General features: G+C 55.8%; 52 protein-coding genes (1 of these 52 cut by a window edge). 24 read left to right on the top strand and 28 right to left on the bottom strand.

Annotated features, from left to right (window positions below; translation table 11 throughout):
* Positions 1-43 precede the first annotated feature (43 nt).
* Entirely contained in the window at positions 44-586 is a 543-nt protein-coding gene (locus IE156_RS06220) for a carboxymuconolactone decarboxylase family protein (RefSeq protein ID WP_189391672.1), read from the bottom strand.
* Between the two features lie 130 nt (positions 587-716).
* Between IE156_RS06220 and IE156_RS06215 the strand changes: the two genes are divergently transcribed.
* Complete coding sequence (locus IE156_RS06215) at positions 717-1,571, top strand: AraC family transcriptional regulator (RefSeq protein WP_189391671.1); 855 nt, start codon at positions 717-719, stop codon at positions 1,569-1,571.
* Here the strand turns inward: IE156_RS06215 and IE156_RS06210 are convergent.
* Positions 1,563-2,456: a LysR substrate-binding domain-containing protein gene (locus IE156_RS06210; RefSeq protein WP_189391670.1), complete on the bottom strand. Its 894-nt coding sequence runs from the start codon at positions 2,454-2,456 to the stop codon at positions 1,563-1,565. The genes IE156_RS06215 and IE156_RS06210 overlap by 9 nt on opposite strands.
* A 155-nt stretch (positions 2,457-2,611) precedes the next feature.
* On the opposite strand from IE156_RS06210, the gene IE156_RS06205 reads away from it, so the two are divergent.
* From IE156_RS06205 to IE156_RS06195, 3 genes are all read left to right on the top strand, one after another.
* Positions 2,612-3,604 carry a Bug family tripartite tricarboxylate transporter substrate binding protein gene (locus IE156_RS06205; RefSeq protein ID WP_189391669.1) on the top strand — a complete coding sequence of 331 codons (993 nt, stop codon included), beginning with the start codon at positions 2,612-2,614 and terminating at the stop codon, positions 3,602-3,604.
* A 15-nt stretch (positions 3,605-3,619) separates the two neighbouring features.
* Complete coding sequence (locus IE156_RS06200) at positions 3,620-4,795, top strand: amidase (RefSeq protein ID WP_189391668.1); 1,176 nt, start codon at positions 3,620-3,622, stop codon at positions 4,793-4,795.
* Positions 4,796-5,046: 251 nt separating this feature from the next.
* On the top strand, positions 5,047-6,360 hold the full coding sequence (locus IE156_RS06195; RefSeq protein ID WP_189391667.1) for a ferredoxin reductase family protein: 1,314 nt from the start codon (positions 5,047-5,049) through the stop codon (positions 6,358-6,360).
* Here the strand turns inward: IE156_RS06195 and IE156_RS06190 are convergent.
* Entirely contained in the window at positions 6,357-6,956 is a 600-nt protein-coding gene (locus IE156_RS06190) for a TetR/AcrR family transcriptional regulator (RefSeq protein ID WP_189391666.1), read from the bottom strand. The genes IE156_RS06195 and IE156_RS06190 overlap by 4 nt on opposite strands.
* Positions 6,957-7,100: 144 nt before the next feature.
* Here IE156_RS06190 and IE156_RS06185 point away from each other — a divergent pair, with 144 nt between their 5' ends.
* The 5 genes from IE156_RS06185 (at position 7,101) to IE156_RS06165 (ending at position 12,526) form a co-directional block, all read left to right on the top strand.
* On the top strand, positions 7,101-8,609 hold the full coding sequence (locus IE156_RS06185; protein ID WP_189391665.1) for a DHA2 family efflux MFS transporter permease subunit: 1,509 nt from the start codon (positions 7,101-7,103) through the stop codon (positions 8,607-8,609).
* A gap of 42 nt (positions 8,610-8,651) precedes the next feature.
* Positions 8,652-9,032 (top strand): RNA-binding S4 domain-containing protein, encoded by a 381-nt coding sequence (locus tag IE156_RS06180; protein WP_189391664.1) that lies wholly within the window; start codon positions 8,652-8,654, stop codon positions 9,030-9,032.
* A 590-nt stretch (positions 9,033-9,622) separates the two neighbouring features.
* Positions 9,623-10,777 (top strand): mandelate racemase/muconate lactonizing enzyme family protein, encoded by a 1,155-nt coding sequence (locus IE156_RS06175; protein ID WP_189391663.1) that lies wholly within the window; start codon positions 9,623-9,625, stop codon positions 10,775-10,777.
* A 29-nt stretch (positions 10,778-10,806) separates the two neighbouring features.
* Positions 10,807-11,781, top strand: coding sequence for a Bug family tripartite tricarboxylate transporter substrate binding protein (locus IE156_RS06170; protein WP_189391662.1), 975 nt, complete (start codon positions 10,807-10,809; stop codon positions 11,779-11,781).
* Positions 11,782-11,884: 103 nt separating this feature from the next.
* Complete coding sequence (locus IE156_RS06165) at positions 11,885-12,526, top strand: HD domain-containing protein (RefSeq protein ID WP_229841061.1); 642 nt, start codon at positions 11,885-11,887, stop codon at positions 12,524-12,526.
* Positions 12,527-12,616: 90 nt separating this feature from the next.
* Here IE156_RS06165 and IE156_RS06160 read toward each other — a convergent pair whose 3' ends face one another.
* The 5 genes from IE156_RS06160 to IE156_RS06140 all read right to left on the bottom strand — a co-directional run bounded on the left by IE156_RS06160 (position 12,617) and on the right by IE156_RS06140 (position 15,073).
* Positions 12,617-12,991, bottom strand: a complete 375-nt coding sequence (locus tag IE156_RS06160; RefSeq protein ID WP_189391660.1) for a nucleotide pyrophosphohydrolase — start codon at positions 12,989-12,991, stop codon at positions 12,617-12,619.
* Between the two features lie 71 nt (positions 12,992-13,062).
* Positions 13,063-13,524, bottom strand: a complete 462-nt coding sequence (locus IE156_RS06155) for a YaiI/YqxD family protein (protein ID WP_189391659.1) — start codon at positions 13,522-13,524, stop codon at positions 13,063-13,065.
* A gap of 3 nt (positions 13,525-13,527) precedes the next feature.
* Positions 13,528-13,794, bottom strand: coding sequence for a hypothetical protein (locus IE156_RS06150; protein ID WP_189391658.1), 267 nt, complete (start codon positions 13,792-13,794; stop codon positions 13,528-13,530).
* A 194-nt stretch (positions 13,795-13,988) separates the two neighbouring features.
* Positions 13,989-14,270, bottom strand: coding sequence for a peptidylprolyl isomerase (locus IE156_RS06145; RefSeq protein ID WP_094195522.1), 282 nt, complete (start codon positions 14,268-14,270; stop codon positions 13,989-13,991).
* Between the two features lie 95 nt (positions 14,271-14,365).
* Complete coding sequence (locus IE156_RS06140; protein WP_189391657.1) at positions 14,366-15,073, bottom strand: TerC family protein; 708 nt, start codon at positions 15,071-15,073, stop codon at positions 14,366-14,368.
* 456 nt (positions 15,074-15,529) lie between these two features.
* On the opposite strand from IE156_RS06140, the gene IE156_RS06135 reads away from it, so the two are divergent.
* The 3 genes from IE156_RS06135 (at position 15,530) to IE156_RS06125 (ending at position 19,612) form a co-directional block, all read left to right on the top strand.
* Entirely contained in the window at positions 15,530-16,036 is a 507-nt protein-coding gene (locus tag IE156_RS06135; protein ID WP_189391656.1) for an RNA polymerase sigma factor, read from the top strand.
* Positions 16,026-17,021, top strand: a complete 996-nt coding sequence (locus IE156_RS06130; RefSeq protein WP_189391655.1) for a FecR family protein — start codon at positions 16,026-16,028, stop codon at positions 17,019-17,021. Before IE156_RS06135 ends, IE156_RS06130 begins: the two co-directional genes overlap by 11 nt.
* 149 nt (positions 17,022-17,170) lie before the next feature.
* The gene (locus IE156_RS06125) at positions 17,171-19,612 is read left to right on the top strand and encodes a TonB-dependent siderophore receptor (protein ID WP_189391654.1); all 2,442 of its coding nucleotides are present in this window, start codon (positions 17,171-17,173) and stop codon (positions 19,610-19,612) included.
* Positions 19,613-19,718: 106 nt separating this feature from the next.
* Here the strand turns inward: IE156_RS06125 and IE156_RS06120 are convergent, their stop codons facing one another.
* The 12 genes from IE156_RS06120 to kynU form a co-directional block, all read right to left on the bottom strand.
* Entirely contained in the window at positions 19,719-20,528 is an 810-nt protein-coding gene (locus IE156_RS06120) for a phosphodiesterase (RefSeq protein ID WP_189391653.1), read from the bottom strand.
* 9 nt (positions 20,529-20,537) lie between these two features.
* Positions 20,538-21,380 (bottom strand): carbohydrate ABC transporter permease, encoded by an 843-nt coding sequence (locus IE156_RS06115; RefSeq protein WP_189391652.1) that lies wholly within the window; start codon positions 21,378-21,380, stop codon positions 20,538-20,540.
* Entirely contained in the window at positions 21,380-22,270 is an 891-nt protein-coding gene (locus IE156_RS06110) for a carbohydrate ABC transporter permease (protein ID WP_189391651.1), read from the bottom strand. Before IE156_RS06110 ends, IE156_RS06115 begins: the two co-directional genes overlap by 1 nt.
* Before the next feature lie 12 nt (positions 22,271-22,282).
* Positions 22,283-23,545, bottom strand: coding sequence for an ABC transporter substrate-binding protein (locus IE156_RS06105; protein ID WP_189391650.1), 1,263 nt, complete (start codon positions 23,543-23,545; stop codon positions 22,283-22,285).
* A gap of 18 nt (positions 23,546-23,563) precedes the next feature.
* On the bottom strand, positions 23,564-24,658 hold the full coding sequence (locus tag IE156_RS06100) for an ABC transporter ATP-binding protein (RefSeq protein ID WP_189391649.1): 1,095 nt from the start codon (positions 24,656-24,658) through the stop codon (positions 23,564-23,566).
* The gene (locus IE156_RS06095) at positions 24,655-25,425 is read right to left on the bottom strand and encodes a DeoR/GlpR family DNA-binding transcription regulator (RefSeq protein WP_189391648.1); all 771 of its coding nucleotides are present in this window, start codon (positions 25,423-25,425) and stop codon (positions 24,655-24,657) included. Before IE156_RS06095 ends, IE156_RS06100 begins: the two co-directional genes overlap by 4 nt.
* 170 nt (positions 25,426-25,595) lie before the next feature.
* Positions 25,596-27,458: an amidohydrolase gene (locus IE156_RS06090; protein WP_189391647.1), complete on the bottom strand. Its 1,863-nt coding sequence runs from the start codon at positions 27,456-27,458 to the stop codon at positions 25,596-25,598.
* Positions 27,459-27,758: 300 nt separating this feature from the next.
* Positions 27,759-28,310, bottom strand: a complete 552-nt coding sequence (locus IE156_RS06085; RefSeq protein WP_189391646.1) for a peroxiredoxin — start codon at positions 28,308-28,310, stop codon at positions 27,759-27,761.
* Between the two features lie 88 nt (positions 28,311-28,398).
* The gene (locus tag IE156_RS06080) at positions 28,399-28,950 is read right to left on the bottom strand and encodes a TetR/AcrR family transcriptional regulator (protein ID WP_189391645.1); all 552 of its coding nucleotides are present in this window, start codon (positions 28,948-28,950) and stop codon (positions 28,399-28,401) included.
* A gap of 199 nt (positions 28,951-29,149) precedes the next feature.
* Positions 29,150-30,094 (bottom strand): hypothetical protein, encoded by a 945-nt coding sequence (locus IE156_RS06075; RefSeq protein WP_189391644.1) that lies wholly within the window; start codon positions 30,092-30,094, stop codon positions 29,150-29,152.
* Positions 30,095-30,461: 367 nt separating this feature from the next.
* Positions 30,462-31,835 carry an amino acid permease gene (locus tag IE156_RS06070; RefSeq protein ID WP_189391643.1) on the bottom strand — a complete coding sequence of 458 codons (1,374 nt, stop codon included), beginning with the start codon at positions 31,833-31,835 and terminating at the stop codon, positions 30,462-30,464.
* Between the two features lie 37 nt (positions 31,836-31,872).
* Complete coding sequence (kynU, locus tag IE156_RS06065) at positions 31,873-33,123, bottom strand: kynureninase (RefSeq protein ID WP_189391642.1); 1,251 nt, start codon at positions 33,121-33,123, stop codon at positions 31,873-31,875.
* A 143-nt stretch (positions 33,124-33,266) separates the two neighbouring features.
* On the opposite strand from kynU, the gene IE156_RS06060 reads away from it, so the two are divergent.
* On the top strand, positions 33,267-33,728 hold the full coding sequence (locus IE156_RS06060; RefSeq protein WP_153228992.1) for an Lrp/AsnC family transcriptional regulator: 462 nt from the start codon (positions 33,267-33,269) through the stop codon (positions 33,726-33,728).
* Positions 33,729-33,785: 57 nt separating this feature from the next.
* Here the strand turns inward: IE156_RS06060 and IE156_RS06055 are convergent, their stop codons facing one another.
* The 6 genes from IE156_RS06055 to IE156_RS18385 form a co-directional block, all read right to left on the bottom strand.
* On the bottom strand, positions 33,786-34,490 hold the full coding sequence (locus tag IE156_RS06055) for a GntR family transcriptional regulator (protein WP_189391641.1): 705 nt from the start codon (positions 34,488-34,490) through the stop codon (positions 33,786-33,788).
* A gap of 172 nt (positions 34,491-34,662) precedes the next feature.
* Positions 34,663-35,631, bottom strand: a complete 969-nt coding sequence (locus IE156_RS06050; protein WP_189391640.1) for an ABC transporter substrate-binding protein — start codon at positions 35,629-35,631, stop codon at positions 34,663-34,665.
* A gap of 34 nt (positions 35,632-35,665) precedes the next feature.
* Entirely contained in the window at positions 35,666-36,442 is a 777-nt protein-coding gene (locus tag IE156_RS06045) for an ABC transporter permease (protein ID WP_189391639.1), read from the bottom strand.
* On the bottom strand, positions 36,439-37,230 hold the full coding sequence (locus IE156_RS06040; protein WP_189391638.1) for an ABC transporter ATP-binding protein: 792 nt from the start codon (positions 37,228-37,230) through the stop codon (positions 36,439-36,441). The genes IE156_RS06045 and IE156_RS06040 overlap by 4 nt, the downstream gene beginning before the upstream one ends.
* Positions 37,231-37,285: 55 nt before the next feature.
* Positions 37,286-37,714, bottom strand: coding sequence for a hypothetical protein (locus IE156_RS06035; protein ID WP_189391637.1), 429 nt, complete (start codon positions 37,712-37,714; stop codon positions 37,286-37,288).
* Positions 37,715-37,951: 237 nt separating this feature from the next.
* Entirely contained in the window at positions 37,952-38,965 is a 1,014-nt protein-coding gene (locus IE156_RS18385) for a TetR/AcrR family transcriptional regulator (protein WP_229841060.1), read from the bottom strand.
* Between the two features lie 508 nt (positions 38,966-39,473).
* Between IE156_RS18385 and lldP the strand changes: the two genes are divergently transcribed.
* From lldP to IE156_RS05975, 11 genes are all read left to right on the top strand, one after another.
* Entirely contained in the window at positions 39,474-41,141 is a 1,668-nt protein-coding gene (gene lldP, locus IE156_RS06025) for an L-lactate permease (protein ID WP_189391636.1), read from the top strand.
* 78 nt (positions 41,142-41,219) lie between these two features.
* Positions 41,220-41,999 (top strand): transcriptional regulator LldR, encoded by a 780-nt coding sequence (gene lldR / locus IE156_RS06020; protein ID WP_189391635.1) that lies wholly within the window; start codon positions 41,220-41,222, stop codon positions 41,997-41,999.
* Positions 41,996-43,135, top strand: a complete 1,140-nt coding sequence (gene lldD, locus IE156_RS06015; protein ID WP_189391634.1) for an FMN-dependent L-lactate dehydrogenase LldD — start codon at positions 41,996-41,998, stop codon at positions 43,133-43,135. The genes lldR and lldD overlap by 4 nt, the downstream gene beginning before the upstream one ends.
* 2 nt (positions 43,136-43,137) lie before the next feature.
* A complete protein-coding gene (gene dld / locus IE156_RS06010) occupies positions 43,138-44,859 on the top strand; it encodes a D-lactate dehydrogenase (protein WP_189391633.1) in 1,722 nt (573 codons plus the stop codon).
* Positions 44,860-45,321: 462 nt separating this feature from the next.
* Positions 45,322-47,109 carry an ABC transporter ATP-binding protein gene (locus IE156_RS06005; protein ID WP_189391632.1) on the top strand — a complete coding sequence of 596 codons (1,788 nt, stop codon included), beginning with the start codon at positions 45,322-45,324 and terminating at the stop codon, positions 47,107-47,109.
* Complete coding sequence (locus tag IE156_RS06000) at positions 47,103-48,869, top strand: ABC transporter ATP-binding protein (protein ID WP_189391631.1); 1,767 nt, start codon at positions 47,103-47,105, stop codon at positions 48,867-48,869. Before IE156_RS06005 ends, IE156_RS06000 begins: the two co-directional genes overlap by 7 nt.
* Positions 48,869-49,813, top strand: a complete 945-nt coding sequence (locus IE156_RS05995) for an ABC transporter permease (RefSeq protein ID WP_189391630.1) — start codon at positions 48,869-48,871, stop codon at positions 49,811-49,813. The genes IE156_RS06000 and IE156_RS05995 overlap by 1 nt, the downstream gene beginning before the upstream one ends.
* Positions 49,810-50,751, top strand: a complete 942-nt coding sequence (locus IE156_RS05990) for an iron chelate uptake ABC transporter family permease subunit (protein ID WP_189391629.1) — start codon at positions 49,810-49,812, stop codon at positions 50,749-50,751. The genes IE156_RS05995 and IE156_RS05990 overlap by 4 nt, the downstream gene beginning before the upstream one ends.
* Positions 50,748-51,524 (top strand): iron ABC transporter ATP-binding protein, encoded by a 777-nt coding sequence (locus IE156_RS05985; RefSeq protein WP_189391628.1) that lies wholly within the window; start codon positions 50,748-50,750, stop codon positions 51,522-51,524. The genes IE156_RS05990 and IE156_RS05985 overlap by 4 nt, the downstream gene beginning before the upstream one ends.
* Entirely contained in the window at positions 51,521-52,522 is a 1,002-nt protein-coding gene (locus tag IE156_RS05980; protein ID WP_189391627.1) for a siderophore ABC transporter substrate-binding protein, read from the top strand. The genes IE156_RS05985 and IE156_RS05980 overlap by 4 nt, the downstream gene beginning before the upstream one ends.
* A gap of 109 nt (positions 52,523-52,631) precedes the next feature.
* Complete coding sequence (locus IE156_RS05975) at positions 52,632-54,884, top strand: TonB-dependent receptor (protein ID WP_189391626.1); 2,253 nt, start codon at positions 52,632-52,634, stop codon at positions 54,882-54,884.
* 86 nt (positions 54,885-54,970) lie between these two features.
* Here the strand turns inward: IE156_RS05975 and IE156_RS05970 are convergent, their stop codons facing one another.
* Together IE156_RS05970 and IE156_RS05965 are read right to left on the bottom strand one after the other, a co-directional pair.
* Positions 54,971-55,972, bottom strand: coding sequence for a 2Fe-2S iron-sulfur cluster-binding protein (locus IE156_RS05970; protein WP_189391625.1), 1,002 nt, complete (start codon positions 55,970-55,972; stop codon positions 54,971-54,973).
* A gap of 98 nt (positions 55,973-56,070) precedes the next feature.
* Positions 56,071-56,282: the 3' end of a MarR family winged helix-turn-helix transcriptional regulator gene (locus tag IE156_RS05965; protein WP_189391624.1), read on the bottom strand. It continues 319 nt past the right edge of the window; the window shows 212 of its 531 coding nt (coding positions 320-531); its start codon lies beyond the right edge, outside the window; its stop codon occupies positions 56,071-56,073.

Genomic DNA, 56,282 nt, shown 5'->3' with positions numbered 1-56,282 from the left:
AAAGCCCGCCTGCACACAAGCAGGCGGGCCATCACAAAATGACTTAGGCGGTCAGTTCAACGGCCTTGAAATCCACCGGCACATCCAGCGCATTGTTGATGTAGTTGGTGAACAGGTTCAAGGCGGTTACGCCGACCAGTTCAACGACCTCACCTTCAGAGAAACCGGCATCACGCACGGCTTGCACATCAGCAGCCGACACTTGCCCACGCTGATCCACCAGCTTGAGCACAAATTTCAACGCTGCAGCAGTACGCGGGTCATCGGACTGACCGCGCTGGGCCTGGGCCAAGGTCTCTGGGTTCAAACCGGCATTGGCACCGAGCACATTGTGAGCCGCCAGGCAATATTCGCAACGGTTACGGTCGGCAATGGCAATAGCCAATTGTTCGCCCAGTTTGGCGCCCAGCTGGCCGCCACCAAACGCCCCGAAGGAGCCCCACATGCTACGCAAGGCCGCTGGCGAATTGGACACCATACGGAACATGGCAGGCACGCTACCACCAAACGCCTTTTGAATTTCCTGCAAAGCAGGCTGGCTGGCGGCGGGAGCTTGAGCAACTTCAGGCAAAGTAAGACGGGACATGGTGATCTCCTGTGGAAGTAGGCCGTTGTGGCCAAAAAGAAGCGAGCAGGGATAGTGTCTCGCCAACAGCAAGATCATTGGATAAGATTAGTCCCTACAACTTACCTTTTCATCCAGACAAGGATGTTTCATGAACCTGGATCGCCTCTCCCTCTTGTTGGAGCAATTCCGTGTCCGAGCCCATCTGTTCTACAACGGCTCCTTGTGCGGTGTGACCCGGTTTGCCGCCCAACCTGGACGTGCCTTTCTACATATTTTGCGACATGGCCAACTCAGCGTGCGTCACGACCCACGGGATCCGGTACCTGAAGTCCTGACAATTGATCGCCCCAGCCTGCTGTTTTATCCCCGGCCGCTGGAACATTCTTTTTACGATTTACCCAATGAAGGCTCGGACTTCACCTGCGCGACGCTGGATTTTGACGGTGGAGAACACCACCCGTTGGCCCGTTCCCTGCCCGATCTGATTATTGTTCCGCTAGATGAAGCCGCTGGGCTGGAACAGGCACTGGGCCTGCTTTTTGCAGAAACGGAGTCTGTACGCTGCGGCCATCGTTTGCTGGCAGATCGCCTGTTCGAGATCGTACTGTTGCAATTGCTGCGCTGGCTGTTTGACCACCCAGACCGTTGCGACATCCCCGTAGGCTTGTTCCGCGGGCTATCGCATCCCCCCGTTGCACGCGCTTTGCTGGCGATTCAAGCCGACCCAGGCCGGGACTGGACGGTGCAATCGCTGGCCCAGGAAGCCAAGCTGTCACGCAGCGCTTTTGCGGTGCAATTCAAACAGTGGGTAGGCGACACGCCAGCAGATTACTTGGCTCAATGGCGCTTGTCCCTGGCCTGCCAAAGATTGGTTCAAGGCCAATCGGCTAAACGTATTGCCTTGGATCTGGGCTATGCCAACCCTTCCGCCCTGTCGCGCCTGTTTCGCCAACGCACGGGCCAGTCCATGCGGGAATGGCTGGCCGGACGTCAGTCAGAGTAGACGTCCCTGGTCCAACACGGCCAGAAAGTTCGCCAAGGCCGGGTTGGGATTGTCAGACTCATGGGCGCTCATCAACTCGGCCGCAATATCCTCAGCATCCAGCAAAGGCAGATACACCAAAGTATCCGTGCGCAGACGAGCCAGAGAAGCGGGGACGATAGCCGGTGCGATACCCGCTTCGACCATCACCAAAACCGTTGGCACCATGCTTTCCTGCACAAAGCGCGGCAAGCAGCCTGAACGCTGCAACATGCGTTGCTGCAGCAAATGAAAGTAGCGCGAATGCTGGCGTGAATAAGCCACCATCTCGTAGGAAAAAGCCTGAAATAGCGTCAAGCCCTGACGATGCTCCTGGGCGCGCGGATCATCACGCCTAAGCACAAACATCATGGGTTCGGATTCCACTAGCTGCGGATTCAGATCCGGCACCGCAAAAGAAGGCCGGATCAAGGCCACATCTACCCGGCGCTCGTACAAGGCAGCCGGCATATCGCTGGAATTCATCTCGTAGACCTGCATATCCACTTGCGGGAAATCCTGGCGAAAACGGTACAAATGCCTGGACACGCCGGCGTAAGCACTGCTGGGGGTCAGGGCAATGCGCAACATACCGGTTTCACCTCGATGTACTTGCTGCACGGCTTGCACCGTTTGCTCCAGCTCCGTACCAATCAGACGCAAACGCCGTTGCAACTCGGACCCCGCCGCCGTCAGTTGCACACTGCGCGTGGTGCGGATAAACAAGGTGGCCCCTACCTGCTCTTCCAGCCTGCGTATGGCTTGGCTCAAAGGCGGCTGAGTCATGAACAAGCGCTGGGCCGCTCGGCCAAAGTGCAGCTCTTCCGCCAGGACCAAGAACATCTCGCTTAACTTAGAGTCCAACATGCACACACCAATTAGGTCTGAAAATGAATCAATAGCATTTATTTTTAATATTAGACAACATAATACCCGCTATCTACTATCCGTCCTGACACTTATCAAAAAACAGGGCCACACTGCACGTCACTGCGAAAGTTGGCCCACCGCAGGAGATAAACATGACGGTATTCAAGCATCGCGCCCCTTTACTGAGCGGCCTGCTGGCATTAACTTTACTGGGTTCCAATTCGGCTTTGGCTGATGCAGCCTACCCATCCCAGGCGATTACCTTTGTCGTGCCCTACGCGGCAGGGGGCAGCTCCGACACCCGCTCGCGCATGCTGGCTCAAAAGATGAGCGACAGCCTGGGCGTGACCATTGTGGTGGAAAACAAGCCCGGTGCCAGCGGCAATATCGGCACCAGCATGATTGCTCGTGCCAAGCCCAACGGCTACACCATCGGCTTGGGCAACTTTGGCCCCATGTCGGTGAACAAGGCCCTGTACGGCAGTAACCTGCCCTTTGATCCTGAGCAGGATTTGCAGCCCATCGCCTTGATCGAGCGCGGTGCCATGGCCCTGGGCGTGAACAGCAACTCCGCCTACCAGTCCCTGGCTGATCTGGTGGCTGACGGCAAGAAAAACCCCGACAAGCTGGACTACGCCTCGACCGGAGCAGGTGGTGCTTCGCACTTGCTGACCGAGCAGTTCAAGGCCACTTCCGGTTTTGATGCGGTCCACGTTCCTTATCGTGGTGGTGCACCCGCATCGAACGATTTGCTGGCCGGCAATATCTCCTTTTATTTAGAATTGGCCAGCCTGTTTCTGCCACACATGCAAGTCGACAATCCCCGTTTGCGTGTTCTGGGCGTGACCTCTGAAGAACGTCTGAAATCCATGCCAAACATCCCCACCTTCAAAGAACAAGGGGTGGATCTGGTGGCATCGAACTGGTTTGGCGTGATTGCTCCTGCTGGCTTGCCAAGCGATGTCCTGGAAAAACTGAATAAAGCCGTTAACGACGCGCTAAGCGCCCCCGACTATCGCCAGATTGTGGAGTCCCAAGGTGCGGAAGTCGTGGGTGGCACTCCCGAAGAATTCTCCGCTTTTGCGAAAGAAGAAACTAAACGCTGGACCGCGCTGATCAAAGCTCAGAACATCTCGATTCAGTAACTCCAGTTCTCGCTTATGACTGCAAACCCTTCCCCCCTCGCTAAGCAGGACCAGTCCATCCAGGCCTGGTCCTGGCTGGCTGACCCAGCCACCTGTATAAGCACCAATCCCAGCGGCCCCTTGGCGGGCTTAAGCTTTGGTGTGAAAGATGTGCTGGATGTTCAAAGCATGCCCACCCGCTACGGCGCGCACTTCCCCGACGCCTTGCCCGCAGAACGCGATGCCGCCTGTGTCGCCCTGCTGCGCCGTGCGGGTGCCATTGTCGTCGGTAAAACTGTTACCGCTGAATTTGCCTACGCCGCCCCTGGCCCCACCCGTAACCCGCTGAATCTGGACCATACACCGGGTGGTTCCTCCAGTGGTTCAGCGGCTGCGGTGGCGGCAGGCATGGTCGATTTTGCATTGGGGACCCAAACTGGGGGCTCCATGATGCGCCCCGCTGCGTTTACCGGCATTCTGGGTTTCAAACCCAGCTTTGGCGCGGTCCATCGCAGCGGTCTTTTCTTGCTGTGCGACAGCCTGGACACCATTGGCTATTTCAGCCGAGACCTCTCGGTCTTGCGGCGAGTTGCCACAGTGCTGCAAGGCTTGCCTGAAGTCCGTGTCCCCAGCGCGCCACGTATCGGTGTTCTGGATGGCAAAGATCTGGGCCCGATTACGCCCGCTGCGCTGGCTGCCCTGGAGCAAGGCTGCCAGCACCTGGAAGAACAGGGAGCACAGCTGGAGCGTCTGCCAGCCGATCCGCAATTAAAAGAACTGCTGATCCTGCAAGGGCAGATCATGGGCTACGAAATGGCCCGCAGCCTACTGCCGGTCTGGCAGGCCAGCCCTGATGCCTTGCGCCCCGTTACGGTACACGCCATCAAACAGGGTCTGGATATGCCCGCTGCCGACTACCACGCCTGGCAAGCACGGCGTCGCCAGCTTGAACAGGAATGGCAGGATCGTTACGGTCATTTCGATGCCTTGCTAACGCCTGCTGCCCCAGGGCCTGCGCCGTATGGGCTGGACAGCACGGGTTCCTCTGTTCTGAACCGCCCTTGGTCTTTGTTAGGTTGGCCTACTTTGAGCCTGCCAGCACCGGGTCAAAACAGCCCGCTGCCCTTGGGTCTGCAACTGATCGGGCAGCCGCATCAGGATAATGCTTTACTGGATCTGGCATCGTTGCTGAGCCCGGCCGCACAAGCATAAAAAGTAAAACAAGGCCAAGTTGAAACAAGCAAAAATAGAGTAAACAGCAACCATAATCATTTATAAATTCTTTAAATAACAAATATTTAGGGCTACTTTGAGTTTTCTCAACACAGCCTTGAATACTGGCTCTACCGACCATCAGGCTGCGTACTAACATCGATAAGGTGTCTTCGGTACGCTGCGTCGGTTTTTGGTTCTCACACGGCAATTACGCAGCGTCCGTTCCCCCTAACAATCCGGACAAGGCCATGCGTCGCCCTCTTTTATTACTGCTTTCCGCTTTCTTTCTGATCTGGGCTGTTGAAGCCCTGTGGCTATCCCCCTCCCCGCCGGGTGATGGTCTGTGGGTGTTGCGGCAAGAAGGTATGTTGCTAACCGGGATTCTGGCGCTGGGCACCATGACAGCCATCATGGTTCTGGCCCTGCGCCCCCGCCGTCTGGAACCTTGGCTGGGTGGGATGGACAAGGTCTACAAGCTGCATAAATGGCTGGGCATTATCGCTATTTTGTTAAGCCTGGCGCACTGGCTTGGCAAGCAATCCAAGGGCCTGATCTCCTCCGCTATTGGCACCAGTGGCAAACTGGCTAAAGTACCTGTCCCCGAATGGGTCAGTCTGTTCAAACCCTATGCCAAAACCTTGGGTGAATGGACTTTCTACGCCCTGATCCTGATGCTGATCATCACGCTGGCGCGCCGCACGATTTCCTATAAAAAGTGGTACAGCCTGCACCGCCTGATGCCGGTGGCCTATCTAATCCTGATTTTTCATGCGGTGGTCCTGACTCCTATAGCCTACTGGAGCGGGATTGGCGGCTGGTTGCTGGCCATCAGTATGGTCATTGGGACAGTCGCCGCTGGCATTCAACTGCTGCGTAACTTGAGCTCGGCCTATCCGCATACCGGCACCGTCATCTCCTGCTGCTCGCAAGGCGATGTGCTGGAGGTGCAATGCCGCATGGACCAGTCCTGGCCTGGGCATCAGGCCGGGCAATTCGCCTTTTTGCGCTTGAAGGGCGAATCTGAATCTCATCCCTTTACCCTCTCGGATGCTGATCAGGACGACCAGATTGTGCGTTTCCATATCAAACAATTGGGCGATTGGACGCGCCGTTTACCTGAGCGTCTGCATGTCGGCCAGAACATTGAGCTGGATGGCCCCTATGGCCGCTTCACGCAGCCTGAACAGGACGATGGCGGTATCTATATTTGGGTGGGGGCCGGTGTAGGGGCCACTCCGTTTCTGTCTTGGTTAAGCCAGGAGCACCAGGAAGGCCACGCGCCCTACGCCTACTTGCAATATGCCTGTCAGCACAGCGATGACCCACTGGCCCAAGCCTTGATTAAGGCTGCTGAAGATCACCCGGATGTTGATCTGAAAATCTATGCCGATGGCCGTCGCTGGACGCCCAAGGACGTGCTGCAGCATTACCACGCCGACAAACCCATGCATATCTGGTTCTGTGGGCCAGCCAGTATGGGCAGGCAACTGCGGCGCGAGCTAAAGCAAACCTTGCCCGCAAAATCCTGGACCCTGCACAAAGAGCACTTCCAGTTTCGTTAATGAGGCAGCTTCGCCCCCAACATAGCAACGAATAAAGTCACCAAATTGTCTTCCATGGCGGCCCATTGCTCCGGGCTGTCCAAGCCCATATTGTCGACTGCACCGTGCATGCCCTGGTAGATCACCCAAGCAGTTAGGTCTACATCCGCCACGGACCAGACCCCTGCTTTTTGTCCTTCGCTAAGGATCAAATACAGCGGCTCGGTCACAATATTGCGCTCGCCTTGATAATTGCTGCGCATATGGTCTGAAAACACCAGATCGTGCATTTCCAGCGTGTCCCGATACGCCTGCACGGAAGCACGAATCCAACATGCCAGGCGTGCAACCCAATCGTTATGAGGCGCTTGCTCCAGCGCACTCTGAACTCGGTCATGAAACTGCTGGATGAACTGTTCACGCAAGGCAGCCAAGAGCTCTTGTTTGGAGCTGAAGTAATGGTAGAACAAGCCTTTCGACATCCCCGCCCGTGCCACGATGTCATCGACCGGAGTGGCATCAAAACCGTGCTGTAGAAACAAGGCGGCGGCCGCTTCCAATAGATCTCGGCGACGAACTTCAGAGGGCTGGGTACGAGGTGTTTTGGCGACAGTCATGGGCTTCAAAGTAAGGATAAGAACCCGGTCAACAAGCTCACTGGGCATCACTGCGCTATTTTAGCCAGCCTATTTATTTTATATTGACTGACAGTCAGTCAATACCTTATAGTCGTCGATAATAATTCTCATTTATCAAATATTATGACTCGCCGACTTGCTCTAACCATCGCCATTTATCTAGGGACTTTTATGGTCACCCTGGATATCAGCATCGTCAATCTGGCCCTGCCGCGTATGCAGCAGGCGCTGCAAACCGATATGGCCGGACTGCAGTGGATTGTGGATGCCTATGCCCTGTGCCTGTCCGCCTTTATGTTGTCCGCCGGCTTGCTGGGTGACCGCTACGGCCGCAAGAAAAGCTGGCTGCTGGGGGTATTGGCCTTTACGGTTGGCTCCATGATGTGCGCCTTGGCAGACTCGCTCAGTGCCCTGCTTTGGGGCCGCATTGTGCAAGGCATGGCGGGTGCCTTATTGATACCCGGTGCGCTCTCCATTCTGACGCATGCCTTTCCCGACTCTGCTCAACGTGCCCGAGTCATTGGAGGCTGGTCATCCTTCAGTGCCCTGGCCTTGGTACTGGGCCCGATTCTGGGTGGGGTGCTGGTCGATGTGGCCGACTGGCCCTCTATCTTCAGCCTGAATCTGCCATTGGGTTTGTTGACAATAGGCTTGGGGATATGGGGTATTAAAGAGTCCGCCCACCCCGAACACGCTGCCTTTGATCCTATTGGCCAATTGCTCAGTGCTGTCTGGTTGGGCGCCCTGACCTATGGACTGATCTGCGCCGGAGAACAAGGCTGGCACGCCTCCGAGACGATCCGTTCTTTAGCCTTGGCCGCTGTCACCTTCGTGGCCTTTATCTATGCCCAAACACGTGTTGCTCGCCCTCTTCTACCCTTGAATCTATTTCGGGATTATCGCTTCAGCACTGCGAATGTGGCCTCCTTCGTGCTAGGTTTCGCGGCCTACAGCAATGTGTTTTTCCTATCGCTGTTCTTTCAGAACGCCTTGGGCTGGAGCGCAACGCAAACTGGCTGGGGGCTGGCTCCCCAATTCATTGGCATGGCCGTGCTGGCCTCGCGTTTTGGGGCGCTTAGCCAACGCTTTGGTTTGAAGATGGTGCTGACATTTGGCTTTGGCCTAATGGCAGCAGGTTCATGGTTGATGCTGCTGCTGCAACCCGGCGCTTCTTACTGGTTGGCCGGTTTTGCGCTGGCGGTACTGGGTGTGGGCATGGGCTTGGCGGTACCGGCATGCAGCACCTTGGTTATGAATCTGGTGCCCCGCGAGCGCTCCGGTATGGCCTCTGCCACCACCAATGCCATTCGCCAAACCGGCATGACACTGGGCGTTGCCTTGCTGGCCTCCTTGATGAGCCAAGGCGCTGTGTCCTCCCTGTCCAGCCGCCTGGACCCTGCTCATCCTGATGTGGAGCAAGCGCATCAAATCATTACCTCCGGCCAGGTGAATTTACCCGCCTCGGCAGACCCCTTGTTCTGGATGGATGCTGTTCAGCACGCCTGGGCCGACGGCTTCCACCGCGTCATGTTCTGGGCTGGTCTGCTGGCCGTATTCAGCTTGGTCCTGTTGATTCGTCTGCGCTTACCGCGTGTTCAGGCGGCCCCCACCGCTGCGGTGGAGCTGCATTAACCCCTACTGTTCTGCAAGCCCAGCCTGGATTTACAATAGCGCATGGACAAATTACGACTGGATAAATGGCTCTGGGCCGCACGCTTTTACAAGACGCGCAGCCTGGCCTCCGAAGAGATCACCAAAGGGCGGGTTTTGCTGAATCAGCAAACGACCAAACCTGCCCGTGAAGTCTCTGTCGGTGATCGGATTACCTTGCGCAAAGAAACCCCAGCCATGGAAGTTCAGGTAGCCGCTCTTAGCGGGGTACGCGGACCTGCTCCCGTGGCCCGCCAGCTCTACCAAGAAACAGAAGCAAGCAGCACAGCCCGCGCCCAGGCAGCGGAACAACGCCGCTTGGCTCCCGAGCCTGCACTGGATTTTGATGCAGGGCGCCCTACCAAGAAGGATCGCCGCCAACTGCAGGTTTTGCGAGGTAAGTAGGCTCTCTTCCTCTGGGTAAAAAAATATCGATCTGGCCCTGCCAAGCTGCCCCGCTTAGCGGGGCTTTTTCTTTTTGGTGACTCCCTTAGCGGGCTGCCGGACTGAGGTTTCAGACAAACCAGGAGAAGTTAAGAAGGGGCCAGCACAGGCAGAGGTGCACATAAGAACAACGGCGGCAGCGGTAGCAGTAGCAGTAGCAGTAGCAGTAGCAGTAGCAGTAGCAGTAGCAGTAGCAACGTCATCATAACGGCTATTTTTATCGCCATCTTTAGCCTGCCTGCCACGAAAAAAATAACAAACTGCCTCAGCACCTTCTCTTGCGTAGCCTCACTGACGCAGTAATCATCCGCACAGCTCTTTGCATGTTCCACAAAGCGGCTTTTCACTTGCCTTTACAAAGGCTTCCCAAAACTCTGCCCCTTCCACCAAACACCCAACCCCGACTCCTTCCCCTCTTTTGATATATCAGAATATGAATTTATATATCAATAAAATCAAGGGTTTACACCGTTGATCACGCTCGCAACAAAACGCTATAAACCTAAAACAATTACATGCAAACGCATTAAAAAATGCGAGGAGACAGGAAAATGAAAATCACGGCAGTACGCGCAATTCCGTTGAACGTGCCTTTTGAGTTCAATAGCGCCGGCATCAAAAAACCCAGCAATCTGGCCATCTGCCATGTGGAAATTGAAACGGACGAAGGCATCACCGGCTATGGTCTTAGCGCCATTACCGAAGAGCACCCCGTTGCCAGCACCATCAACGATATTCTGGCCAGCGACCTGATCGGGCAAGACCCCTTGAACACCGAGCGCCTGTGGGATCGTATGTACTGGAATGTGTGCCCTCGCGGCCAGACAGGCTACGCCATGCACGCGATCTCCGCCTTGGACATCGCCTTGTGGGACATCAAGGGCAAAGCGCTGGGCCTGCCCGTATGGAAACTGCTGGGCGGCGCGCGAGAAAAAGTCCCTGCCTATGCCACTTTCGGCTTTGCATTCCTGGGCGAAGAAGAGCTGGTCAACGTTGCGCGCGACTGCGTAGATCAAGGGTTCAAGGGCCTGAAAATGGTGGTGGGCCACCATGGTCTGCAACGTCGTGACGAGCCTCGCCCTCTGGCCGAGCTGATCCGTCAGGACATGCGCCGCATGAGCTTGGTACGCGAAGCCATCCCGGCCGACATTCCGCTGTACATCGACGGCAATTGCAGCCTGGACTATGTCCATGCCAAAACCATCGCCCGTCATGCAAGAGATCTGGATGTAGGCTTTTTTGAAGAGCCCATCACGCAAAACGACACAGGCCGTCTGCGCGAACTACGTCAAAGTACTGGCATCACCATTGCCGCGGGTCAAAACGAAGGCCAGTCCTACCGTTTTCGCGATCTGCTGATGCAGCAGGCTGTCGATATTCTGCAGCCCAATGTGCTGATCTCGGGTGGCTTCACTCAGTCCCGCAAAATCTTCGCCCTGGCAGAAAGCTTCAATGCTTCCGTCGCCAATGGCGGCGCTTTCCCCTCTCACAACGGTCACCTGCATTGCGGTTTGCTTAATGGTGGCGACGTGGAATGGCACTTGGCTGCCAGCGCCATGATGGCCGAGATCTACACCGGCCTGCCCCAACCCGAGCAAGGTTGGCTGCGCATGCCTGACGCTCCCGGTCTGGGACTAACACCACGGCACGATCAAATCGACAAACTGCGCAGCAACCCCGGCAGCCTGGGCTCCGGCAAAGGCTAAACCGACTATTACCGAGGAGGTAAACAGACATGAAACCCTGGTCCCGTGTTGTACTTGCCCTCAGTTTTATCTTTGCTGCCGCGCCCCAAAGCTGGGCAGCTCCCCCCGCCTGGGCCGAGCGCCCGGTGCGGCTGATCGTCCCCTCTGCCGCAGGAGGTTCAGGCGACACACTAGCCCGTCCGCTGGCCGAGGCATTGGGCAGTGAAATTGGACAAACCGTGGTAGTAGAAAATAAAGGAGGAGTCGGTGGCGTGCTAGGTGCCAGCATGGTGGCCAACTCCAGCCCCAATGACAATCAACTGCTGTTTGGTGCCGTACACCACATGATTGCGCCTGCGGTGTTGAAAAACTTTCCCTACGACACCCGCAAAGACCTGAAAGCCGTCACCCTGATTGCAGCCATGCCCAATGTGCTGGTCGTTAACGCCAACTCGCCATACCACAGCGTGGACGACTTGCTGGCGGCGGCTAAAAAGGGCGCTGGCGTGAACTACGGCACCAGTGGCGTGGCCACCATGCTGCACCTGATGGCAGGCAAACTGGAGAAAAAATCCGGCACAGCCATGACCGCCGTGCATTACAAAGGCAGCGGCCCTGCTGTGATGGCGTTAATCAGTGGCGATCAAGTGGACTTTATGTTCGAGACCATGCCATCGGCCGTCGCGCAGATACGCAATGGCCGCTTGCGGGCCTTGGCCGTCTCAAGCCCGGAACGTGCCGCCGCCCTGCCTGACGTGCCTACCTTGAAAGAATTGGGCATGGATGAGATCAGCGCCCAGACCTGGTACGGAATTTTCATGCAAGGCGATGTACCCGATGCCACCGTCCAAGCCGTGGCAGACAGCATCCACCGAGCCTTGAACACTGAAAAGATCAAGGAAATCTGGGACGGAAACGGGGCAACCCTGGTCACCAATAGCCCGGCTGAATTCACGGTGTATGTGGATCAGGATCTGAACTATTGGGCCGATTCGGTGCGTGATTTGGGGCTGAGCAACTTCTAGCCAGTCCCCCCAAGGGCTACTGGCAACAGTAGCCCTTTTTTGGGCTTGCCCTGATCCATATGCTTCGCGTTATGCTGTGCACCTCTCACAGCAGACAATGACTATGCCCAATCCCTTCTCACCCTTTGATGAGCTTGCCGCTGTTTTATTGGCCCACACCCAGAACCTGAGCAACGACGGCTCCCACGACCAATCACATCTGCTGCGTGTCTGGAAAAACGTCTGTGCAATCCAGGCCAAAGAAGGTGGAGATCTGCGTATCTTGCTGGCAGCGACCCTGCTGCATGATTGCGTCGCGGTAGAGAAAAACTCGCCCCTGCGCTCTCGGGCCTCTACCCTGGCAGCCGAACAGGCGCGGCATATTCTAAGCAATATGGATTGGTCCGAGCAGGACTGCGAAGCCGTGGGCCACGCAGTGCAAAGCCATAGCTTTTCAGCCAATATCCAGCCCGTCAGTCTGGAGGCGCGCATCTTGCAAGACGCAGATCGACTGGATGCAATCGGGGCTTTAGGTATTGCTCGTTGTTTCTATACAGCAGGACGAATGGGTTCCAGCTTGTATGAACCAAAAGACCCGCAGGCAGAGAATCGCTCTTTGGATGACAAGCGCTACGCATTGGATCATTTTCCGGCCAAGTTACTCCAATTGGCCGATGGTTTTCAAACTAAGCGTGGACAGGAAATCGCGCGTGAACGCCACGCGCGGATGGAGCGGTTCGTGGAGGAAATGGTAGGCGAGCTATAAGTCCTCAGCCTCACCACACAAGAGATCAAGACAGACTTGTGACTCAAAAGCAGTACAACTTCTAAGCGTCTTCATCCTCTCAGACCCCTCCTACAACTCCGTATATTTCTTGTTCGTCCCCCGCACCTTATCGGCCGGGTATTTCTGCGCATTCTTAACGAGCTTGTTGGTGACGGCTTCGTTCATGTCCACACCCAGGACGAAGGCCAGACGGCTCAGGTAGATCTGCACATCAGCCAGTTCATCGCGCACGGCTCCGGCCGTTTTCGGATCGTTCCCGACTTCGCGGGACTGGTCTTCTGTCAGCCACTGGAAGATCTCGATCAGCTCACCCACTTCATTCGTCAGTGCCATGGCCAGATTTTTAGGGCTATGGAATTGATCCCATTCGCGCTCGCGCGCGAACTGGGCGACAGCCTCGTTCAGGCCAGTCAAATTCATCAAGGGGCGGTTTGAGTCTGTCATTACACACTTCACTTTAAAAATTTCAATCCAGTGACAGACTCACATACAGGCCAGGCCGGTGGCAAGTCTGTTTACGATCTGGTGACGGTTTTCAGGCTGGCCATCAGACGGTCCAGCGCATTGGCAAACTCACGTCGGTCGGCTTGGCTAAAGGGCGGTGGGCCACCCGTATCCACGCCCGTGCTGCGCAGTTCGTCCATCATGTCGCGTATGGCCAGACGCTCGCCAATGCTATTGGCATCCAGACGCTCGCCTCGCGGGGTCAGAACCAAAGCGCCACACCCCAGCACTTGCGCGGCTAAAGGAATGTCTGCGGTAATCACCAGATCTCCCGGACTGGCGTGTTGGACGATATAGTCGTCCGCCACATCAAAGCCTCGCGCAACTTGCACCGCCCGTAGCCAGGGCGATGGCGGCGTGCGCAGCATCTGGTTCGCCACCAGGGTGACGTGTCGGCTCCAGCGTTGCCCGGCTCGGTACAGGATTTCTTTGATGACTACCGGACAGGCGTCCGCATCGACCCAAATTTGCATGGATTACAGATCCAAAGCTTTAGCCAGCAGACGGTCAATCACTTCATTGGTGGACACTCCTTGCTCGCTGGCACGGGCACGCACGGCATCAATGACAGGTTGGGTCAGTTTGACCGGGAAAGACACCAGGCCAGCAGCCTGATCCTGCCGACGCTGTTCGCGCCGATCAGCAACAGCGGATTCAGTCGCAAAACGCTGCGGTGTGCCCGCTTTTTTTACATTGCTCAGCAGTTTGACGGCGCTGAGCTTTTCCATATCGGTGCGTTTCATGAGTTTTCTTTATAAGAATAGGCTGGCTCGCTCAAAGTAAGCGAGCAACGCGAGGACAAGGCCACGAGCCGGTATGGCTGGCATACTGCGCAGCTTGCAGGCAAATGTCCAGGCTTTTTATGTATAAGGCAAAGGAGCTGGAAACTACACCACAAAAAAACCCGCCGAAGCGGGTTTTCTTTGGCCTGATCGTATCAGTCCTGACGTGCAGTCACTTCTACCAGGTGGTAGCCGAACTGAGTCTTGACGGGGCCTTGTACAACACCAACGGGGGCGCTGAACACAACCTGATCGAACTCGGGCACCATTTGGCCACGACCAAAGGTTCCCAGCTCGCCGCCCATACGGGCCGATGGGCAGCTGGAATTTTCCTTAGCCACCTGAGCGAAATCAGAACCACCTTCGATCGCGGTTTTCAATTCATTCGCTTTCTCTTCGGTGCTGACCAGAATGTGGCGTGCGGAGGCTTGTGCCATGGTGTACTCCTTTTTTTAGAAAATCGTTCGAGCTTAACCCAGAACCGTGCCGGACGCGAAGCCCCCGGCGCGGTTCTACACCTGCTGTTTCAATTTCAGGCTTGGGCAACTTGCTTGCGCTTGCGAGCTGCCAAGGCATGACCCAGAGCCACAATCAACAAAGCACCCACGACTTCAGCAATCAGCTTGGTGCTGGTGGAGGCCACACCAAAGTACTCGACGAATTTTACGTCAGTCACGATCATGCCACCGGCAATCCAGCCCAGCAACGCTGCGCCCAAAGTCACTACAAATGGGAAGCGATCGATCAGCTTCAGGACCAAGGTGCTACCCCAGATGATGATAGGCACACTAACAACCAGACCAAATACCACCAGACCAATCTGGTGATCCGGATCTGCGGTTTGAGCCGCGCCGGCAATGGCGATCACGTTATCCAGGCTCATTACAAAGTCAGCAATGATGATGGTTTTAACAGCTTTCCACAGAGTGGAACTGCCTTCCACATTACCGTGACTCTCGTCTTCGGGAATCAGCAGTTTCACGCCAATCCAGACCAGCAACAGGGCGCCAACCACTTTCAGGTAAGGCACGGCCAGCAAAGTCAGCGCAAAGGCAATCAGCACAACACGCAGGCCAATGGCGCCTACCGTGCCCCACAAGATACCCTTCATGCGTTGCTTTGCAGGCAAGTTACGGCAAGCCAATGCAATAACCACCGCGTTATCGCCCCCCAGCAATATATCGATCATGATGATCTGAAATACTGCCGCCCAACTCATTGTTTGCAAAAACTCCATCATGTGTAAGACCGCCTTTTCAAATTGTTTGATTGAAACCTGACGACCATCTTGCATGACTGTACAACGATAAAATGACGGGTGTTGTACAAAACAAAAATGGCCTGATCCATTAAGGACGCAGGCCATATCTTTTTAGAGGATACACCTTGCCCATTAATGGCAAGGTCTTGCTTGCAACCCTAAGGTTGCCCGGGCACCGGGAAAATGTGAAAAACACAGATTACCGTGATGACGATGCGCCGGAAAGTAAGCTACTCCCCCTGATAGTTCGCAAGTATAGCGATCTTGTATGAAACAACAAAGCATTTCGCCGAACATAGGTGTTTTTCAGGATTCGGGCTGGGGGAGCGTTGCATGGCAACCTCACCCCAAACGGGGACAATGATTAGCCATCATTGAGTTAATGAGAACTATTTGCAATAATTTGCTTTTTGTCATTTGACCACTCTCGCCCTCATGTCCAACTCGGACCTCTCCCGCAAAAGCTGGCTGGCCTATTATGGCGAGTTCATGCAGTCCTGTCTGCGTCGCTTTGGCGGCTCTGCGGATGCCGAGGATGTAGCCCATGATGCCGTTGAGGCCTTGCTTCAAAAAGACCAGAACACACTGAGCGCAACGCATGCGCGCAATTTTCTGTATCGATCCGCCCGCCACCGGGCTATTGATCTGTGGCGTCGTAATACCCGCTTCCAGCACCTGGCCTGGGACGAGCTGCACGAAGATGCCCACCCCACCACGGAGGGAGCCGATACCCATGCCAGCGCAGAACAACTGCGTCAGGCTTTGGTCACTGCTTTGGAAGCGCTTCCCTTGAATCACCGACGGGCCTTTGTATTGAATCGCATTGAAGGCTGGACCCAGCCTGAAATTGCCCGTCATCTAAAACTGTCTGTCGCCAGTGTGGAGCGCCATATTGCGCTGGCCAGCCAGTTTGTCCGCGAGCGTCTGCGCGATGAGTTCTAAACCTTCCTTTTATCCCGGTGAGGCCACCTCCTGTGCCGAGGCGGCGGCCCAATGGTCGGCACGCTTACACTCGGGCCGCTTCACCCCAGGCGATGAACAAGCGTTGGAAGAATGGTTGCAAGCCGACCCGGAGAACGAGCGCGAATTCCTGGCTGTCGAGCAGCTCAGCTCCCTGGCCAGTACTTTGGACAAGGATTTGGTCAGTTCGCTGTATGGCGGTGCGGTGCCCGTCCGGCCAGATCTGCGCCGTCGAAAACTGATTCGCAACACCGGAGCTTTAGTCGCTGTGGCAGGCTCGGCGGGTCTGGCCAGCCTGCTACTCAGCCCCCAGGCCGTCTACGCCGCTTCCCTGCAAACACGTGTGGGCGAGCGCCGTTGGATTCCCCTGCCCGACGGCTCCAGCCTGGAGCTCAATACCGGCACGCAGGCCGAACTACGCTTTTATGAGGACAGCCGCCATTTGGACTTACTCCAAGGCGAAATCATGTTCTCGGTAGCCTCCAACCCTCAACGCCCTTTCATCATCAAAGCGGGAACCATCCAGATATGCGTTACTGGCACCAGCTTTACCGTACGCCGCGATGCCGAGCAGGTCCGGGTGCTGGTAGAAAGCGGCAGCGTAGAAGTGTCCAGCGGACGTTGGTGGAACCGCCAGACCCGTTATCTGGCCGCCGGCTCCGGAGCCACGATTTCCCCCGAAGCAGGCTTAAACATCCAGGCGGATGTGGATGTGGCCGCTGCTACCGCCTGGCGACAAGGACGACTGATTGTGCGAGACATGATTTTGTCTGACGTAGTGGCGGAAATTAACCGCTACCGCGAACAGCCGATTCGTATTGCCGAAGCCAAAATCAGCCAGCAGCGCGTCACCGCGTCCTTTCTACTGGATGAGCAAAGTGCCGTGCTGCAAGCCCTGCAACAAATCTTGCCTCTCCGTGCTCAAACACAGGCTGATGGCAGTGTCATTTTGCTGGGCACTTTGTAATTACAATTAGTTTCAAAAAAAGCAACTCAAGCTGAGGGGTTTAGTAAGACTGACTCGTATTTAGATTCAGCGTTCCTCAAATCCTGTTTGAAGGAATAACTCTGAATCTGGGCACTGCGGTGCCCGCCCCTCTACCTTGAACCGCCACCGTGAACCGAACCGCTTTTCTACCCCGCCTGCGCCCTGTCCTGCTCGCCCTGATAATGGCAAGTACCAGCGCCCCTGCCCTGGCTCAAGATACTCCCGTTCCTATTCATATCCCCGCCCAGGCCCTGTCCGAAGCCTTGTTAAAACTGGCCGAGCAAACTCAGCTGCAGGTCTTTTTCTCGCCCTCGCTGGTTCAAGGTCTGAGTACGCCCCCTATCCAGGGCCGCATGCGCCCTGAAGAAGCGCTACGCACCTTGCTGCAAGGATCCGGTCTGGAATACCGGCGCGAAAATAATACGATCACCTTATCGCGCCCCAATACGGATGCCACCATGCTGGCCCCGGTGCGTGTCGTGGGCCGTCGTCTGCCTGTGACTGAAGGCAGCCAGACTTACGCCAGCCACGGCCCCAGCACGACCGCCACCAAACTGAATATGACGCTGCGCGAAACTCCGCAGACCGTCAGCGTCATGACGCGCCAGCGCATTGAAGACCAGTCGCTGGACAATATCGGCAGTGTGCTGCAACAAGCCCCAGGGGTTTCCATTCAACACATAGGCAGCGACCGCTACACCATCTACTCGCGCGGCTATGCCATCGACAACTATCAGTTGGATGGTCTGTCCACCCTGTCCGATATCGTTAGTCAAAACATCCCTCAAGGGCTGGCCGATATGGCAATTTATGACCGCGTGGAAGTGCTGCGCGGTGCCTCTGGCTTGCTGACCGGTGCAGGCGACCCGTCCGGCGTCGTCAATATGGTGCGCAAACGCCCCACGGCAGACTTTCAAGGCCATGCCGAAGTGGGCTACGGCTCCTGGGATCAGATGCGAGCTCAAGTGGATCTGAGCGGGCCCTTGCTAAGCAGCGGCCGTCTGCGGGGTCGCCTGGTGGGCGCACACCAGGAAGGCAATAACTATATGGACTACTTCAAGACCAAAAAAGATATTGTCTATGGCGTTCTGGAAGCCGATGTCACCGACACCACCTTGGTGACCTTGGGCATGGATTATCAGAAAAATGACCCACGCGGCTCCACCGGCTCCGGCCTGCCCCTGTTCTACAACACAGGCGAGCAGATTGATTACGACGTTCACACCAGCCCCGGCGCACGCTGGAGCACCAACACCATGGAAGTGAGCAATAGCTTCCTGAAATTGGATCAGCAACTGCCCAGCGACTGGGCCTTGGCGCTGTCTTTAAACCATATGGAAGGCCGCCGCAGCGGTCAGCGTGCCGACGCCTCCTGGGGCTACCCCGATCCGGTCACCGGCAAGGGTGTGAAGCTGTATGGTGGCGTGTCCAGCGCCAAGCAACGCCAGACCAGCTTCGATGTACACGTAAAAGGTCCTTTCCAGCTGTTCGGGCGCGAGCATGAGTTGGTGCTGGGCTTTAACTCCTCCAAATATGACAACTTTCACGAGCCCATGCGCTATGCCGGCATTGAAGGCACGGCAGTGAACAATATGTTCGAGTGGGACAACAACCCCGCCCGCCCCAATATCTCCGGCGAAAAGCTGTTTGATTACGACTTGTCGGTCAAGCAATACGGTGGCTATACCGCTCTGCGCTTAAAGCCCAGCGACGATCTGGCCGTGATTCTGGGTACCCGCATCAGCAATTATCGCTACAGCCTGTCCCAACAATATCCCGACCCGGTACTGGCTCGGAACAACAGCCTGAAGACCATGAATGAAGACAATGTCTTCACTCCCTACGCGGGCATCGTCTACGACCTGACGGAAGAACATTCGATCTACGCCAGCTACACCAGCATTTTCAAGCCACAAAGCTACCGTGACCGTAGCGGCAACTTTTTGGACCCACGCAAAGGCAATAACTATGAGATCGGCCTGAAAAGTGAAATGCTGGATGGCCGCCTGAACAGCAGCATTGCCCTGTACCAGATCCGCCAGGACAATCTGGCCGTGGCAGACAGCGGTTTTATTGTGCCGGGTACAGAACGCGAAGCCGCCTATACCGCCGTTAAGGGAGCCAAAACTCAAGGCCTGGATATGGAAGTGACGGGCGAGTTGCTGGACGGCTGGAACATGGCCCTGAGCTACACCTACAGCCAGACCAAAGACGCCCAGGGCGAGCGCATCAAAACCCTGGTGCCACGCCATATGGCCAAACTCTGGACCACTTACCGCTTGCCCGGCAGCTGGAATCGCCTGACCGTGGGGGGAGGTGTGAATTGGCAAAGCCAGATCCACTTCACCGCCACGCCGTGGGATTTGGGCAAGACCGTGACAGGCGAGCAAAGCAGCTACGCCGTGGTCAACCTGATGGGCCGCTACGACTTCAGCAAGCAATTGACGGCTACCTTGAACGTCAACAACTTGTTCAACAAGAAATACCTGAGCGCTCTGGACCAGACCTTCTACACCGGCTATTACGGTGCGCCACGTAATGCCATGCTGAACCTGCGTTATTCCTTCTAAGCGGCTCGGATCTTCCTGATGGGAAAACGGCCCGCGCTACTTGGGGATGAACCCGAGTAGCGCGGACCGTTTCAACCAAGGTCCGGCTGCTATTTCAAAGCAGGCTTTAGATGCATTTCAGAGCATTTAAGTCGCCGGTATACGGAAAGCGCAGCTCCTCGTAGCCAAAGGGCTGGAAATGCACCGTCAGCCCATCCGCATTCGGCAAAATCACCGCATAGCTGGCCGGCTCAAAAGTAGACGTAGCCGCGCCCTCCCGTTCCAGATCCAGCTCGTGTTGATGGTTGGTGCCATTGACTGTGACGAAATGCAGACCGTTCCACACACCACTGGCACAGCGGTGTACGTGGCCGGAAAACAAATGCACAGGAGCAGGATGGGCCTTCAAAACAGGCAAAAGATCCGGGGCATTGCTCAAGCGTAACCAGTCCATGGACGGATACTGCAAAGCAGGCAAGGGATGGTGTGAAAACAGCATCACCGGTCCGGTGTGAGCGGCCAGTTCTTGTTGCAACCACTCCAGACGCCGGGCACACAGATAGCCGTTGGTGTAGCCGTCTTCCAAGGTATCCAGATAAATCAAACGCCAGTCGCCCCTGGTCTCCGCATGCTGCACAAAACCAAGTAAATCCGTTGTGGCCTCTGGGAACACACTATGAAAAGCAGGGCGACTATCGTGATTACCCATCATCAAACGCACAGGCGGAATCAAATCCAGCAGACCTTCACGCAGGCGCTCGTAAGCGCGTTGATGACCGGCATGGGTCAAGTCTCCCGTTAACACGCACAGGTCTGCATCGGCGTGGTGTCGATTGACGTGCTGCACGCAACTACGCAAGCGATCCAATGGGTCCGAGCCAAACAAAAGGCCATCGGGCGGGGTAATGTGCAGATCCGAAAACTGGATGATCTTCATCAGAATTCCTTAACGAATGCCGGCGCGTAAAAAGGCCTGCATAAACTGCTTTTGAAACAGTAAAAAGCCCAGCAAAAGCGGCAGGATAGTCATTAGTGTGGCGGCACTGATCAGGGAAATACTGACACCACTTTCAGGCGCACCAAACAGGGATAAACCCACGGTCAAAGGTCGGGTGTGGTCCGAGCTGCTGATCACCAAGGGCCACAGAAAATTGTTCCAGTGCGTAGAGACCGATACCAGGGCATAAGCCAAATACACAGGTTTGACGAGCGGCACATAAACACGCCACAAAACACCCAGGCGGCTGCAACCTTCCAGGCGGGCAGCGTCTTCCAGTTCACGCGGCACTTGCTTGAAGGCTTGGCGCAACAGGAACACGCCAAAGGCACTGGCCATATACGGCACACCCATGCCCCAGACCGTATCGGTCCAGCCCAGCAAAGCCACCATGCGGTAGTTCTCTACGATCAGCACTTCGGGCAGGATGAACAGCTGCAAGAGCAGCAGCATGAACAAAAACTGGCTACCAAAGAACTGAAAACGGGCAAAGGCGTAAGCGGCCAAGGTACACAGCACAAACTGCCCCACCAGAATGGTCAAGACCAGCACGGTGGTGTTGAAGATATAGCGTAGCCAAGGCGCTCGGTCCCAAGCAGCGGCAAAGTTATCCAAGGTCCAACCTGCACTCCAATCGAAGCTCAAGGCGGCGGACGGGTCACGAAAGGCCGCCCAGCAGGCATACAGCAAAGGCGCAATCCACAGCAGGGCCAAGGCATGCGCGCCTACCGTGTCCAAGGATGGCAAACGCAGAGTGCGGCCGGGGGCAGTCAAAACGGTGTCCATGTTCATCACTGGTAATGCACGCGTCGTTCAGCGTAGCGGAATTGAAAAATAGCCACGGCGCCCAGGCCTAATAAAAGCACCACCGTCAGCACAGCTGCACTAGGCGTATCCATATAGGCAAAAGCCGTCTCCCAGATCCAGTACAGCACAAGCTTGGAGGCATTATTGGGGCCGCCCTTGGTCAAGATAAACAAGTGATCAACCAGCTTGACCGAGTTGATCAGTGCATTGATCAGAATGAATAAGGTAGTAGGGGCTAATAAAGGCAGCAGCACACGACGGCCATACTGCCAGCGCGTCGCCCCTTCCAGACGAGCGGCATCGCGCAATTCGGGTGGGATGGTTTGCAAGGCGGCCAGATAAAAGATCATGAAAAAACCGGCCTCTTTCCAGATCGTCACCACCATGACGGCGCCCAAGGCCGTTTGCGGCTGGCCCAACCAGTTGGTGGCGCCTGCTCCAAACAGCTTGGCAATCTGATCCAGCAAACCCAAATCTGGCGTGTAGAAAAACAGCCATAAATTGGCGGCCGCAATCATGGGCAGCATGGTGGGCGTGAAGTAAGCACAGCGCACCCAGGCTCGCATGCTCATGGCCCGATTGGCCCACAAGGCCATCAACAAAGCCAATGCCATGGACACCGGAATCACAATGGCGGCGTACCAAAGATTGTTCTTGAGCACCAACCAGAAGGTAGGATCGGCCAGCATGACATCGTAATTATCCATACCCACAAACTGGGCAGGGCGGCGTGCTGTTCCTTTACTAAAGAGGCTGGACCAGAACGTGTGCAGCGCCGGGATAAAGGCAAACACACTTAACAGCACAAACAGCGGCGTCAACAAGAGGTAAGCAAACACCCACTCTTTACGCAGCACACGCAATGGTTCAGCCATTCCTGCACCTGCTTAGTTAAAAGGACGCAGCAAACGGTCTGCAGCGGCCTGCGCCTCGTCCAATGCAGCTTTAGGCGTCTTGGCATTGGTCAGTACCGCTTGCACAGCGTTGGACAGCAGCTCACGCACACGGGCGGTTTCGTAGGTCGCAAACTCTGGCGAAGCCACAGCCAACTGATCCCGGGCCACTAAAGCCTGGGGGAAGGTCTTGGCATACTCGGTCAGAGCGGGGGTTTCGTACGCCGCTGGGCTGACACCGACATAGCCCGTTGCCATGGACCAATCAGCAGCACGTTCTGGCGCGGTCATCCAACGCACGAAATCCAGTGCCGCTTTTTTCTGCTCTTCGTTAGCGCCCTTGAACAGATAGAAGTTGCCACCGCCGGTAGGGGATGCCGCCTTTTCCTTGGCAGGCAGCATGGCAACCCCAAAGTCGAACTTGGCTTCGTTCTTCACCGCAGTCAGGTTGCCAGTGGTGTGCCACATCATGGCTGTTTTGCCTTGTACAAAAGCTTGGCGCAGCGTGCCCCATTCGATGGTGCCAGTAGGGCTGACTTTGTGCTTGTAGGCCAGGTCATGGAAGAACTGCAAAGCCTCGACCGACTTGGGATCGTTGAAGTAAACCTGCGTGCCTTCCTCGTTCATCAACTGACGGCCATTTTGCAAAGCCAGAGCCTGGAACATCCAGTAGGGGTAGCCAGTCGATGGGATCATCAGACCGTGATGCTTGTCCGTCGTCAGCTTCTGAGCGGTTTGCACCAGCTCGTCCCAGGTTTTAGGTGCTTGATCCGGATTCAGGCCCGCTTCGCGGAACATGTCCTTGTTATAGAACATGACGATGGTGGAGCGCTGGAAGGGAATGCCCCAGACCTTGCCTTCCAAAGTGCCATTCGCCATCAAGGCGGGGTAAAAACTTTTCAGCCAGTCCTGGCTAGGCGCATCCTGGGCCACGTCGCTAAAGGCTTCAACCAGACCCTGCTCCACCAGATCATGGGTATCCAATGCACCCAGTACAGACAGCTGCACCGGTTCGCCAGCACGCAGGGCCGACAAGGCACGCACACGGGTTTCATCGTAATTACCGGAATACACGGCTTTGACTTTGACTTCCGGGTTTTGGGCCTGGTAGTCCTTAATCATTCCATCGACTACATCGGTCAGCGGACCGCCCACGGCAATGGGGTAGTACATGGTCAATTCCACCGCGCTATGCGCGTTGGCACCCAGGCCCATCAAAAGGGCGCTGGAAGTGGCAAGCAGACAATTCTTCAACATGAGTAGACTCGCAGTACGTTAGGGAAGAACAGCAAAAGGCACAGCGGTCAGAGCCTCTGCAGACGGTGTCCACAGGCGAGCCCCGCTGTCCTGGTTAAAATAAAAAGCGTGAACGGGGTCCCAACTGAGGCCACAGCGAGCGCCCGCCTCGACGCTGCGGTTGTGCGGCGCGCGCACGATTAAGGTATGACCGTCATCGAGCTGCACATAAACATAGGCATCGGCACCTTGAAACTCCTGATGCACCACCGTGGCAGGCACATGCTGTTCACCAACAGCGTGCAGACTCAGGTTTTCCGGACGTACTCCAACCAACACACGGTGCGGTTGGTCGTACTGACGGCGCGATGGCCACAGGTCCAAAGGCACGTGATCGCTGTGGATCATCATCATGGGTGGGCTGCCGATAAAACCGGCGGTAAAGACGCTGTTGGGCTGGCCGTATAAATCCTGGGCACTGCCCTGCTGCTCAATGTTCCCGGCGTTCAGCAACACCACATGGTCAGCCATGCCCATAGCTTCCGTCTGGTCATGGGTCACATAGACCACAGTCAAACCCAAGCGTTGTTGCAGGGCACGGATTTCATGGCGCACCGTGTGACGCAGCTTGGCGTCCAGATTGGAAAGCGGCTCGTCCATCAAGCAGATGCGGTGACCCGACACGATGCTGCGTGCCAGGGCCACACGTTGGCGCTGACCACCCGACAACTGGCCGGGTTTGCGCTCTTCAAGACCTTCCAGATTCGTCAGGGCCAGAGCTTCACGCAGACGCTCTTTTTGCTGCTGCCGATTTGCACGACGTACTTGCAGGCCAAACAGAATGTTGTCAGCCACATTCAAATGAGGGAACAAAGCGTAGGACTGAAACACCATACTCAAACCACGTTTGGCTGGTTCCATATACGTGGCGTCCTGCCCATTGATCAGCAAGCGGCCTTGGTCGGGAGTTTCCAGTCCAGCAATAATGCGCAGCAAGGTGGATTTCCCGCAGCCCGACGGGCCCAGCAAAGCAGTGAACTGGCCTTCCTGAATGGACAGATCCATTTGCTTGAGCACCGCCTGCTCACCCCAGGATTTTCCTATGCATTGCAACTCGATAGCGGCGCGGCTCATGACTGCACCTCGTCGGCAATCACAAGCTGTATACGCGTTGGAATTTGCTCTCGGTAAGGCTCGGGAATGGGCTGGTCGGTAACCAGAATATCCACATCATCCAAAGAGCCGCTGCGCACGGGGGCACGGCGACCAAACTTGGTATGGTCCAGCACCAAAATCCGGATACGGCAATTGCCGCGCAGGGCTTTGTGACAATCGGACTCGGCCATATCAAAATCCAGCAAAGCCCCGTCTGAATCAAAGCCCCCTACTCCGGACACGCCAAAGTCGGCTTTAAAGCTGTTGAACAGGCGCTCGGCACCAGGGCCCAGAATTTCAGGATTGGGTTGACGCAGTTCACCACCCGTCAGCACTACGCGGTGGCTCATATTGTGAGACAGAGCCAAGGCTGCGCTGATGTTATTGGTGACCACGGTTAAATCACGATGGTCGGCCAGGGCCAACGCTACTTGTTCAGGTGTCGTCCCAAAGCCCAGCAGCAAGCTGGCACCGGGAGGGATCAACTTGGCAACGGCGCGTCCGATGCGGGCCTTGGCTTGCAAATGGGTAATGCGACGCGTCTGGAACGGGATGTTGCGCTCGACCGCATTCAGCTCGGCACCACCATGGCGGCGACGCACCAGATCGGCTTCATATAAATGGTTCAGATCGCGTCGTATGGTCTGCGGCGTCACCCCGAAATGCAAGGCCAAGCCATCTACTGACACAGCCCCTTGGGCGGCCAGCAAGTCCACGATAATGCTTTGCCTGACGGAAAGGTTCATAACACGGCGTATGGGTTTCGTTTGAATACCCGGCAGTGTAGAAACGCGAGGTTACGGCTCGGTGACGCTCAGATGAAAGTTTTATGACGTCAGCATGTTCATATGAACATGCTGACGCTTAATTCAGACAGCATTCGCACGGTCTGTCTGATATTAGTGACGGACTAGCCTTACTCAAAGCCCCGCAGCAGGGCGCCCATCAGCAATTCGGGGCCATGTGCGTGCTCTGCAGAGCCTGTTTCAGACGCCTGGTGTTGCCACTCATTCAGAAAACGGGAAAACATCTGGCCGGTCTGTGCCTGGCTGAGCCGCTTTGTCTCCAAGGCCCCATCCTGTTCATAAATGAGCTTGCCCCGCTTGATGGTCTGAACCACTTGCAAGCTGGTCAATTGCTCAGGGTCGACCGATGTCGGGTCTTGCGACAGGACGACAAAGTCCGCCAGCTTGCCCGGCTCAATCGAGCCTTTCTCCTTCTCCTCAAAATGCTGGAAAGCCGGCCAGATGGTCATCGCCTTAAGGGCCGTCACTACATCTACCCTCTGGTCCGGCCCCAGAATATCGCCCGATCGAGTGCGACGAGTCACGGTCGCCGACAGCACCCGCATGGAATCAGGAAAAGCAACTGGCGCGTCGTGGTGAGTGGAAAACATCAAGCCATGCTCGCGCACCCAGCCAGTGGGAGAAATATTGTCGGCATTGACCGGCCCCACCGTGCGGTCACGGTGCCAGTCCCCCCAATAAAAAGTGTGCATGGGGAACAAAGAAGGAAAGACATCCAACGCCGCTATGGCCGCCACCTGGTCCCGGCGCAAAAACTGCCCATGAATCAATACGGCTCGCCGATCCCGGGGGCCATACTTGTCACGGGCTGTTTTAATCGCAGCCAACAAAAGATCCGAGGCTGCCTCACCATTAGCGTGAGTCAGAAGCTGTATATCGTTCTTGAAGGCCCAGTCCACCGACTCAAACACCTGATCTGGCGTGACCGCCGCATAACCCCGGTAATCGGCGCGGTAGCCTTCTGGCGGTCTGTAATAGGGGCGGTCGCGATAAGCCGTAAACCCCTGAGGCGAGCCGTCAATCGTGAGCTTGGCACCCGCCACCCGGAAACCGTCGGTGTAATGCCGCGATACATGACGCGCGATAAAGTCCCGGTCCTGTAGCACATCAACGTAGACAGCAACATCAATATCGATCTTGCCCGCCGTCGCCGCTGCCTGCATTAAAGGCACCGTATCGGACGTCGCCCGCCCCTCCTGCCCGGTCGTGTAACCATAGCGCTTTAGCAGATCGGTCCCGGCAACAAACAGAGCCTGGACCTGTTCGGAGGTAAGTTTGCCCATCTGGCTGGCCACGCTGGAGAAAAAGGCCATCTCCTCCAACACCCCATTCGGTTGGGTCCCGCCCTCTTCTCGCCGAATGACACCGCCGGCAGGATTCGGGGTTTGGACGGAAATGCCCGCCATCTCCAACGCCTTGCTATTAAGCACTCCAATATGGCTGGACTGATGAATGATGATAATCGGCACTGACTCGGACACCGCATCCAGTTCATGTCGATTGGGGTGTCGCTGTTCCGCCAGCTGGGCATCGTCATATCCAAAGCCCAGGATCAGGCCCACCTCCCTGGTTTTACTTTGCTCAAGCAGCCATTGCCTGAGCGTCTCCTGCAAACTCTGTATATCTTTCACCGCGCCATCCGGGGGCGATAGAAGATTGGCGGACATGGCCTGCACACCGATCATGAAGGCGTGGCTGTGTGCGTCCACAAAGCCCGGCAGCAAAGCCTTGCCCTGCAGGTCAATCACGGTGGTGCCCGGACCTTTATAGGCTTGCATCGCCTGCAAGGTGCCCACATCCAGAATCAGACCATCCTTGACCGCGACCGCTTGGGCAGCAGGTTGGCTGTCACTCATCGTCAGCACGGGACCTCCCATCCAGATCTGATCGGCCATTTCCGCCGTCCAGGCAGAGCCAGCCATCACCATACTGCTCGCCAATACACACATTTTCAGTATGCTTTTGAACGACATATGTTCCCCTTTCTATTCAGAAGAAAGTTGCCAACTCGTTTACTGTGCCCCTCACCATGCTGTCCTCTCCGCTGGAGAAGGACCTGTCCAAACACAAGGACCAGTTCGACCATGGCGCTAGCGAAGAGGTTGACCCCCGAAGCTGCCAATAATGTAGTGGCGGCAGGCACTCTGGCGCCCTTGTTGACACTGAGTTTACCCACGACCGCCATCTTATTTTTGAGCGTGCCCTATATGCTCAATACGGCGACGGTACCGCCATGCCGTACTGACCGAAACAACAGGCCGCTATCCCGGTTTTTACTTGGGTCCCTGTTGTGCGGTCCAGTCGCGTACGGCGCCCAGGGTCTTGTTCACGTGCTCGTCCGGCTCCATCGCCGTATATTCAAAAATGATTTTTCGCTCAGGCGAAATGACGTAGGAAATGCGGGAAGCACGTTCGGTGTGCGTCCCCAGGCCCGCGTCATAAGCCTTGATGACCTGGCCTGTGGTGTCCGCCCCCACCGCAAACTTGCTGCCGCACGGCCCGGTGGAAAAATCTTTCAGGGTGTCGATATTGTCCGAAGACAAGCCAATCACAGTGGCGCCAAAGTAGCTGTATTCGTCAATAGCTTCCGCAAAAGTATGCGCTTCGACGGTACAACCCTGAGTAAACGCTGCCGGATAAAAATACAGGACGACCGGCCCCTTCTTTAAGGCCTCATCCAAATTGAATTCAAAGGTTTTGCCCGCCAGCGCGGCTTGCACGGTGAAATCTGGCGCGGGTGTGCCCACGTCCAACGCAGCCTGTGCGCTACCAGCCCCCATCAACAGGGACAAACCCAAAGAAAATGTTGCGATTGCCTGCTTCATGCCCTTGCCTCCGTATTTCTGCGCTGCACCAGCAAGCAGCGTAATCCGCAGGAGCATGACAACACAAGGGTTCATTTCCACGCCCCGTTCAAGGGTGGACGATACCGCCCCACAGCAAGGTAAACACATTATTGGGCGCATCATGGCGAGCCAGGCGGCCCACACGAATCAGTCGAGTAGCTTTGCCCAGCAAGGCAAACAAGGACTCGCACAGCCAGATGGCAGACAGATCCCGGCGCAAAGCCCCGGTTTCCTGCCATTGCTGAAACTGATGGATCAAGGTCTGTCGGACCGCTTCAGTACGAACCGTGGAGTATTCCTCCTCAAGCTGCAACTGGCGTTCGACATACATGTACAGCTCCACAATGGGCAGCAGCTCTTGTATGAGTCGCTGAATAGCCTCCTGGGCCTGCCCCTCGCCCATATGAGCACGCTCAATGGCTTGCTCGGCACTATTCACCCCTTCCTGGAAGATCTCCATCATCATGGCTTCGCGAGATGGAAAGTAGCGGCACAAGGTAGCGCGGCTTAAACCCACCAGACCGGCCAATTGCCCCATGGACGCCCGTGGCTGGTCAGCCAGGGCGCTTACAAGGCGCAAAAGCAATTCCTCGCGTGGTCGAGGTTTTGCTGCAGTCATAGTTATTCCTCTAGCTAATACAGGACTGGAATGGGCACAGGACAGCGCCCAAGCATGGAGAGTCGGTCTTATTGTTGTGCGCCACTGGGGATCAGGAAAACTGACAGGCACGCTACCTTTGTGGAGCGTGCGCTAGTGTAACTTCATTAATCGGGAAACCGTATTTCACCCATGGAATAATGACTATGCGGGCGATTTTTTAAACGCTGAGCGACACCCGAGGGGCAGGCCAAAATGCCTCTGTCAGCAAGGTATCCGGGTCCTGATCCAAAGGGCCCGCCTGGGTTTCAGGCACGCAGCGGCGCAAGGCTTGCTGCATTCGATGCAGTGCCAGTTCCCCGGTCGCCCCCGCTGTCACGTGATCCCACCAATAGCGGTGCACATGGCGTACTTGCACCGGCACCTTAGGCAAACCCAGACGCTGGGCCATCGCCAGCCTATGCAGGCCACGATTGATTTTCAGAATACGACCCTCACGGGAAATGACGACACCCAAGGCGTCTTTGCCCCGTCTGGGGTCAAAGCCATCGCGAGCCATTTCGTCCAGAAACTCCAGATAGATGCGCAGGTATTCCAGGATTTTTTCCGGCGTATCCAGAAACACCCCTTGTTGATAGGACTCCCAGGGCTTGCCTTGTTCGATCCGTTTCATCAGCTTTTTAAAGCGTACCGTTTGCTCTAGCTGATGACGGTTTTCATCCAGGTCGCTGATCAATGAGTACCGCGTCCCGACGCGCAAGTCCTCACGCCGCTGGTCCCAGCTTCCTTCCCAGATAAACGCTAACGATGAAGGCCGCTTTTCTTGCTTGCGGGGTGCCTGAATCGCCATACGAATCAGCTCTCGCGGGTTTACATGCAAGGTCAAGGCTGACTCGCCCAGGGTTTCATGGACGATATGACGCGGCAATCCAAATGCCTCGATCCGGCGACTGCCTGCTTTACTGCGCATCCAGCGTTGCAACATGATGCGGCCCAAAGGGAAACCCAGATACTGCTGGGTCTTGTCCCGGCTATGCGCCACCCAATGCGCCAGCAGAACGCGCTGTCGAATCTCGGGCGCAGCCAAGCTGCCAAAAGCCGCATCCGCACCGGGGCCCAGCAAGGCTTTGCCATTTGCTGTACGCAATTCACGCGGATGAGTCATGCGCTTTCCATGACGATTCACAGCTTTCCTCCCAGGCACGTGCTGATATACCGGCCCCAAAAAAAGAACAGCCGTCCAGGACGACTGACGGCTTCTTTTCTGGGCAACCAAAATCCTTATTGAGACATAATAGTCTCAAATCGTACATATTTGTATGATAAAGCCCCCTGGAATCAGAACAAAGCGTCTTGGCTGACAAAGATCAAGCTGCTGCGCACGCCGCGCCATTGGCCGCCATGCAAACAAGCATCCCTACCAATACGGGCACGCCGTTTCTCGGTAAGACACACATCTTCAAAACCGTAATGCAAAAAAAGCCCCCGCCAAAGCAGGGGCTTGTTCAAACAGAGCAACAGAGTCAGGTCATTCAAGCTGCAGGGCGACGGCCTCGCACGAAGTAGATCACGATCAAGGCCAGCAAGAACGGCAGGCCAAACAACAGGGTGTAGTGAAAAATATTGATGAACCAAGTGGTCACCAAAATCGCCACAATGCCAATCAAGCCCAGCAACGTGCCAATCGGAAAAGCTGGCATACGGAAACGCAGCTGCACCCCGTCCTGAGCCATACGACGGCGAAAGAACAAGTGCGTCAGGAAAATCATGCCCCAGGTGAACAAGGCACCAAACATGGACAAGGCAATCATGACCGGGAAGGCCGTTTCCGGATTGTAGGCATACACCACAGCCGCCACGGCCACCCCACTGGCCGACAAAGCCAGCGCGTGCAAGGGCACACCGTTTTTAGCCACTTTGCCCAGCACGGCAGGTGCATCCCCCGCACGCGACAAGCTGAACATCATGCGCGTAGAGATATAAAGCATGCTGTTCATGGCCGACAAGGCCGCAATAATCACAATGAAGTTCAGGATGCTGTCGGCATAGGGAATGCCAACCGCCTGCATCACAGTGATAAAGGGACTGGTAGTGCCATCGGCAACCAGCTGCTGCCAAGGCACCAGCATCACGATCAGGGACAGCGACAATATGTAGAAAATGATCAGACGCCAGATCGTGGCCTTGAAGGCCTGGCGTACCGCTTGCTCCGGGTTCTCCGCCTCGCCCGCCGCCACGGCAATCATCTCGATACTCAGATAACTGAAGATGGAAATGATCACACCCACCCACACTCCATACCAGCCATTGGGCATGAAGCCACCTTGGCCAAACAGGTTTTGCTGCACTTGGGCGGGTTTGTAGTACCCCGTCAAAATACCCACGGCCAGCACGATGAACGCAATGATGGCGAACACTTTAATCAGTGCAAACCAATATTCCACCGAGCCAAAGGCTTTGACACTATAAGCATTGACCACAATCAGCACCGCCGAAAAAAAGGCGATCCATATCCAGGGCGACACGTCCGGGAACCAAAACTTCATATAGTCCGCGACCGCGGTCACCTCGGTGCCCACGGCCAGCACAATGCAGGCCCAATAGCTGTAGCGCACCAAAAAACCGGCTAGCGGATGAATGTAGAACTCCGCGTAGGCCCCAAAGGAGCCCGAAGTCGGATGTTCCACCGTCATCTCGGCCAGGCAGCCCATCAAGACCAGTGCAATAAAGCCACCAATCACATAGCTCACTACCACGCCGGGGCCCGCAAAACCAATGGCAAACTTGCTACCCAGGAACAAGCCGGTACCAATGGCTCCCCCGATCGCAATCATGCTCATTTGGCGGGCATTCAGTTTTTTATGCAGTCCGGCTTCGCGCGATTGAATCTGCTCAAATCGGCTCATGTCTCCTCCTTATGCTTATTTTTTTATGCTGCTGTGATCAAGTCACTTTGGAGCGTGTCTTGTAGGCAGGCTTGTCCCATTCCCTATTAGCAAACACCGCCTTGATATGCTGCACAGCCTGCCAGATATCCACAAAAGACAGATACAAAGGCGTGACACCAAAACGCATCACTTCAGGCTCGCGATAATCGCCAATCACACCACGGGCAATCAGTGCCTGAATGGCGGCATAGCCTTGCTCGTGCGCGAAGCTGACATGGCTGCCACGGAAGTGATGATCGCGCGGAGTAACCAGACGCAAGCCAAACTCGGCGCATTCTTGTTCCACCAGAGTAATGAACAAGTCCGTCAAGGCCAGGGACTTACGGCGGACGGCCTGCAAATCTGTTTGCAGGAACACGTCTACACCGCAAGCGACCAGGCTTAGCGAAACAATCGGCTGGGTACCGCACAAAAAGCGCTCGATGCCAGGAGCGGCCTCATACGAAGGGCTCATGGCAAAGGGATGTTTATGCCCCCACCAGCCGGACAATGGCTGGCTGATCTGGTTCATCAGCTTGGGATTCACCCACAGCAAGGCGGGTGCGCCAGGGCCAGCATTCAAGTACTTGTAGGTGCAGCCAATCGCGAAGTCAGAGTCGCTGCTATTGAGTTCAATCGGCAAGGCACCAACGGAGTGGCACAGGTCCCAGATCAAGAGACCATTATGCTCATGCACCAAACGGTTAGTGGCCTGCATATCGTGCAAGTAGCCGGTTCGGTAGTTAACATGGGACAGCACCACCACGGCGGTGTTCTCATTGACCGCTGTTTGCAGATCGGCCGGGTCATCAAACAGCTCTAACCTATAGTCTTTGCCGAAAAAGGCGTTAAAGCCTTCAATAATGTACAGATCCGTGGGGAAAGAATCGCGCTCGGCCAGAATCACTTTCTTTTCCGGATGGCGTTCTTTTTGCAGATTGACGGCGGCGGCCAGTACTTTGAACAAATTGATAGAGGTGCTGTCGCTAACAATGGTCTCGCCTGGACCGGCACCAATCAAGGGCGACATCTGGTCGCCCAAACGCACCGGCAAGGTCCACCAGCCCGCTTTGTTCCAGCTATTGATCAGGTCGGTACGCCATTCCTGAGAAATGACTTCCTGAGCGCGTTCCATGGCATGCCGGGGCATGGCACCCAAAGAGTTCCCATCCAGATAAATTGTATTGGGAGGCAGGTCGAACTTGGCTTTGAAGGCAGCCAATTCATCGGCCTGATCCCACTGCTCGCATTGCTGCAAAGTAATCATTGTCATGCTCCTCGATTCTATTTTTTACGACTTTTAGTCTAGCATCGAGCTATTGGCAAATTATTCCAAAGCAATGAATATTATGATTAAATTTGGAAGAAAATTCGGTTTCTGAAAATCCTTTTAATAGATAATTCTAAAATATGAGACTTGATGAGACAGACCTGAAAATCCTGCGCCTTTTGCAGGACAACGGCAGGCTCAGCAACCAGGAGCTGGCAGACCTGGTGGCCCTTTCCCCCTCTTCCTGCCACCGCCGGGTAAAGATTCTGGAACAGGAAGGCCTGATCGAAAACTACAGCGCCAATCTAAGCGCGGGTAAGCTGGGCTTTGCCATTGAAGCCTTCGTAGAGGTCAATATTGGCCAGCTTAATGAAAGCGAGCATCAGTACTTGAGCAAAGCCCTGGCCACCATGGACGAGGTTCTACACGCCTACATCGTGACCGGGCAGGCGAACTACATGCTGCACATACGCACACGCAATTTCGAGACCTTCTCTAATTTTGTGATCCACAAGCTCAATACACTACGCGGCGTCACGAAAATTCATTCGCAGATTGTGCTGTCCTGTATTAAAGCCAAGGGGCAACGTTTGCCGGTGTAAACCCGCCAGTCGGCAGGGCTTGGCCTAGCACTAGGGCAAAATCGTGAGCATCGCTTCTTATACGTAGTTCAGCTTGAAGCGCCGCTTGAAATGCTCGCTGCGCCACCAACCCTTGCCACTTTGTACCGGCTTGTCATCGGTATCAAACAGGTCGATACGCTGCACAATGACCGCCTGGTTTTCCTTGATCCACAATTGCTTGGCCATCTCCGCCGAGGCATTGGCCATGCTGATCTCTTCCTGGGCATGCTTGATGGGCACCCCCAATACCGTTGTCAGCATTTCCACCATGGTTCGTGTTTGCAGGTCTTGAGCCTGGATACGTTCCCCGATCGAGCGCAGCAAATAATTCTCTGCAAAATAAAGGGGAACGGCAGACTTGTAGCGCACCGCTTGCAACTTGTAGACCGGTTCGTCAGAGGCGAAGAACTCGGCAATATCAGCCGGCGGCATCACCAGCTCCCAGCTGGCAATCTTGGTGCTGGTGTCTTTGCCCAACTGCACCAGATCATTAATTGAGCCCAGCTCCCAGGAGCCAGTGCTTTTGCGCTCCAGCACGAAGGAGCCACGGCTGGGAAAGCGTTCGATCAAGCCATTGCGGGTCAAAATCGCCAAGCCCTGACGCACGGTAATCCGGCTGACACCAAACATTTCTCCCAGCTCGGCCTCGGTGGGCAAACGGTCGCCCGGCTGCAGGCGACCGTCCTGGATGTAGCGGGTCAGCTTATCGGCAAGTTGTTCGTAAAGCGGTTTTGTATTCACTCTTATGTCTCGTCACATCAAAAACAAGAAAACGTCTGGTTTTAATTAAAAGTATGATTTTCCTGCCTTCAAGGTGCAGACATAGGACCCATCAAGCGATCAAACAAGCTGCCATTATATTTTTTAAATCAGGTCCCGCCTCAATGCGCTTTTTTTCTTCAGCGGCTGGCCCTTATGGATAAAAACCCATGGCCACTTTATCTCTGAACGATACTCGCTGCGTGGTGATCTTCCGGTCTTGCAGGAAGTCAGCGATTCTATCGTAACCATTCAGATCATCCTCGGTAAACCCACGCATCTGGCACTGAGTCTCGCGCAGAAACTCCATAGTCTGCTGCTTGGGGATACGGACTTGTTTCTCCACCGCAGCAGCAGCCAGCGCCGGATCAGCCGTGGTGAGCTCGCAGGCTTCGGCCAGGGCATCCAACACTTTTCTGGCTTGCTCCGGATTGCTCTCCAGCCAAGGCCCCATCGCCGACACCCAGGTGGCGTAGGTGTATCCCACGTCTTTGCTGCTCGCAAGAATATTCCCGCCCTGGCGCTTGACCATATTCGGGAAGGGTTCAAACAGCCAGAACGCATCCACATCACCGCGCAACAACAAAGCAGGCAGTTCGGGCGGGCCAGACTTCACCTGAGCCAGCTTGGCATCAGGGCCATTGAATTTCTCGGTGCTAAGACTGGTCAGATATTCAAATACCCCGCCCGGTACAACGCCATAGGTCTTGATCTGGGCCGGGTCGGTAATCTCCGCCCGCGATACCAGCTTCAGGTTATCGCCCGACTCGCCCACGATCCCAACAGGACGAATGTCAGCATGTGGCATACGGATCAAATGCGTAGTCTCGGTCGAGGCCGTCATTACCGCCTGGCCCGCCATCATGCCATCGACCATAGCCCCGCCCGGTCCAAAGGTAATCAGCTTGACGTCCACCCCATGCTTTTGGAACAGATCCTTATCCTTGGCTACAAAAAAGGATACAAAGGTTGGATCAATACCTACTGCAATCGGCACGGACTGCGCATGCACCGTGCTGGTGGACAGGCACAGTACCGCCAAGGCACCGACTGCCATCGTACTTTTGATGCTGATGTTTTCCTGTGTCAGCTTTTTTGCATACGATCTAATTCTAGTAAACATAACTTGTCTCCTGGCCACCCAAAGGCTTGGGCGATCACACTTTAATGTCGTAACGCCCCAAGAATTTCAAGGCAAAAAACCGCAGAATCTGGTCGCTTAAATAGCCCAAGACGCCCAGCAAAATAATGCCCACGAACACCCACTCCGTACGACCGTAATTGCGGGCCGACCAGATCAAGGCTCCAATCCCTTCCTGGGCAGCCACAATCTCGGCCGACACCACGGTCAGAAAAGAATTACCCATGGCCAGACGAGCGCCGGTCACAATCGCCGGAATGGTGGATGGCACCACCACAGTTAACAAGGTGCGCATGCGGCCTGCACCCAAAGTAGCGGCAGCACGCAAACGGTCCTGGCTAACGGCCTGTACACCGGCCACCACACTGATGATGACAATGAAAATCGTGGCGTAGAAAATCAGCCCAACTTTGGAGGCTTCACCAGGCCCAAGCCAGATGATGGCCAAAGTCACAAAGGCAATGGGCGGAACAAAACGGAAGAAATCGACATAAGGCTCAATCGCTTTGCGCAAAATGAGCGAGCTACCCATGATGATGCCAATCGGAACCCCCACGATGACGCCCATGCTCCAGCCCAGAGCAATGCGGCCCATGGAGGCATAGATGGCTTCAGTAATCATGCCTTCAGACCACAACTCCATGGCGGCCTGCACTGTTGCCCACGGCGAGGGCAAGAACAGCGGAATCAACTGCCTGCTCAACAACTCCCACACCAGGATGCCAAACAGCACGGCCAGCAATGGCACAAAACGGATAAGGCGGCTGTTCGAGCTTGTTTTTTGCGTGCTCATTGCACTTTGCTCCCTATGCCCTGCTCGCTGAGAAACTTGGTCACTTCCTCACCAATTTCGTCTCGCAGCCGGTTATGCAGCTCAATGACGGCCGGGTCCTGAAAGTTGCGTGGGTAAGCCAGATCAATCTTGCTATTGGATTTGATCTTGGCAAACGGGCCGGTTGTCATGGTCACGATCCGATCCCCCAGCAAAATAGACTCGCCTATGTCATGCGTCACAAAAACGATGGTGGACTGGGTTTTCTGGCGAATATTGCTGAGCTCTTCCTGCATCACTTCCCGCGTTTGAGCATCCAATGCGCCAAAGGGCTCATCCATCAACACAATGCGGGGCTCATTGACCAACACTCTGGCCATTTGCAGTCTTTGCCGCATACCACCCGATAGCTCTTTGGGAAACTTGTGCAAGGCCGCACCCAGCCCCACCAACTCAATAAAACGTCTGGCCATTTCAGAACGTTCTTTGGCCGCTATTTTTTTAAGTTTCAGCCCATATTCCACATTTTCCTGAACCGTCAGCCAGGGAAACAGAACCTCCGAGTTCTGGAACACCACTCCACGCTCTACCGATGGCCCTTTTACCGGTACACCGTAAGACAAGATCTCCCCTTGAACCGGAATGAAACCTGCGATGGCGCTCAAAATGGTGGATTTGCCGCAACCACTGGGGCCCAGTAGGCAAACAAACTCGCCCGGTTCGATGGACAGATCCACACCCGAGACGATGGTTTGACTTCCATAGTTGATCGATATATCCCGTAGCTGTATTGCCGCCTGCACCCCCATACATCCTCCTTTGATGTGTCTGGCGTATCGGTTTTTCCGCCCGGTGCTGGAAGGATTACTCCCTTTCCAACAAGCCCTTGATCAGGAACATTTCGGCCTCGTGCACGCAGGACATCTGCTCCCAAGCCGCATCGCTTTGTGTCGCCAAACGCCAGGTCAGCAAGGTCACGACGCATTTGTCGGCTCCGATCTTCAATAAATCGCCCGGAATCACACGAGACATATTGCGAAATTGCATGGCGTCCTTGCTAGCGCCCACCGAGTAATCCACCTGCAAGCGCTGGCGATCAACATCCAGACTGACAAAGGTTTCCTTGCCGGTAAAAACCGAGGTGCCCTTGAACAATCCGGGCTCTACTTCAATGCGGTTAGCACTGCCCCAGGCCCACTGGCCCTGCTTGACGCCCTCCGACATGATCTCGAAAGCCACCTCTGCGGAACGTTCAACCAAGATGCTGCTGGAATGACAATGTGGATCTCTCACGTACCTGCTCCTCTGGATAAGACACTATTGTTATGACAATGAAACTATTGTCATACCAAAGATGAAAAGCGGATACCGGGGAAAACACGTAGGCACCTAATTAGTTAGCAAACAGCGCCCACAGAAAAGCCGCTGGCTATCCCAAAGGACAAGCAGCGGCTGTAGAACCCGGCTCAATACCGTGCCGAGCGGCTCACTCTTTCCTGCATCAGGCTGGATAGAGTGAGCGTGATAACGTTAGTTGGGCGTTACCCATTTCTGAATAAACTCACGCAGTTCATCCGCATTGGACGCCACGCCACCAGGCACGCGATAGACCTTTTCCAAAGGCTCCACCATGGCCTGCATACCCTCTCGAAGAGTCGGGTCCTCGCACATCATCACCATCCCACGACAATAACGACCGAAGCCGTCACGATGAGCTTTTAACCAAAGCACCACTCTTTTACGCCCTTCCGGATCACCTGGGTTTGATGGATCAGGCAGGCTTTCGTAAACCAGAACAAACTCCTGCTCTGCCTTGATCAAGGTTTCCATATCGTCCAGCCATTGAGTGGCCAGTTCCATCGTCAAAGGAAACTCGCGCACCCGCGCCATAGGCAGGGCGGAGGTATCTAGAAACTGAGTGGAAATACCGGAAGAAATATCGTGTTCATTCATTGCTAAAGCTCCTTGAATTAGGGCGGTCATACCCAATTGCAATATGCCCTCCATCTCGACCTCCTCCACCACTCGCTCCACGGCAACGCGCGGTTCGCGGCCAGCAACGGCATACACCGTATCGGCCAGCGCCAGACAGTGGAAGGCCACCGTTCCCATCAGATAACGCGAACGCTCGAAGGACACGCCATAAGCTTGGGCAATGTGCTCCTGATGCTCCCGAATCTTGTCCAGCATGGAAGGGGTGGCCACCAGCCTGCGGATTACATACGGCGTGATTCCCGGATTGGCTTTCACAAAGGCCTGCGTAGCGGCACTGAAGACTTGTAAGTAGTCCTCCAAACTGCCTTGAACCGGGCTTTTAGCCCGAGGCACTTGCCAGCGGCTGAAGATTTCTTCGGCCACCAGCTGTTTGAGTCCTTCCAGATTGCCCACGTGTTTGTAAAGCGCCATCTGGCTGACATTCAAGGCGCTAGCTACACCCACAAAGGTGATATTGGGCAGGCCGATCTGAATACCGGCGTCCGCAATCCGTGCTCGGGTGATGGTGGGAGGACGTCCGCGCAATGCGGGCGCCTGAGGGGTTTGCATATATCTACTTTGACCCTGTTGATAGCAGCGACACGGCATTTGCATGCGCTGCCTCATATTTAATTTAAGAGACTCTACTAATTAGGAGTCTAGTTTACATCCACGATAATGATTCTCAATATCATTTTTTGCAAGGATAGCCATCACGCTAATAGGGTGACCAGACAAGCGACTCCATGAAATTCCACAAGCCGCCAGAATTACCATCTAAAACCGGTTGTAGATCCGCTTTGAACCAGGTTTTCCCTCTCCCATCGTCCTGTCAGCAAGCTGTAACAGCAGCCAAAGCATTTATCTTTCCCCTTAATTGGTCAGACCAATTTTAAAAACAAAAACCCATTAATAACCTTATGACTAGGGTAAACACCGGGATTCCAGGAAATAAGCCTATGGATACAATGCGCTCTACTCTTGATGATCTCGAGAAGTGGTCAGACCAATTTGACGACCTTCAGGCGAACTTGTCGTGCAAGCGCCTCCCCCTTTGCTCCTGCGGAGATAGAACAACATGCAACAAGCGTGGCTGCAGCAATACGATCCGACCGGCAATATCTGGCTGTCGGCCCTGATTGCGCTTATTCCCATCATCTTTTTTTTCCTGGCCCTAACCAAGTTGCGCATGAAGGGCTATATGGCCGGCACGATCACCGTGTTGCTGGCCCTAGGCGTAGCTCTGATTTTTTATCGGATGCCCGTCTCCACCGCACTGGCCTCTGTGGTCTATGGTTTTTTCTATGGTCTGTGGCCGATCGCCTGGATTATTGTTGCTGCGGTTTTTCTATACAAAATTTCGGTCAAGACTGGCCAGTTCGATGTCATTCGGGCCTCTATCCTGTCGGTCACGCCTGACCAGCGCCTGCAGCTGATTCTGGTTGGCTTTTGCTTTGGTGCTTTCTTGGAAGGCGCCGCCGGTTTTGGTGCCCCTGTAGCAATCACGGCCGCTTTGCTGGTGGGCCTGGGTTTTCGGCCTCTTTATGCCGCCGGTCTGTGCCTGATTGCCAATACCGCCCCCGTAGCGTTCGGTGCGATGGGCATCCCCATTATTGTTGCCGGGCAAGTATCGGGTATTGACCCCTTTGTCATCGGCCAGATGGCCGGTCGCCAACTGCCTTTCATGACGATTATCGTGTTGTTCTGGCTGATGGCCATTATGGACGGCTGGCGTGGCATCAAAGAAACCTGGCCCGCCGTTGTGGTGGGTGGTGGCTCCTTTGCCATTGTTCAGTTCCTGACCGCCAATTACATTGGCCCTGAACTACCGGACATTACCTCGGCCCTGGTTTCCCTGGTTGCACTGACTCTGTTCCTGAAAGTCTGGCAGCCCAAGCGCATCTTCCGCTTTGACGCTGAAGACACGGCAGCGACCCAAGATACAAGCGCCAATCAGGCTCCCACCGTGCTGACAACAGGCCGCATCATCAAGGCATGGTCGCCCTTCATCATCCTGACGGTAATGGTGACGATCTGGAGCGTCCAGCCCTTCAAAGCGCTGTTTGCAGCGAATGGCCCGCTGGCCTCGACCATTATCAACATCCCTGTGCCGTTCCTGCATAATCTGGTCGACAAGGCACCGCCCGTCGTCTCTGCTGCTACCCCTTACGGCGCGATCTACTCCTTTAACTGGCTGTCTGCCACCGGCACAGCCATCCTGATTGCCGCCTTGCTGACCATTTTCTTTTTGCGCATGAAACCGGCCAAAGCGGTCGAGACACTGGGCGAAACCTTCAAGGAATTGGCAGTCCCTATCTATTCGATTGGTATGGTGCTGGCCTTTGCCTTTATCGCCAATTATTCCGGCCTGTCTGCCACCTTGGCGCTGGCCTTGGCTCACACGGGTAAAGCGTTCACCTTCTTCTCGCCCTTCCTGGGTTGGATTGGTGTGTTCCTGACCGGGTCTGACACTTCTGCCAACGCTTTGTTCGGTGCATTGCAAGCAACGACAGCCCAGCAGTTGGGCTTGCCCGAAGTACTGATGGTCGCGGCCAACACCACGGGCGGTGTCACCGGCAAGATGATCTCGCCCCAATCCATTGCCATTGCTTGCGCAGCAGTAGGCTTGGCAGGTAGAGAGTCGGATCTGTTCCGTTTCACCGTCAAACACAGCCTGATCTTTGCCGTGCTGATCGGCCTGCTGACAACCCTGCAAGCCTATGTGTTACCTTGGATGATCCCCTAAGGGCCCGCCCTATCCTTCTTCTGCAAGGCACGTAGATTCGTGCCTTGCAGATTTATCTTTTCAGTATGTCCAAGAACTATGCGCCTCTCTGATCACGTTGCCCAACAATTGCTGGCGCTTATTCAATCCAGCGATTTTCAGGCCGGGCAACGGCTTCCTGCCGAACGCACGCTGGCGGCCCAATTGAATGTGTCCCGCGCTTCACTGCGCGAGGCGATTCAGCAACTGAACAGCCAAGGTATCTTGCGCAGCCAGGTCGGTTCAGGCACTTACCTGACCTCCCACACGCCGCAGTGGACCCAACGCTCCGTTGATCCGCTGGCCGCCTTGATGTTGTCCGATCCCCAGTACCGTTACGACGTTCTGGAAGCGCGTATTGCCCTAGAGAGCAGCACCACCTGGCACGCCGCCCTGCGTGCGTCTCCCGACGATAAAAACAAGATCCTTCAATGCTTTGAACAAATGATTCGCCATCAGCAAAGTGGCGACACCGTGCAGTCCGCCCGTGCCGATGCCCAGTTTCATCTGGCCATTGCCGAGGCTTCGCATAATCTGGTCTTGGTCCAGGTCATGCGCGGACTATTCGATCTGGTGCTAAGCAGCGTGGCCCAGAACCGGGACATCATCATGTTTGTGCATGATTCACCCGAGACCCTGACACAGCTGACGGCACAACATGAAGCACTGGTCAAAGCCATTATTGATAGTGATCCGGCTCGTGCACGCAGCGTCGTGAACGAGCACCTGGGATACGTACGCAACACCCTCATCCAGGCTGACGAAGATCTTGCTCGCCGTGAACGTGCTGCGCGCTTGCAAACCCCTCCCCCAGCCCTACCCGAATCTGCCCTGCCATGATTATTTCTTCCTCGACCGACTACCGGCGTGCCGCCCAGAAACGCCTGCCACCCTTTTTGTTCCACTACATTGACGGCGGTGCCTATGCCGAGCACACCCTGCGTCGCAATGTGGACGATCTGGCGAACGTGGCTCTGCGCCAGCGTGTCCTCAAAGACATGAGCCAGCTGGACACCAGCATTGATCTGTTCGGTGAAAAGCTGGCTATCCCTGTCGCCCTGTCCCCGGTGGGACTGACAGGCATGTACGCACGACGCGGTGAAGTCCAGGCGGCCCAGGCGGCCGATGCCCACGGCATCCCCTTCACCATGTCCAGTGTCTCGGTCTGCCCGATCGAGGAAGTGGCCCCACGCCTGAAACGGCCCATGTGGTTCCAGCTTTATGTTCTGAAAGACCGTGGCTTCATGCGCAATGCGTTGGAACGCGCTCAGGCGGCTGGCTGCAGCACCCTGGTCTTCACGGTAGACATGCCTGTGCCCGGCGCGCGTTACCGTGATGCCCATTCGGGTATGAGCGGCCCAAATGCTGCCCTGCGCCGCTACGCCCAGGCCATTACCCACCCACGCTGGGCCTGGGACGTAGGCCTGATGGGCCGCCCACACGATCTAGGCAATATCTCACGCTACCTGGGTAAACCTACCGGCCTGGAAGACTATATGGGCTATCTGGGCGCAAACTTCGACCCCTCTATTTCCTGGAAAGATCTGGAGTGGATACGCGAATTCTGGAAAGGCCCCATGGTCATCAAAGGCATTCTGGACCCGGACGATGCCCGCGATGCGGTGCGCTTTGGTGCCGATGGCATCATCGTCTCGAACCACGGAGGTCGTCAGCTGGATGGCGTGCTGTCCTCGGCGCGCGCCCTGCCCGCCATTGCCGATGCTGTCAAAGGCCAGATCAAAATCCTGGCTGACTCGGGTATCCGCAGCGGTCTGGATGTCGTGCGCATGATTGCCCTGGGAGCCGATGCCACCATGCTGGGCCGCGCCTACATTTATGCCTTGGCCGCCGCTGGCCACTCCGGGGTAGACCACCTGCTGAGCCTGATTGAAAAAGAAATTCGGGTGGCCATGACACTGACCAGTGTCAGCAGCATTTCCCAGATCACCTCTGACCTGCTTGTACAGGAGTCTTGACCATGTCCGCGTCCACCAGCTCGGCCGATTTATTGCAAAAGCTGAATGCGATTGTCGGTAAGCCCCACGTCTTGACGGATGATCACAGCACACGCCGTTATCGCAAAGGCCACCGTACGGGTGAAGGTAAGGTACTGGCCGTCGTCAGGCCCGGAACCTTGCTGGAACAATGGCAAGTGCTGCAAGCGGTTGTTGCAGCAGATTGCATTGTGATCATGCAGGCCGCCAATACAGGTTTGACGGGTGGATCTACGCCAGATGGCAATGACTACGACCGCGATATCGTTCTGATGAACACCATGCGTTTGCAAGGCATACAAGTCATCAACGAAGGCGAACAAGTTGTCTGCCTGCCCGGCGCAACACTGGACCGTCTGGAACAAACTTTAGCGCCCCTGGAACGTGAACCCCACTCGGTCATTGGCTCATCTTGTATTGGCGCTTCGGTGCTGGGCGGTGTGTGCAATAACTCCGGCGGTGCCTTGGTACGACGAGGTCCGGCCTACACAGAACTGACGCTGTACGCACAAGTTCAGGACGATGGGTCCCTGAGCTTGATAAACCACCTGGGCATCGCCTTGGGCGACACCCCGGAAGAAATTCTGACTCGCCTTGAACAGGGCAAGTACAGCCCTGCCGATATCGTCAATGATCCGTCTCGCAAGGCCAGCGATCCACGCTATGCCGAAGACGTACGTGATGTGGATGCCCAAACACCCGCCCGCTTTAACGCAGACCCATCACGTCTGTACGAAGCCTCCGGTTCGGCCGGCAAGCTGTGTATCTTCGCGGTACGTCTGGATACCTTCCCCAAAGAAGCCAGTACCGTTTTCTACATCGGCACCAACGACCCGGACGAGCTGACAGCCGTGCGTCGCTACCTCTTAACGGAGCTGCCCCGCCTGCCGATTGCAGGCGAATACATCCATCGCACCGCCTACGATATTGGCGAGCAGTACGGCAAAGACACCTTCTTGCTGATCGACCGTTTTGGTACGGCCAAAGTACCTTCCGCCTTTGCGATGAAAAGCCGTATCGATGGCTTTTTTGAACGCTTTGGGTGGCGCGGCGTCACCGATCGCGTGATCCAGACAGTAATGAACCGTCTGCCCAGCCACCTGCCTGCACGCATGCGTGAATGGCGCGATCGCTTCGAGCACCACCTGCTGCTACGCGTCTCCAACGACACCGCCCAGGCCACACGCGCATATCTAAGCCAGCAATTTGAAGGTAGCCAGCAAGGCGCCTATTTTGAGTGCGATGCCGAAGAAGGTCGCAAAGCCTTTCTGCACCGCTTTGCCATTGCGGGCGCTGCTATCCGCTACCGCGAATCGCACCCGGACAGCGTGGAAGATATTGTGGCCCTGGATATTGCCCTGCGTCGCAACGACAAGGAGTGGGTGGAGCAACTGCCAGACGAGATGGAAAAAGATATCGTCCACAAGCTCTACTACGGCCACTTCCTGTGCCATGTCTTCCACCAGGATTACATCGTCAAAAAGGGCGTAGTTCCTCTGGATATGGAACACCGCATGTGGAAGCTGCTGGATGAACGCCGTGCCGAATACCCGGCCGAACACAATGTGGGGCATCTGTATATCGCCAAACCTGCCCTGGCCGGTTTTTATCGCGAGCTGGACCCCACCAATACCTTCAACCCTGGCATCGGGCACACTTCTCGGCGCAAGTGGTGGACCGTTTGCTGCGGTGGGCAACACGATTAAGCACCACCTTTTTGGCCGCCGGGCCGTTCCCAAGGCAAAAAGGCCCCCCCTGGAGGGCAGCAAGCCGCAGGCGCAGCGTGGGGGTATTTTTTAAAGGCCCTGGCACGCTGTGTACCCCGCTTGGTGATAGACCACAGCCTTCCCCCGTACTAAAAACCACCTATATCAACACCAGCAGGCCCCCAAGTTTGACTTGGCGGGCCTGTTTTTTTGCCCGCTGTGACAACCAGGACACAAAAATATCCCACTACCTTTTCTATTTAGTTTAATAGGTTCCACTAATTCAGAAATTAGATTACATTATCGATAATGATTCTCAATACCTTATAGTAAAGAGCCGATTTCTACGGCTTTTGGATAAGCAATGAAGGTGTCGGATCTGAGCCGCCACCCGCTTGGACCCTCATCCACACCCCGCAGAAATCATGTCTCGTACTTTGAATTTCTGGGTATGTAACGCTCATGACCACTCGTGAAACTGCTACGGACGCGCGTAAAGAGCCTGGCCCCATCAGCCAGATCCTCAGCTCCATACGCTCGCGTTTGATTGTTGCCGCCGTACTGGCGGCGCTGGGTTCAATGCTCACCCTGGTGCCTTTGGCCGGGATCGCCCACATCGCCAAACTGGCCCTGGGCGACACCCTGTCTAGCGAGCTGCAAGGCGATATAGGCTGGACGGTACTGTTCAGCGTCATCAGCATGTTTGCGGGCCTGGCCCTGATCTCGGCGGGTGAGCTACTTGCCCACCTGGCCGACAACCAGCTGACTCGCAGCCTGCGTCTAAACGCCGCTCAAAGACTGGCCAAAGTACCGCTAGGCTGGTTTACCGGCCAAGCTTCGGGCGAAGTGAAACAAGCCATGCAGGACGACATCGCCACCCTGCACAGCCTGACCGCCCACTTTTACACCTCGATAGGCCGTGCGGTAGGTGCCATCGCGATCTCCGTGCTGTATCTGTTCGTGATGGACTGGCGCATGGCAATTGTGGCTCTGCTACCCTTCCCCGGTTTCTTCCTGTTCCTGCGCAACGCCATGAAAGCCAGCAGCGCGAACATGCAGGGTTTCGTGGAGAAACTGGGCCGCCTGAACAGCGCCACGGTGGAGTTTGTCAGCGGTATCCCGGTCGTCAAAGCCTTTGGTTCCAATGGGCAGGCACATGGCGGCTATAGCAAGGCCGTGGATGGCTTTGCCGACGCTTTTCTGAACTTTGCCCGCCCGCTGGTCGCCCGCATGGCCCACGCACACGCCATGATCGCCCCGGTCACCGTATTAGGTGTCGTGCTGATCTTCGGTGCCCTGTTCAGCTATCTGGACTGGATTGCTCCCGTGGACATCCTCCCCTTCGCATTAGTAGCCCCCGGCATTTGTGCCCCGCTGCTCTTGCTGCATACCCTGCTGCATGATCTGGGCGGTGCGACCGGTGCGGCACAGCGCGTGCAGGCTTTGCTAAAAACGCCGGTACTGGAGTCCTTGACCCCGGATCAGCAACAAACTCCCACGAATCAGGAGGTGCGTGTTGAAAACGTCAGCTACGCCTATGGTGAAGGCCATCAAGCGCTGAACAACATCAGCTTTACGCTGGAGCCCGGCACAGTTACCGCCATTGTGGGCTCCTCCGGCTCTGGCAAATCCACCATCGCACGCCTGCTGCTGCGCTTCTTTGATCCCAGCGCAGGCCGCATCACCCTGGGCGGCGTCGACCTGCGCCAGATCGAATCCACCGAGCTGTACCGCCGCATTGGCTTTGTGCTGCAAGAAGTACGCCTGATTCATGCCAGCGTGCGCGAGAACATTGCTCTAGGCCGTCCCTCCGCTAGTCAGCAAGAGATTGAAGACGCCGCCCGTGCTGCCAATATTCACGACCGTATCTTGAGCCTGCCACGTGGCTACGACTCCGTAGTCGGAGAAGATGCCCAGCTCTCGGGAGGCGACCGTCAGCGCGTCAGCATTGCACGTGCTGTCTTGCTGGACCCACCCATTCTGGTGCTGGACGAAGCCACTGCGGCTGCCGATGCCAGCAATGAAGTCGCCATTCAGGATGCCCTGTCGCGCTTTGCCCAAGACCGCACTTTGCTGGTGATTGCCCACCGCCTGGACACCATCATGCACGCCGACCGCATTCTGGTGCTGGAAGACGGTGCTATTGCGGAGCAAGGCAATCACGCCAGCCTGCTGTCCACACAAGGGCGTTATGCACGGCTCTGGACCCTGGGTGGCTACGACAACTCGTCCAAGGACACATCATGCTAAAGACCCTGATTCGCTTGCTGGGTAATGATGCCCCGATTTTCCGCCGTTATATTTGGATGGCGATTCTGTACGGCCTGCTGTGTGGCCTGACCATGACAACGTTGGTCCCCATTTTCACTCACCTGCTAAATGGCGCACCCAAACAAGCAGGTGGCTGGTTGATCGTCCTATTGCTTGGCGTTGCCATCTGCTGGTCATGGCGTCGTCATGTGGAACAAGCCGGTGTGAACGTCGGTGCCGCAATACTGCAAGGTGGCCGTCATCGTCTTGGCGAGCATATCGCTCAATTGCCGGTAGGCTGGTTCTCCGCCCAAAACACGGCGCGACTGGGGCACATCGTTACCCAAGGCATGATGTCCGTGGCCCAATTACCGGCCCACGTTTTCACCCCACTAATCGCCGGGATTGTGACGCCTATTGTGCTGGTTGTGGCCTTGTTTATTCTGCATTGGCAACTGGGTCTGATTGCCTTGATTGTCCTGCCTTTGCTGGCCGCTGTTCTGGCCCTGACGGCCCATTTGGGCCGCAAAGCCGATGATGCATTCCAGGCCCATTTCGCCCACGCGAGTCAACGTGTCGTGGAGTTCGCCCAAGCCCAATCTGTGCTGCGCGCTTTCAATGGGGAAGGCGGCGGTACCCGCCTGCTGGAAGAGGCCATTGAGCGTCAGCATCAGGCAGGCAAGAAACTGATCTGGCAATCCACCGCCTCGGCGGTACTTAATGCCTGGGCCGTGCAAGCTGCCTTTGCCGCCCTGCTGATTGCCGCCACGCTTTGGCTGAACCGCCATACTGGTCTGGGCATGAGCAGTGCAGAAATCATTGCCGTCATCGTGTCCTTGCTGCTGACAGCGCGCTACATCGACTCTTTGCTGGAAGTAGCCAGCTATGGCGAAGTACTGCGCGGCGCACGCGGCCAGCTTGATGCCATCAAGGAGCTGTTTACTGTTCAGCCACTGCCTGAACCTGCCATCTCACAAGCCCCAGTGGATGGTTCGATCGCACTGAACAACGTGCATTTCCGCTATGCCGCCGACAAGCCCGATGTGCTGAACGGCGTCAGCCTGAACATTGCTGCAGGTAGCATGGTGGCCTTGATTGGGGAATCCGGCTCGGGCAAAACCACGCTGGCCCGACTGATTGCCCGTTTCTTTGATGTCAGCCAGGGCAGTGTCTCCATTGGTGGCGTGGATGTACGCCAGATCAGCAGCACTCAGTTAGCCACGCAAATCAGCCAGATTTTCCAGGACGATTATCTGTTCGCAGGCAGCATTGCCGAGAACATCCGCCTGGGCAAACCTGATGCTAGCGAGGCCGAACTGCTGGATGCGGTGGAGCAAGCCGGTGTCAGCGAAATCATCGCGCGTCTGCCAGAAGGCTTGGACACCACCGTGGGCGAAGGCGGAGCCCGTCTGTCCGGTGGCGAGCGCCAGCGCATTGCGATTGCCCGCGCCCTGATCAAGAACGCCCCCATTTTGCTGGTGGACGAAGCCACTGCCGCGCTGGATGCCGAAAACCAGGCTGCCATTGCTCAAGCCCTGGCCCGTCTGCGTGGCAAACGTACTCTGATCGTGATTGCTCACCAACTCTCTACTGTGGCTATGGCCGATCAGATCGTGGTGCTGGAAAACGGCCAGATCATCGAGCAAGGCCCACCGGCGCAACTTCGTGCAAGCCAGGGACGTTACGCCCACTTCCTGAATCAACGTCAAACAGCCAAAGGCTGGCGTATTGCCACTGCTGCACAAGATAACGGTGTGTGATGCGAGCCAGATCCTTTGTGCTGTTGTTCCTGATGCTGTGCAGCCTGTCCTTACTGATAGGTGCACGGCAAATAAGCTGGACACAGTTATGGAGCTTTTCAGGCGATGCCTGGCTGACATTGACAGCCAGCCGCCTGCCCCGACTGGCGGCGCTGGTCTTGAGTGGGATAGGCCTGTCCGTCTGCGGGGTGATCCTGCAGCACATTGTGCGCAACAAATTTGTTGAACCCGCCACCTCGGGCGGGCTGGATGCCGCCAAACTGGGCATTCTGATTGCCCTGACCCTGGCTCCCGGCAGCGGCACAGCAGGAAAGCTGCTATTTGCCCTTTTATTCTGCTTTGGCGCCAGCCTGATCTTCATTGCCATCGTGCGCCGCATCCGCTTCAAAAACACCGTGCTAGTGCCTGTGATTGGCCTGATGTATGGAGGAGTGCTTAGCGCCATTGCCGAGTTCTACGCTTACCACCATCAGATTTTGCAAAGCATGCAGGGCTGGATGCTGGGCGACTTCTCCAAGATCGTGCAAGGTAATTACGAGATCATTTATCTGATTCTGCCGATTGTGCTGGTCACCTATTTGTATGCACACCGCTTCACGGTGCTGGGCATGGGTGAAGGCATGGCCACCAGCCTGGGCCTGAACTACTCCACCACGGTCGCCCTGGGCTTGATACTGGTCGCAACGACCGTATCCCTTACCGTTATTACTATCGGGGCCATCCCCTTTATTGGTCTGGTTATCCCCAATCTGGTGGCGCTGCGCTATGGCGACAATCTGGCCCGCACCTTACCCATTGTGGCGTTAGGGGGTGCTTGCCTGCTGCTGGCTTGCGACATTCTGGGCCGCCTCATCATCTACCCTTTTGAAGTCCCCATCGGCCTGACCGCAGGCGGTGTGGGTGGCCTGCTGTTTCTGTTCCTGATTTTCTGGAGGAACCAATGAAACAGCGGTATCTGGTCTGGTTTGTGTTCATCGTGCTGGCCCTGAGCTTTGTGTTCTATCGCTCCGGTCTGGATCTTGACTACATCATTCCCAAACGCCTGAACCGCTTGGCGGCCATGATCATTGGTGGCGTCTGCGTTGCTTGGGCATCGATTGTTTTCCAGACCATTACTGGCAACCGCATTCTGACGCCCGCCATCATGGGTTATGAGGCGGTGTACCTTCTATTTCAGTCCCTGCTGATCTTGCTACTGGGCACACAAAGTCTAGTGATGCTGGGGGCCAATGGCAATGTGGTGCTATCCATTGCGCTGATGCTGGCCTATTCACTGGCTATCCATCACTGGCTGTTTCGCCAAGGCAAAAACAATGTGTATTTCCTGCTACTGATGGGGCTGGTGCTGACCATGATCATCAGTACCTTCACCCAATTTGTGCAGCTAAAAATCAGCCCCGGCGAGTTCTCTATTTTGCTGGGCTTTAGCCAGGCATCCTTTAACCGGGCCGAGCCTTTGCAATTGCTGGTGTCCGCCCTTCTGGTGGGAGGTATTTGCCTGGGCAGCCTGCGCAGCTTGCCCACGCTGGACGTGCTTTCCTTAGGCCGTGAACAAGCCATTTCCCTGGGGGTCGATTACCGCCGTACCGTGCGCATTCAACTTGCCCTGATTGCTGCACTAGTCGCCATCTCCACCAGCCTGCTCGGACCTACCGCCTTTATGGGGATTTTTGTGGCCAACACCAGCTATGCGCTGGCCCGCAGCTTCCAACATAAGGTCACGCTGCCATTAGGCTGCGCCATTGCCGTCATCATGTTTCTGCTGGCGCAATTGGCGGTGGAACACCTTTTCAACTACCGCACGACCGTCGGGATACTCGTCAACCTGGTGTGCGGCGCGTACTTTCTGGGACTGATGGTTCGTACCCGAGGCACAGCATGATTACGATCAATCAGCTCTCCAAACACTACAAGAACAAGACCGTACTCTCCAAGGTAAGTGCGCAGTTTCCTACCGGACAGCTAAGCTCCCTGATTGGCCCCAATGGGGCTGGTAAAACCACCTTATTGATGAGTATTGCCCGCCTGCTGGAGGCCGACGAAGGCCAGATCCAACTGGACGGCCGCAACATTGCAGACATACGTGTTGCCGACTATGCGCGCCGGGTGGCGACCCTGCGCCAAGCTCCTGATTTCAATCTACGCCTGACAGTGGAAGAACTGGTCGCCTTTGGCCGCTTCCCCTATAGCCGGGGCGCACTGACCACCGTAGACCGGCAAGCCATCTCCGAAGCCATTCAATTTCTGTCGCTTGAACCCTTGCGCCAGTCCTATCTGGACGAACTAAGCGGTGGCCAGCGCCAGATGGCTTTTCTGGCCATGACCATTGCCCAGCAAACCGACTATCTGCTACTGGACGAGCCGCTTAACAACCTGGACATCAAGCACGCCGTGCAAATCATGCGCGCCTTGCGGCGACTATGCGACGAGTATGGTCGCACCGTGATTCTGGTGGTGCATGACATCAACTTTGCCGCCAATTACTCCGATCACATTGTGGCCATGAAAAACGGTGCCCTGTACTGCGCAGGTCCGGTGTCTGAAGTCATCACCGAAGCACGTCTGGCTGAACTCTATGGCCTGGATTTCGAGATTACGCACAGCGAGCATGGCCGCCTGTGCAATTACTTCACCCCATCAGGAGAACTAGCATGATCGCCAAACACAGATACGGGCTGATTGCCCTGTTTGTGGCCACCAGCTTTGCCTTGCAAGGCTGCGAGAAAAAGACCCAGGCAGCAGCGGAAACACCAGCACCACAAGCCGCCGTCAGCCCTGAAACCAACGCCCGTTACGAACCCATTGTGGTCGAGCACAAGCTGGGCTCCACCCGCATCGAAAAACTGCCCCAGCGCGTGGTGGCTCTGGACATGAATGAAGTGGACTTTCTGGATGCTTTGGACATACCCCTTGTGGGCATGCCCAAAGACTTTATCCCTGACTTTCTGGCCAAGTACAAAAATGCCCCGCAGATTCAGGATACCGGCGCCATTGTGCAACCCAATGTGGAACAGGTTTACGCGACCAAACCCGACCTGATTCTGATTACCTCTTTGCAAGCCAATCACTACAAGGAACTGAGCCAGATCGCCCCCACCATTCACTTCGATGTGGATTACCGCGATAGCCAGGTCAATCACATTGAAGTCATCAAGAATCACCTGCTGACCCTGGGTTCGATTTTTGAAAAAGAAAAGCTAGCCCAACAAAAAGTGGCCGAGCTGGATGCCAAAGTCGCCCAAGCCAAACAAATCACCCAGGATCGTCCAGAAAAAGCCCTGATTGTTTTGCATAACAACGGCTCGTTCAGCTCCTTCGGAGTGCAGTCCCGCTACGGTTTTGTCTTCAATGCGCTGGGCGTACACCCTGCCAGCCCGACAGTAGAAACCGGCCTGCACGGACAACCCGTTTCCAGCGAGTTCATCCAGCAAGCCAACCCGGACATTATTTACATCATTGACCGTACCGCCGTGATGGAGCGCCGCCCTGCCCTGGATGCCGACAGCTTGAGCAACCCGTTGCTGCGTGAAACCAAAGCCTGGCAAAACGGCCGCGTGATCTTTGCCGATGCCCAAGCCTGGTACGTCACCGCCGCTAGCGTCACCTCGCTGGAACTGATTATTGATGACGTCATCAAGGCCTACCAAGACTAATTAATTTCAATCTTTTTACCCGGTAAATAGATAGCAACGCGACTCAATCCAATTTCTATTTACCTTAATCAAAGCAAAAGAAACACCCCGCTACCTAAAGGACACTGGCATGCATACACCACGCCAATATGGGACGTTTGCGCCCTCGATACGTAAAGACAGCGATTCTGGCCGTTCTGGCTTTGCGCTGAATCGCACCTTCAACGCCGTACAAATGGCCTTAATACTGGGTTTGGGGGCCAGCACGCTGGCCTTGATGAGCTCATCCGCACAGGCACAAAACCGTACGGCCACCCAGGCCGATGACGTCGTCACCCTGCCATCAGTCACCGTTAAAGGTCAGCGCGATAAAGTCGTAGAAAACTACGCAGGCGGGCAAGTGGCTACCGGCGGACGTGTAGGTTTGCTGGGCACCAAAGATTTCATGGAAACGCCCTTCAACACCATCAGCTACACCGAGCAATACATTGCCGACCAGCAGGCACGGGATATCAGCGAAGTCATCGCCAAAACCGACCCCAGCGTATTCATGAGCGGCATTGCAGGCGAGAGCAACGAGAGCTACTCCATTCGCGGTTTCCGCTCTGATGTAGGCGATGTCACCGTCAATGGCTTGGCCGGGATGGGCGGCTACTACCGCAACTCTCCTGAAGCGTATGAGCGTGTGGAAGTACTGAAAGGCCCCTCCGCCCTGCTTAATGGCATGCCTCCTAAAGGCTCGGCAGGCGGGGCGGTAAACCTGGTCACCAAACGCGCTGGTGACGACCCCCTGTTTCGCGTAACGGGCAGCTATATGTCCGACTCGCACTTCGGTGGCCACGTCGACCTGGGCCGTCGCTTTGGCGAGAACAAGCAATTTGGTGTACGCCTGAACACGGCCTACCGCGATGGCGAGATCACTGTCAAAGACCAGGACAAAAAAATTACCCAAACCTCTCTGGGCCTGGATTGGCGTGGCGAGCGTGTGCGCCTGTCTGCCGACCTGTTCCACAGCAAAGACCGGGCCTACGGTTTGACACGAGGTCTGACTTTGAACCCCGGTGTAGAACTACCCAAACCACCCAAACCCGATGTCTCGTGGAACCCACCTTGGGCCTTCTATGACACCACCGACAAAGGCGCCATGATCCGTGGCGAGTTCGATCTGAACGATCAATTCACCGCCTATGCCGCCGCCGGGGTCAGCCGCACCAAATTTCAATCCAATATGGGCGCGGGTCAGGTCATCAATAATGCGGGCGACTTCAGAATCAACTTCAGCGGCGTGGCTGACGAGATGAAGCGCAATACCGCTGAAGTAGGCCTGATGGGTAAATTGCAGACCGGCCCAGTTGGTCATCAATTCGCCATCAACGCCACCCAGTACAACGAAGACTACGATCTAAGCGGCTTTCGCAACCTGTTGCCTAGCGCGTGGGAAACCAATATCTATGATCCGGTCTGGGGCCCCGAGCCATCGCTACCGAACAACATCCCGCTGATCAGCACCACAAAAACCCGTTTGAAGAGCGTCGGTTTTGCCGACACCCTATCCTTTGCCGATGACCGCGTGCAAGTAACATTGGGTGCACGTCGTCAGCAAGTGATCAACGAGAGCTTTAACGGCACCACCGGCCAACGCACGGGCGAACGTTACAAGGAAAGTGCGACCACTCCCGCCGTCGCCTTCCTAGTGAAAGCCACCGATCAAGTCTCGGTCTACGCCAACTACATCGAGGGCTTGTCCCAAGGCGCGATTGCTCCCAACACCGCCAACAACGCAGGCCAGGTTTTCGCTCCCTACAAGACCAAACAAAAAGAGGTGGGCCTGAAGCTGGATCTGGGTGACTTTGCCCACACCCTTGCTCTGTACGAAATCAAACGCCCCGGCAGCTACACCGACCCATTCACCAACATCTTTTCCTTCGGTGGCGAACAGCGCAACCGAGGCATTGAATGGGGCTTTTTCGGTTCCCCATTGGAAGGTGTGCGTCTGATGGGTGGCGTGGCTTACTCCCACCCGGAAATAACCAAAGCCGCCAACCCGGCGGAGCAAGGCCGCCAGGCAACGGGCCTACCCAAATGGCAAGCCAAGCTGGGCGTGGAGTGGGATGTGCCCAACCTGCAAGGACTGACCGTGATGGCCAACGCCACCACGTCATCCAAGCAATATCTGAGCGCGGATAATTCCTTGTCCATCCCCGGCCACACCGTGTTTGATCTGGGCGCACGCTATCGCACCAAGCTCTCCGGCCATCCCCTGACCTTGCGGGCTACCGTGAATAACGTGGCGAACAAGGCCTACTGGGCCAAACCGCACTTCACCAGCTTGGCCGTGGGCGCACCGCGAACCTTCATGCTATCGGCAACGATGGAGTTCTAAGTTGAAAGCTTGAGTTTGATGAAAGGGCCTTGCTGCGCATGAATGGCGTAGTAAGGCCCGATAACAACCACCCTGGGCCCACCCATTCAAGGCGTAAAAAACACATCCACATGCAGGTTCTGAACCTTCACCCCGCGCTTGAGCACCATACCAATAGCATCGTCCACCATCGGTGGGGAGCCCGCCACATAGACCTTCCAGCCGTTCAGGTCCGGCAAGTCTTTGCCAGCCACCTCGGTCACCAACCCCTGTCGATACGGTGCCACCGGCATACCCGATAACACCGGAGTAAAAGTCAGATTGGGATAGAGCTGCTCCAGGGCCCGGAATTCGTCCACGTCATACAAGTCCCTTAGCTCTCGCACCCCGAAATACACATGAATCGCCTGGCTCATCCCCCACGCCAGAGCTGTTTCCACAATCGATTTAATCGGTGCCAAGCCTGTACCGCCGGCAATACAAAGAATCGGCCCACTATAACCATCACGCAAATAAGAAGAGCCTAAAGGCACTTTCAGGGACACCAACTCGCCCAACTGTAAAACGGTATGCACATAGGCGGACGTCACTCCCCGAGGCACACGGCGCACATAGAAATCCAGTTCAGACTCCCCCGGACAGTTGGCCATCGAATAGCTGCGCACCGGGGCCTGCCCAAACTTGATATCCGCATACTGCCCGGCAAAGAAGGTCAAAGGCTCACCATCATCCAGGCGAATCCTTACCAGCCGGATATCGTGAGTCAAATCCTTGATACAGGACACCGTACCTGTCAGTTGACGCGACGGTATCAAGCCCCGCACATCATCTGTCCCAATCCAGCCAACAGCGACATCGGTTTTAGGAATCGCCCTACAGGCCAAAATCAGCCCTCTGGCCTTTTGTTCCTCGGTCAAGGCAAAACGGGAATACTCCAGCATCTCTACCTCCCCTTGGACCAGGCGCGACTTGCAGCCCCCGCATACGCCGGTACGACAACCGTGGGGGTAGGAGATTCCGTGCTCCAGCGCAGCTTGCAGAATGTTCTGCCCGTCTACAGCCTGGATTCGATCTCGGGTTTGCTTGATCACAATTGTTTTGCCCGCCATACCTGTCTCCCCTAGCTTATTTCAAGCGACTGCTCCCCACATTCAGTTTGTCGTCACACAAGCGCAACCATAAGCCATAAGGCCCTGTTCCAGGCAGGTTATCGGTTACGGCGAGCCCGCTCCTTCACCACATTGCTCTCCAGCATGGCATCAGCCCGGCTTGTAATGCGCTCCAGCATGCTGCTTAGCGCCACCATCTCCGCCGAGTTCAGATCCTGAAAAATCTCCGCGTTCAAGGACACGACAATGGGCATCATCGCCTCGTAGCGCTGCAGGCCCAGCTCAGTGACGGAAACATGAATCACGCGCG

This window comes from Alcaligenes pakistanensis, from assembly GCF_014652815.1.
In the GTDB taxonomy this organism is placed as follows: Bacteria; Pseudomonadota; Gammaproteobacteria; order Burkholderiales; family Burkholderiaceae_B; genus Alcaligenes; species Alcaligenes pakistanensis.
The sequence above is the reverse complement of the archived record's forward strand: the minus strand, read 5'-3'. Positions and strand labels throughout refer to the sequence as shown.

Bases quoted from the DNA above. Each gene is read 5' to 3' on its own strand.
- IE156_RS06215 (WP_189391671.1), top strand. From the start codon at position 717: ATGAACCTGGATCGCCTCTCCCTCTTGTTGGAGCAATTCCGTGTCCGA.
- IE156_RS06155 (WP_189391659.1), bottom strand. From the start codon at position 13,524: ATGCAAATTTGGGTCGATGCGGACGCCTGTCCGGTAGTCATCAAAGAA.
- IE156_RS06105 (WP_189391650.1), bottom strand. From the start codon at position 23,545: ATGTTGAAGAATTGTCTGCTTGCCACTTCCAGCGCCCTTTTGATGGGC.
- IE156_RS06210 (WP_189391670.1), bottom strand. From the start codon at position 2,456: ATGTTGGACTCTAAGTTAAGCGAGATGTTCTTGGTCCTGGCGGAAGAG.
- IE156_RS05970 (WP_189391625.1), bottom strand. From the start codon at position 55,972: ATGGCGGGCAAAACAATTGTGATCAAGCAAACCCGAGATCGAATCCAG.
- IE156_RS06165 (WP_229841061.1), top strand. From the start codon at position 11,885: ATGCCCAATCCCTTCTCACCCTTTGATGAGCTTGCCGCTGTTTTATTG.
- IE156_RS06000 (WP_189391631.1), top strand. From the start codon at position 47,103: ATGCTAAAGACCCTGATTCGCTTGCTGGGTAATGATGCCCCGATTTTC.
- IE156_RS06170 (WP_189391662.1), top strand. From the start codon at position 10,807: ATGAAACCCTGGTCCCGTGTTGTACTTGCCCTCAGTTTTATCTTTGCT.
- IE156_RS06120 (WP_189391653.1), bottom strand. From the start codon at position 20,528: ATGAAGATCATCCAGTTTTCGGATCTGCACATTACCCCGCCCGATGGC.
- IE156_RS06175 (WP_189391663.1), top strand. From the start codon at position 9,623: ATGAAAATCACGGCAGTACGCGCAATTCCGTTGAACGTGCCTTTTGAG.
- IE156_RS06220 (WP_189391672.1), bottom strand. From the start codon at position 586: ATGTCCCGTCTTACTTTGCCTGAAGTTGCTCAAGCTCCCGCCGCCAGC.
- IE156_RS06110 (WP_189391651.1), bottom strand. From the start codon at position 22,270: ATGGCTGAACCATTGCGTGTGCTGCGTAAAGAGTGGGTGTTTGCTTAC.
- IE156_RS06050 (WP_189391640.1), bottom strand. From the start codon at position 35,631: ATGTTTACTAGAATTAGATCGTATGCAAAAAAGCTGACACAGGAAAAC.
- IE156_RS06075 (WP_189391644.1), bottom strand. From the start codon at position 30,094: ATGACTCATCCGCGTGAATTGCGTACAGCAAATGGCAAAGCCTTGCTG.
- IE156_RS06195 (WP_189391667.1), top strand. From the start codon at position 5,047: ATGCGTCGCCCTCTTTTATTACTGCTTTCCGCTTTCTTTCTGATCTGG.
- IE156_RS18385 (WP_229841060.1), bottom strand. From the start codon at position 38,965: ATGCAAACCCCTCAGGCGCCCGCATTGCGCGGACGTCCTCCCACCATC.
- IE156_RS06190 (WP_189391666.1), bottom strand. From the start codon at position 6,956: ATGACTGTCGCCAAAACACCTCGTACCCAGCCCTCTGAAGTTCGTCGC.
- IE156_RS06140 (WP_189391657.1), bottom strand. From the start codon at position 15,073: ATGATGGAGTTTTTGCAAACAATGAGTTGGGCGGCAGTATTTCAGATC.
- IE156_RS05995 (WP_189391630.1), top strand. From the start codon at position 48,869: ATGCGAGCCAGATCCTTTGTGCTGTTGTTCCTGATGCTGTGCAGCCTG.
- IE156_RS06090 (WP_189391647.1), bottom strand. From the start codon at position 27,458: ATGTCGTTCAAAAGCATACTGAAAATGTGTGTATTGGCGAGCAGTATG.
- IE156_RS06040 (WP_189391638.1), bottom strand. From the start codon at position 37,230: ATGGGGGTGCAGGCGGCAATACAGCTACGGGATATATCGATCAACTAT.
- lldD (WP_189391634.1), top strand. From the start codon at position 41,996: ATGATTATTTCTTCCTCGACCGACTACCGGCGTGCCGCCCAGAAACGC.
- IE156_RS05990 (WP_189391629.1), top strand. From the start codon at position 49,810: ATGAAACAGCGGTATCTGGTCTGGTTTGTGTTCATCGTGCTGGCCCTG.
- IE156_RS06180 (WP_189391664.1), top strand. From the start codon at position 8,652: ATGGACAAATTACGACTGGATAAATGGCTCTGGGCCGCACGCTTTTAC.
- IE156_RS06160 (WP_189391660.1), bottom strand. From the start codon at position 12,991: ATGACAGACTCAAACCGCCCCTTGATGAATTTGACTGGCCTGAACGAG.
- IE156_RS06100 (WP_189391649.1), bottom strand. From the start codon at position 24,658: ATGAGCCGCGCCGCTATCGAGTTGCAATGCATAGGAAAATCCTGGGGT.
- IE156_RS06145 (WP_094195522.1), bottom strand. From the start codon at position 14,270: ATGGCACAAGCCTCCGCACGCCACATTCTGGTCAGCACCGAAGAGAAA.
- IE156_RS06045 (WP_189391639.1), bottom strand. From the start codon at position 36,442: ATGAGCACGCAAAAAACAAGCTCGAACAGCCGCCTTATCCGTTTTGTG.
- IE156_RS06200 (WP_189391668.1), top strand. From the start codon at position 3,620: ATGACTGCAAACCCTTCCCCCCTCGCTAAGCAGGACCAGTCCATCCAG.
- IE156_RS06205 (WP_189391669.1), top strand. From the start codon at position 2,612: ATGACGGTATTCAAGCATCGCGCCCCTTTACTGAGCGGCCTGCTGGCA.
- dld (WP_189391633.1), top strand. From the start codon at position 43,138: ATGTCCGCGTCCACCAGCTCGGCCGATTTATTGCAAAAGCTGAATGCG.
- IE156_RS06135 (WP_189391656.1), top strand. From the start codon at position 15,530: ATGTCCAACTCGGACCTCTCCCGCAAAAGCTGGCTGGCCTATTATGGC.
- IE156_RS05980 (WP_189391627.1), top strand. From the start codon at position 51,521: ATGATCGCCAAACACAGATACGGGCTGATTGCCCTGTTTGTGGCCACC.
- IE156_RS06185 (WP_189391665.1), top strand. From the start codon at position 7,101: ATGACTCGCCGACTTGCTCTAACCATCGCCATTTATCTAGGGACTTTT.
- IE156_RS06070 (WP_189391643.1), bottom strand. From the start codon at position 31,835: ATGAGCCGATTTGAGCAGATTCAATCGCGCGAAGCCGGACTGCATAAA.
- IE156_RS06085 (WP_189391646.1), bottom strand. From the start codon at position 28,310: ATGAAGCAGGCAATCGCAACATTTTCTTTGGGTTTGTCCCTGTTGATG.
- IE156_RS06150 (WP_189391658.1), bottom strand. From the start codon at position 13,794: ATGAAACGCACCGATATGGAAAAGCTCAGCGCCGTCAAACTGCTGAGC.
- kynU (WP_189391642.1), bottom strand. From the start codon at position 33,123: ATGATTACTTTGCAGCAATGCGAGCAGTGGGATCAGGCCGATGAATTG.
- IE156_RS06060 (WP_153228992.1), top strand. From the start codon at position 33,267: ATGAGACTTGATGAGACAGACCTGAAAATCCTGCGCCTTTTGCAGGAC.
- lldR (WP_189391635.1), top strand. From the start codon at position 41,220: ATGCGCCTCTCTGATCACGTTGCCCAACAATTGCTGGCGCTTATTCAA.
- IE156_RS05985 (WP_189391628.1), top strand. From the start codon at position 50,748: ATGATTACGATCAATCAGCTCTCCAAACACTACAAGAACAAGACCGTA.
- IE156_RS06095 (WP_189391648.1), bottom strand. From the start codon at position 25,425: ATGAACCTTTCCGTCAGGCAAAGCATTATCGTGGACTTGCTGGCCGCC.
- IE156_RS06130 (WP_189391655.1), top strand. From the start codon at position 16,026: ATGAGTTCTAAACCTTCCTTTTATCCCGGTGAGGCCACCTCCTGTGCC.
- lldP (WP_189391636.1), top strand. From the start codon at position 39,474: ATGCAACAAGCGTGGCTGCAGCAATACGATCCGACCGGCAATATCTGG.
- IE156_RS06080 (WP_189391645.1), bottom strand. From the start codon at position 28,950: ATGACTGCAGCAAAACCTCGACCACGCGAGGAATTGCTTTTGCGCCTT.
- IE156_RS06005 (WP_189391632.1), top strand. From the start codon at position 45,322: ATGACCACTCGTGAAACTGCTACGGACGCGCGTAAAGAGCCTGGCCCC.
- IE156_RS06115 (WP_189391652.1), bottom strand. From the start codon at position 21,380: ATGAACATGGACACCGTTTTGACTGCCCCCGGCCGCACTCTGCGTTTG.
- IE156_RS05975 (WP_189391626.1), top strand. From the start codon at position 52,632: ATGCATACACCACGCCAATATGGGACGTTTGCGCCCTCGATACGTAAA.